At 60.7% G+C, this 57,671-nt stretch carries 49 protein-coding genes (1 of these 49 only partly in view); 31 read left to right on the top strand and 18 right to left on the bottom strand.

All coding sequences use genetic code 11. From position 1 onward, the window contains the following. Together ACLQ8T_RS10405 and ACLQ8T_RS10400 are read left to right on the top strand one after the other, a co-directional pair. Positions 1–78 carry the final stretch of a helix-turn-helix domain-containing protein gene (locus tag ACLQ8T_RS10405; protein WP_413454597.1) on the top strand. 486 nt of this gene lie to the left of the window's left edge, so only the last 78 of its 564 coding nucleotides appear in the window; the start codon falls outside the window, past its left edge; it ends in the stop codon at positions 76–78. A gap of 79 nt (positions 79–157) precedes the next feature. Continuing rightward, on the top strand, positions 158–1,180 hold the full coding sequence (locus tag ACLQ8T_RS10400) for a tyrosine-type recombinase/integrase (RefSeq protein WP_413454596.1): 1,023 nt from the start codon (positions 158–160) through the stop codon (positions 1,178–1,180). A 14-nt stretch (positions 1,181–1,194) separates the two neighbouring features. Here the strand turns inward: ACLQ8T_RS10400 and glnA are convergent, their stop codons facing one another. Next, positions 1,195–2,619, bottom strand: coding sequence for a type I glutamate--ammonia ligase (gene glnA, locus ACLQ8T_RS10395; RefSeq protein WP_204722438.1), 1,425 nt, complete (start codon positions 2,617–2,619; stop codon positions 1,195–1,197). 433 nt (positions 2,620–3,052) lie between these two features. On the opposite strand from glnA, the gene ACLQ8T_RS10390 reads away from it, so the two are divergent. Beyond that, complete coding sequence (locus ACLQ8T_RS10390) at positions 3,053–3,331, top strand: RDD family protein (protein ID WP_413454595.1); 279 nt, start codon at positions 3,053–3,055, stop codon at positions 3,329–3,331. Between the two features lie 71 nt (positions 3,332–3,402). Here the strand turns inward: ACLQ8T_RS10390 and ACLQ8T_RS10385 are convergent, their stop codons facing one another. The 3 genes from ACLQ8T_RS10385 to lipB all read right to left on the bottom strand — a co-directional run bounded on the left by ACLQ8T_RS10385 (position 3,403) and on the right by lipB (position 6,000). Next, entirely contained in the window at positions 3,403–4,152 is a 750-nt protein-coding gene (locus ACLQ8T_RS10385) for a DUF4191 domain-containing protein (RefSeq protein ID WP_038993837.1), read from the bottom strand. Positions 4,153–4,320: 168 nt separating this feature from the next. Further along, on the bottom strand, positions 4,321–5,319 hold the full coding sequence (lipA, locus tag ACLQ8T_RS10380; protein ID WP_204722437.1) for a lipoyl synthase: 999 nt from the start codon (positions 5,317–5,319) through the stop codon (positions 4,321–4,323). Between the two features lie 33 nt (positions 5,320–5,352). Beyond that, entirely contained in the window at positions 5,353–6,000 is a 648-nt protein-coding gene (gene lipB / locus ACLQ8T_RS10375) for a lipoyl(octanoyl) transferase LipB (protein WP_038991890.1), read from the bottom strand. Positions 6,001–6,105: 105 nt separating this feature from the next. On the opposite strand from lipB, the gene ACLQ8T_RS10370 reads away from it, so the two are divergent. Beyond that, positions 6,106–7,617 (top strand): serine/threonine-protein kinase, encoded by a 1,512-nt coding sequence (locus tag ACLQ8T_RS10370; protein WP_413454594.1) that lies wholly within the window; start codon positions 6,106–6,108, stop codon positions 7,615–7,617. A gap of 78 nt (positions 7,618–7,695) precedes the next feature. On the opposite strand, the gene ACLQ8T_RS10365 is transcribed toward ACLQ8T_RS10370, so the two are convergent. The 4 genes from ACLQ8T_RS10365 to ACLQ8T_RS10350 form a co-directional block, all read right to left on the bottom strand. After that, complete coding sequence (locus ACLQ8T_RS10365; RefSeq protein WP_204722435.1) at positions 7,696–8,046, bottom strand: hypothetical protein; 351 nt, start codon at positions 8,044–8,046, stop codon at positions 7,696–7,698. Between the two features lie 111 nt (positions 8,047–8,157). Further along, positions 8,158–9,924, bottom strand: coding sequence for a 2-oxoglutarate dehydrogenase, E2 component, dihydrolipoamide succinyltransferase (gene sucB, locus ACLQ8T_RS10360; protein WP_413454593.1), 1,767 nt, complete (start codon positions 9,922–9,924; stop codon positions 8,158–8,160). Between the two features lie 117 nt (positions 9,925–10,041). Further along, positions 10,042–11,421, bottom strand: coding sequence for a dihydrolipoyl dehydrogenase (lpdA, locus tag ACLQ8T_RS10355; protein WP_204722433.1), 1,380 nt, complete (start codon positions 11,419–11,421; stop codon positions 10,042–10,044). 280 nt (positions 11,422–11,701) lie between these two features. Beyond that, on the bottom strand, positions 11,702–13,216 hold the full coding sequence (locus tag ACLQ8T_RS10350; RefSeq protein WP_413454592.1) for a leucyl aminopeptidase: 1,515 nt from the start codon (positions 13,214–13,216) through the stop codon (positions 11,702–11,704). A 253-nt stretch (positions 13,217–13,469) separates the two neighbouring features. Between ACLQ8T_RS10350 and ACLQ8T_RS10345 the strand changes: the two genes are divergently transcribed. From ACLQ8T_RS10345 to ACLQ8T_RS10330, 4 genes are all read left to right on the top strand, one after another. After that, the gene (locus tag ACLQ8T_RS10345; RefSeq protein ID WP_204722431.1) at positions 13,470–14,432 is read left to right on the top strand and encodes a proteasome assembly chaperone family protein; all 963 of its coding nucleotides are present in this window, start codon (positions 13,470–13,472) and stop codon (positions 14,430–14,432) included. Further along, the gene (locus ACLQ8T_RS10340; RefSeq protein WP_413454591.1) at positions 14,429–15,691 is read left to right on the top strand and encodes an MFS transporter; all 1,263 of its coding nucleotides are present in this window, start codon (positions 14,429–14,431) and stop codon (positions 15,689–15,691) included. Before ACLQ8T_RS10345 ends, ACLQ8T_RS10340 begins: the two co-directional genes overlap by 4 nt. Before the next feature lie 89 nt (positions 15,692–15,780). Beyond that, positions 15,781–16,884, top strand: a complete 1,104-nt coding sequence (locus ACLQ8T_RS10335; RefSeq protein ID WP_413454590.1) for a DUF4192 family protein — start codon at positions 15,781–15,783, stop codon at positions 16,882–16,884. Positions 16,885–17,138: 254 nt separating this feature from the next. Beyond that, entirely contained in the window at positions 17,139–18,350 is a 1,212-nt protein-coding gene (locus ACLQ8T_RS10330; protein ID WP_204722428.1) for an RNA polymerase sigma factor, read from the top strand. Positions 18,351–18,474: 124 nt separating this feature from the next. On the opposite strand, the gene ACLQ8T_RS10325 is transcribed toward ACLQ8T_RS10330, so the two are convergent. Next, positions 18,475–18,699, bottom strand: a complete 225-nt coding sequence (locus tag ACLQ8T_RS10325) for a hypothetical protein (RefSeq protein ID WP_038991880.1) — start codon at positions 18,697–18,699, stop codon at positions 18,475–18,477. Positions 18,700–18,920: 221 nt separating this feature from the next. On the opposite strand from ACLQ8T_RS10325, the gene ACLQ8T_RS10320 reads away from it, so the two are divergent. After that, positions 18,921–21,029 (top strand): DNA gyrase/topoisomerase IV subunit B, encoded by a 2,109-nt coding sequence (locus ACLQ8T_RS10320; protein WP_413454589.1) that lies wholly within the window; start codon positions 18,921–18,923, stop codon positions 21,027–21,029. Between the two features lie 72 nt (positions 21,030–21,101). Here ACLQ8T_RS10320 and ACLQ8T_RS10315 read toward each other — a convergent pair whose 3' ends face one another. Together ACLQ8T_RS10315 and ACLQ8T_RS10310 are read right to left on the bottom strand one after the other, a co-directional pair. Continuing rightward, positions 21,102–22,064, bottom strand: a complete 963-nt coding sequence (locus ACLQ8T_RS10315) for a M56 family metallopeptidase (protein ID WP_204722426.1) — start codon at positions 22,062–22,064, stop codon at positions 21,102–21,104. Positions 22,065–22,087: 23 nt separating this feature from the next. Next, complete coding sequence (locus ACLQ8T_RS10310) at positions 22,088–22,459, bottom strand: BlaI/MecI/CopY family transcriptional regulator (RefSeq protein ID WP_204723286.1); 372 nt, start codon at positions 22,457–22,459, stop codon at positions 22,088–22,090. A 399-nt stretch (positions 22,460–22,858) separates the two neighbouring features. On the opposite strand from ACLQ8T_RS10310, the gene ACLQ8T_RS10305 reads away from it, so the two are divergent. The 3 genes from ACLQ8T_RS10305 to cydC are packed head-to-tail and all read left to right on the top strand — an operon-like array spanning position 22,859 to position 28,863. Continuing rightward, on the top strand, positions 22,859–24,457 hold the full coding sequence (locus tag ACLQ8T_RS10305; RefSeq protein ID WP_413454588.1) for a cytochrome ubiquinol oxidase subunit I: 1,599 nt from the start codon (positions 22,859–22,861) through the stop codon (positions 24,455–24,457). A gap of 24 nt (positions 24,458–24,481) precedes the next feature. After that, positions 24,482–25,507, top strand: coding sequence for a cytochrome d ubiquinol oxidase subunit II (cydB, locus tag ACLQ8T_RS10300; RefSeq protein ID WP_413454587.1), 1,026 nt, complete (start codon positions 24,482–24,484; stop codon positions 25,505–25,507). Positions 25,508–25,533: 26 nt separating this feature from the next. Further along, positions 25,534–28,863, top strand: a complete 3,330-nt coding sequence (gene cydC / locus ACLQ8T_RS10295) for a thiol reductant ABC exporter subunit CydC (protein WP_413454586.1) — start codon at positions 25,534–25,536, stop codon at positions 28,861–28,863. Between the two features lie 86 nt (positions 28,864–28,949). Here cydC and ACLQ8T_RS10290 read toward each other — a convergent pair whose 3' ends face one another. Then, a complete protein-coding gene (locus tag ACLQ8T_RS10290; RefSeq protein WP_413454585.1) occupies positions 28,950–31,583 on the bottom strand; it encodes a DNA gyrase/topoisomerase IV subunit A in 2,634 nt (877 codons plus the stop codon). A 98-nt stretch (positions 31,584–31,681) separates the two neighbouring features. On the opposite strand from ACLQ8T_RS10290, the gene ACLQ8T_RS10285 reads away from it, so the two are divergent. Genes ACLQ8T_RS10285 through ACLQ8T_RS10275 form a run of 3 tightly spaced genes read left to right on the top strand, consistent with a single transcriptional unit; the run spans position 31,682 to position 36,168 of the window. After that, positions 31,682–34,342, top strand: a complete 2,661-nt coding sequence (locus ACLQ8T_RS10285; RefSeq protein WP_413454584.1) for a GNAT family N-acetyltransferase — start codon at positions 31,682–31,684, stop codon at positions 34,340–34,342. Positions 34,343–34,393: 51 nt separating this feature from the next. Further along, positions 34,394–34,981 (top strand): DUF5998 family protein, encoded by a 588-nt coding sequence (locus ACLQ8T_RS10280; protein WP_121867005.1) that lies wholly within the window; start codon positions 34,394–34,396, stop codon positions 34,979–34,981. A 2-nt stretch (positions 34,982–34,983) separates the two neighbouring features. Further along, entirely contained in the window at positions 34,984–36,168 is a 1,185-nt protein-coding gene (locus ACLQ8T_RS10275; protein ID WP_413454583.1) for an alkaline phosphatase family protein, read from the top strand. Positions 36,169–36,248: 80 nt separating this feature from the next. On the opposite strand, the gene sepH is transcribed toward ACLQ8T_RS10275, so the two are convergent. Then, positions 36,249–37,313, bottom strand: coding sequence for a septation protein SepH (sepH, locus tag ACLQ8T_RS10270; protein ID WP_413454582.1), 1,065 nt, complete (start codon positions 37,311–37,313; stop codon positions 36,249–36,251). 289 nt (positions 37,314–37,602) lie between these two features. Between sepH and ACLQ8T_RS10265 the strand changes: the two genes are divergently transcribed. Continuing rightward, on the top strand, positions 37,603–37,872 hold the full coding sequence (locus ACLQ8T_RS10265; protein WP_239543773.1) for a DUF4193 family protein: 270 nt from the start codon (positions 37,603–37,605) through the stop codon (positions 37,870–37,872). An 85-nt stretch (positions 37,873–37,957) separates the two neighbouring features. On the opposite strand, the gene ACLQ8T_RS10260 is transcribed toward ACLQ8T_RS10265, so the two are convergent. Further along, on the bottom strand, positions 37,958–38,491 hold the full coding sequence (locus ACLQ8T_RS10260) for a DUF3093 domain-containing protein (protein WP_204722418.1): 534 nt from the start codon (positions 38,489–38,491) through the stop codon (positions 37,958–37,960). Positions 38,492–38,632: 141 nt separating this feature from the next. Here ACLQ8T_RS10260 and dut point away from each other — a divergent pair, with 141 nt between their 5' ends. Genes dut through ACLQ8T_RS10240 form a run of 4 tightly spaced genes read left to right on the top strand, consistent with a single transcriptional unit; the run spans position 38,633 to position 40,989 of the window. Further along, the gene (gene dut, locus ACLQ8T_RS10255; protein ID WP_204722417.1) at positions 38,633–39,091 is read left to right on the top strand and encodes a dUTP diphosphatase; all 459 of its coding nucleotides are present in this window, start codon (positions 38,633–38,635) and stop codon (positions 39,089–39,091) included. A 38-nt stretch (positions 39,092–39,129) separates the two neighbouring features. Then, positions 39,130–39,819 carry a DUF3710 domain-containing protein gene (locus ACLQ8T_RS10250; RefSeq protein WP_204722416.1) on the top strand — a complete coding sequence of 230 codons (690 nt, stop codon included), beginning with the start codon at positions 39,130–39,132 and terminating at the stop codon, positions 39,817–39,819. Positions 39,820–39,822: 3 nt separating this feature from the next. Continuing rightward, positions 39,823–40,197: a hypothetical protein gene (locus ACLQ8T_RS10245; protein WP_204722415.1), complete on the top strand. Its 375-nt coding sequence runs from the start codon at positions 39,823–39,825 to the stop codon at positions 40,195–40,197. A 60-nt stretch (positions 40,198–40,257) separates the two neighbouring features. Then, positions 40,258–40,989: a DUF3159 domain-containing protein gene (locus tag ACLQ8T_RS10240; RefSeq protein WP_239543350.1), complete on the top strand. Its 732-nt coding sequence runs from the start codon at positions 40,258–40,260 to the stop codon at positions 40,987–40,989. On the opposite strand, the gene ACLQ8T_RS10235 is transcribed toward ACLQ8T_RS10240, so the two are convergent. Together ACLQ8T_RS10235 and ACLQ8T_RS10230 are read right to left on the bottom strand one after the other, a co-directional pair. Then, on the bottom strand, positions 40,986–41,651 hold the full coding sequence (locus tag ACLQ8T_RS10235) for a potassium channel family protein (protein ID WP_204722414.1): 666 nt from the start codon (positions 41,649–41,651) through the stop codon (positions 40,986–40,988). The two genes, ACLQ8T_RS10240 and ACLQ8T_RS10235, sit on opposite strands and share 4 nt — an antisense overlap. Positions 41,652–41,666: 15 nt before the next feature. Next, a complete protein-coding gene (locus ACLQ8T_RS10230) occupies positions 41,667–42,344 on the bottom strand; it encodes an NAD-binding protein (protein ID WP_204722413.1) in 678 nt (225 codons plus the stop codon). 145 nt (positions 42,345–42,489) lie between these two features. Here ACLQ8T_RS10230 and ACLQ8T_RS10225 point away from each other — a divergent pair, with 145 nt between their 5' ends. The 3 genes from ACLQ8T_RS10225 (at position 42,490) to acnA (ending at position 48,737) form a co-directional block, all read left to right on the top strand. Next, positions 42,490–44,484, top strand: coding sequence for an APC family permease (locus tag ACLQ8T_RS10225; RefSeq protein WP_413454581.1), 1,995 nt, complete (start codon positions 42,490–42,492; stop codon positions 44,482–44,484). Between the two features lie 30 nt (positions 44,485–44,514). Further along, on the top strand, positions 44,515–45,837 hold the full coding sequence (locus ACLQ8T_RS10220) for a class I SAM-dependent RNA methyltransferase (RefSeq protein ID WP_413454580.1): 1,323 nt from the start codon (positions 44,515–44,517) through the stop codon (positions 45,835–45,837). Positions 45,838–46,028: 191 nt separating this feature from the next. Beyond that, positions 46,029–48,737, top strand: coding sequence for an aconitate hydratase AcnA (acnA, locus tag ACLQ8T_RS10215; RefSeq protein ID WP_413454579.1), 2,709 nt, complete (start codon positions 46,029–46,031; stop codon positions 48,735–48,737). A gap of 97 nt (positions 48,738–48,834) precedes the next feature. Here the strand turns inward: acnA and ACLQ8T_RS10210 are convergent, their stop codons facing one another. Next, complete coding sequence (locus ACLQ8T_RS10210) at positions 48,835–49,449, bottom strand: class I SAM-dependent methyltransferase (protein WP_413454578.1); 615 nt, start codon at positions 49,447–49,449, stop codon at positions 48,835–48,837. A 153-nt stretch (positions 49,450–49,602) separates the two neighbouring features. Between ACLQ8T_RS10210 and ACLQ8T_RS10205 the strand changes: the two genes are divergently transcribed. The 7 genes from ACLQ8T_RS10205 to ACLQ8T_RS10175 all read left to right on the top strand — a co-directional run bounded on the left by ACLQ8T_RS10205 (position 49,603) and on the right by ACLQ8T_RS10175 (position 55,009). Beyond that, entirely contained in the window at positions 49,603–50,457 is an 855-nt protein-coding gene (locus tag ACLQ8T_RS10205) for a phosphotransferase (protein WP_413454577.1), read from the top strand. A 169-nt stretch (positions 50,458–50,626) separates the two neighbouring features. Further along, entirely contained in the window at positions 50,627–52,594 is a 1,968-nt protein-coding gene (gene dxs, locus ACLQ8T_RS10200; protein ID WP_413454576.1) for a 1-deoxy-D-xylulose-5-phosphate synthase, read from the top strand. A gap of 5 nt (positions 52,595–52,599) precedes the next feature. Continuing rightward, positions 52,600–53,181: a DUF402 domain-containing protein gene (locus tag ACLQ8T_RS10195; RefSeq protein WP_239543346.1), complete on the top strand. Its 582-nt coding sequence runs from the start codon at positions 52,600–52,602 to the stop codon at positions 53,179–53,181. A 55-nt stretch (positions 53,182–53,236) separates the two neighbouring features. Continuing rightward, positions 53,237–53,806 carry a hypothetical protein gene (locus tag ACLQ8T_RS10190; RefSeq protein WP_413454575.1) on the top strand — a complete coding sequence of 190 codons (570 nt, stop codon included), beginning with the start codon at positions 53,237–53,239 and terminating at the stop codon, positions 53,804–53,806. A 264-nt stretch (positions 53,807–54,070) separates the two neighbouring features. Further along, the gene (locus tag ACLQ8T_RS10185; protein ID WP_413454574.1) at positions 54,071–54,304 is read left to right on the top strand and encodes a hypothetical protein; all 234 of its coding nucleotides are present in this window, start codon (positions 54,071–54,073) and stop codon (positions 54,302–54,304) included. Positions 54,305–54,325: 21 nt separating this feature from the next. Continuing rightward, positions 54,326–54,661, top strand: coding sequence for a hypothetical protein (locus tag ACLQ8T_RS10180; protein ID WP_413454573.1), 336 nt, complete (start codon positions 54,326–54,328; stop codon positions 54,659–54,661). A gap of 45 nt (positions 54,662–54,706) precedes the next feature. Next, entirely contained in the window at positions 54,707–55,009 is a 303-nt protein-coding gene (locus ACLQ8T_RS10175; RefSeq protein WP_413454572.1) for a hypothetical protein, read from the top strand. 91 nt (positions 55,010–55,100) lie between these two features. Here ACLQ8T_RS10175 and argG read toward each other — a convergent pair whose 3' ends face one another. Next, a complete protein-coding gene (gene argG, locus ACLQ8T_RS10170) occupies positions 55,101–56,528 on the bottom strand; it encodes an argininosuccinate synthase (RefSeq protein ID WP_413454571.1) in 1,428 nt (475 codons plus the stop codon). A gap of 135 nt (positions 56,529–56,663) precedes the next feature. Between argG and ACLQ8T_RS10165 the strand changes: the two genes are divergently transcribed. Further along, positions 56,664–57,638 (top strand): aldo/keto reductase, encoded by a 975-nt coding sequence (locus ACLQ8T_RS10165; RefSeq protein WP_413454570.1) that lies wholly within the window; start codon positions 56,664–56,666, stop codon positions 57,636–57,638. The last annotated feature ends 33 nt before the right edge of the window (positions 57,639–57,671 follow it).

The following is a 57,671-nucleotide window of genomic DNA, read 5'->3' as shown; positions in this document are numbered from 1 at the left end:
CTAGTCCCGACTGGTTCAATGTTCCCTTATGTTGATCGAGTTCCTGTCGAAAGGCCGGCTGATGTCCCCGAATCCTAGGCGCACTCCTGGTACTACTAACACGCGTCGGCGTCGCCCAACTGCCAAGTATCCTAAGGGTGCTTGGCTTGGAACTTATGTGGATCCTGAGGGCAAGGAAAAGGGTAAGACGTTCGCCCGTAAGATTGATGCGCAGAATTGGGCTGAGGGTGAAGCTGTCAAGATCCGTAGCGGCGCTTATATCAGTCCTACGGACGCGGCGACGACTATGCGTGTTTGGTCTGAGCACTGGCTGAAGGGTTATGAGGTCAATCGTCCTGGTTCGGTGAAGCAGGCCAAAACACATGTGAAGCGAATCAATGCGGTGTTTGGTGATGTTGCGCTAAAGGACATTCGTCCGACTGCGATCAAGAATTGGTTGGCTGCGCTCAAGAAAGAGGGCTTGGCTGATTCCACGATTCATGCGCTGTATCGCCGGTTGGCTCATTTACTGTCAGACGCGGTCGAAGATGGGCTACTACTGCGCACTCCCATTAGCCGTAAGATCGCGCCTCCTACGGGCAAACAACGTCCTTACGTGGCTACTGAGCAACAAGTCTGGGCACTCTATGATGCGATGCCCGAGGGCATGAAGAACGTCATCCTGCTAGGCGCTTTCGCCGGTCTGCGCGTGGCTGAAATTTCGGCGTTGCGAGTGCAGGATGTGGATTCGTTGCGGGGATTCATCACGCCGGCTATCCAGTATCCAGGCGTTCCACTGAAAACTGAAGAGTCGAAGAATCCGATCCCGATTCCTCGTGATCTGGCTTTCGAGCTGAATAAGAATCCTGCGCGGTGGGGGAGTGAAACTTTCGTGACGCTGGAGAACGGCAGACCTGCTGCGCCGTACACGATTGACGCCAGGTTCAGGACTGCGCGTGCAACGGTTGAGGGTTTGCCCGAGAATTTCCGCATTCACGATTTGCGTCATTTCTTTGCGTCGTTCCTGATTGCGTCTGGTGAGGATATCAAGAAGGTTCAATCTGCCATGCGTCACGCCAGTGCGAAGACAACTCTGGATGTTTACGGGCATCTGATGGATGACGCAAAAGAGTCCACACGTTCCGCCGTAGCTGGTGCTTTGGCGAATCGTGCGGACTCTCTGCGGACTAAACGGGGATAATCCCCGTCATCTACCTAGCAGCCGTAGTAGAGCTCGAATTCGTATGGGTTCGGGCGCAGGCTCAGTGGCTTGATTTCGTTTTCACGCTTGTACTCGATCCAGGTCTGGACCAGGTCCTCGGTGAAGACGCCGCCTTCGAGCAGGAAGTCGTGGTCGGCTTCCAGGGCCTTGAGGGCTTCTTCCAGGCTCTCAGGAGCGCGCTGGATGTCCTTGGCCTCTTCGGCAGGAAGCTCGTAGAGGTCCTTATCGATTGGCTCTGCTGGTTCGATGCGGTTCTTGATGCCGTCCAGACCAGCCATCAGCTGAGCCGCGAAAGCCAGGTATGGGTTCGAGGAGCCATCTGGTGCGCGGAACTCGATGCGCTTGGCCTTAGGGTTCGAGCCGGTGATCGGGATACGGATGCCAGCCGAGCGGTTACCCTGCGAGTAAACCATGTTCACTGGAGCCTCGAAGCCCTTGACCAGGCGACGGTAGGAGTTCACGGTTGGGTTGGTGAAGGCCAGAACAGCCGAAGCGTGCTTCAGCAGACCGCCGATGTACCAACGAGCGGTGTCCGACAGGCCAGCGTAGCCCTTTTCGTCGTAGAACAGTGGCTCGCCACCGTTCCACAGCGACTGGTGCACGTGCATGCCCGAACCGTTGTCGCCGAAGACTGGCTTTGGCATGAAGGTTGCCGACTTACCCCAAGCGTCTGCCACGTTCTTCACGACGTACTTGAAGAGCATCAGCTCGTCCGCAGCGTGAACCATGGTGTTGAACTTGTAGTTGATTTCAGCCTGGCCGGCAGCGCCGACTTCGTGGTGGCTGCGCTCGACCTCAAGGCCAGCCTTGTCCAGCTCGACGCAGATGGCGTCGCGCAGGTCAGCCTGCTTGTCGGTTGGTGCAACTGGGAAGTAGCCGCCCTTGAAAGCAGTCTTGTACCCCTGGTTGCCGCCTTCTTCCTTGCGGCCGGTGTTCCAGGGTGCTTCGTCGGAATCGATCGAGTAGAACGCGCCCTGCGGCTTGGATTCGTAGCGAACGTCCTCGAAGATGAAGAATTCAGCTTCTGGGGCGAAGAATGCGGTGTCAGCGATGCCGGTGGATTCCAGGTATGCCTCAGCACGCTCGGCAACGCCACGTGGGTCGCGGTGGTAAGGCTCACCGGTGCGTGGGTTGATGATCGAGAAGTTGAAGGCCAGGGTCTTTTCCAGGCGGAACGGATCGATGAAACCGGTGGTGACATCTGGGATCAGCTGCATGTCGGACTCAGAGATGCCGGCGAAGCCGCGGATGGAAGAACCATCAAAGAGCTGGCCGTTGACGAAGAAGTCGGCATCCACGGACTTGGCCGGCACGTTGAAGTGTTGCTGTACACCTGGTAGGTCGGTGAAACGGATATCGACGAACTTGATGTCCTCTTCGGCAATATATGCCAAGACTTCTTCTGGACTGGTAAACATGTGCAGGTGACTCCCTGGTGAGATATGAGGTTTGGTAAACGGAACCTGTAGCCAGAATTATCTGCCTGGTCCTCTTGCTTACGTAGCAAGCTTACCTATAATCCATTTCTGAATGGTGTCTCTATTGTTTCCAACCTGTTACAAGCGGAGAATCCGGGCGTGTCGTATCGATCTGATCTGCGCAGATTGTCAGCTGTAACAATCTGACTTGGATACTTGCTACCGCGTTATGGGGTTCTAACTGGCGCACAGAATTGCTGGATAGACTGTATAGGTGGAAAGAAAAGACTTCAGCTCGTGGCTTGAAGGGCCGCCGCAGCACAATACGCAAGAATGGCCCGGACAGGATATGGGACGCCCAGTCAAGGGTCCTGGCTCCGTTGCCAGGTTTCCGCGAAGGGTCGGCGCCCTGCTCCTGGACTGGGGACTGTCCATGCTGCTCAGCTGGTGGCTGTTCAATAGCCATGACCTGGCAACGCTGGGCCTGTTTTGTGCCGGGCAAATCATCGGTGTCGGGCTCACGGGGCACACGATCGGTCATCGCACCTTTGGCATGCAGGTGCAGGCGCTGGATGGAACCGCGATCAAGCCATTGCAAGGCTTGAGCCGTTCGTTGCTGCTTTGCTTGGCTATTCCGGCCTTCATTACCGACAAGGACCAGCGTGGCCTTCATGATCGGTTGCCGAAAACCATCTTGGTGAATATCTCCTAGCCTTCAGGTCCGGACGGCACTAAAGAAGCCGCAACAGGAAAATCCTGTTGCGGCTTCTTTAGTGCTTGTCTTTAGCGTCCACGCATAGCGCGGCGGTTTGGACGTACGCGGTTTGGATCTACGCCCTTGGGGATGGGCAGACGGTTCGCAGTCAACGTGCTCAGACGCTTGTCGATTGCGCTGACTTCCAGCTTCGTAATCGACTTCGGAAGCTTCTTCATTGCCTTGCCAACTTCAGCCAATGGAGTCTGGCCTTCTTCGGAACCAGCGTTGATGATGTGCACAGGCACGTTCGGCAGAACACGGGCAATGCGCTTGCGCTCGGATGCGGCAAGTTCGCGAACGCGGTTCTTCGGGCCCTCGGTGACCAGGACGATGCCTGGACGGCCGATGCCGAGGAACACCAGATCCTGGTGGCGGTTGTAGGCAACCGGTTCCTGCTTCAGGATCCAGCCGCGACGCAGCACGCTCATAGCAGCGCCAGCGGCACCTGGGCGACCCTCAAGCTGCGAGAACGCAGCCTTCTCGGCACGGCGCGACATGATGAACATTGCAGCAAGAAGCGCCAACGGGATTGCGATGATCAACATCGTGATCCAGTTATTGATCAAGAAGCCGATGACCAAGCAGACAGCAATGACGGCCAAGGCGGCCAATGCCATCCACCACACGACCATAGGGTCGTTGCGGCGCGTCATTTGGAAGACCTGGCCAATTTGCTTCAGGCGGCCTGGTTCTTTGTTCTTCTTCTCAGCTTTTGGTTTACGCGAAAACAAGCCACGCTTAGGCGCGGCTGCGTCGTTGTCGGAGTTTTTGGCCATAGTGCCTTAATTCTACGCGATGAAGTTGATAGTTCTAAGCCGTGCTGAATCGAACATGGCATTTTCGGCTGAATTGGCCATGAACGGGCAGTGGAATGGCCCCGGAACCCGCGATGGTTTCCATCTGCAGGCCCGGAGCCATCGTCCAAACTGGTTCGCAAGAACCAGCTACTTGATCAGCGAAGCTGCTTCCTGGCGGGTGTTGCCCGAGGACTCGATATGCGACAGGGCTTCAGGGATCGCCCGGCCCTTCTTGCGCATGGCACCAGCCCAGAGACGGCCAGCGCGGTAGGAAGAGCGAACCAGTGGCCCGGCCATGACGCCCGAGAATCCGAGTTCTTCGGCTTCCTGCTGAAGCTCAAGGAACTCCTGCGGAGTGACCCAACGGTCAACTGGCAAATGCAGGTCCGTGGGGCGCAGGTACTGGGTCAAGGTGAGCAGATCGCAGCCGGCCTCATAGAGGTCGCGCATGGCCTCTGAAATTTCTTCACGAGTTTCGCCCATGCCCAGGATCAGGTTTGACTTGGTGATCAATCCGCGCTTGTGGCCGTGGGTGATCACATCCATGGAACGTTCGTAGCGGAAGGCCGGGCGAATGCGCTTGAACAGGCGGGGCACGGTCTCGACATTGTGGGCGTAGACCTCCGGCTCCGAATCGCAGATGGCATCCAGGTTCTCGGGCTTGCCGCTGAAGTCGGGAATCAGCAACTCGACGCCGGTGTTCGGGTTCATCTTGTGGATCTGCCTCACCGTCTCCGCGTACAGCCACGTGCCCTCGTCTTCGAGGTCATCGCGGGCAACACCGGTGACGGTGGCGTAGCGCAAATCCATCTTCTTCACGCTCATGGCCACCTTGAAAGGTTCCGAGCGGTCGATGGCCACCGGCTTGCCGGTGGCAATCTGGCAGAAGTCGCAACGGCGGGTGCATTCGGAACCGCCGATGAGGAACGAGGCCTCGCGGTCTTCCCAGCACTCGAAGATATTCGGGCAGCCTGCCTCTTCGCAGACGGTGTGCAGCCCCTCGGACTGCACCAGGTTCTTCAGCCCCACGTATTCCGGGCCGATGTTGAGTTTCGCCTTGATCCACTCGGGCTTGCGCTCCACGGGAACGGCGGAGTTGCGCTTTTCGACGCGCAGTAGTCGACGGCCTTCTGGCTCGATGCTCATTGACTGCTCTTTCTGAAGGAAGTGAGTGGTTGTCTAGACGACTTGCGGGGTAAGCAGACGCTCTATTTCCGCTTGAACTCGGTCAACGACGTCTTCAGGGGTGACGGTACGGCCCAGTTCTTCGGAAATGGTGGTGACACCTGCATCGGAGATGCCGCAGGGGATGATCTGGTCGTATGCGGAAAGCGCGTTCGAGCAGTTCAAGGCGAATCCGTGCATGGTGACGCCGTGGTTGATACGGATGCCGATGGCTGCAATCTTGCGGTCCTGCGCGCCGTCTTTGCCTGGTACCCAAACTCCGGAACGGCCCTTGATCTGGGCCGTTGGAATGCCAAGCTCGCTCACGACGTTAATTAGGGCTTCTTCCAGGGTCTCCACGTAAAGACGGATTGCGCTGATCTTGCGGAGCTTGACAATGGGGTAGCCAATGAGCTGTCCCGGGCCATGCCAGGTCAACTTGCCACCGCGGTCCACATCCACGACGGGGGTGCCGTCCAGCGGGAGGTCTTCGGGTTCGGTGCGCTTGCCTGCGGTATAAACCGCTTCGTGCTCCAGGAACAGGACTCTAGGGGTTTGCGTGTCCGCGGCTACCGCATCATGCAGTTGGATCTGATAATCCCAAGCTTCCATGTAGGGCACAAATTTTGAGCCTAGTCCGACTCGTTCGAATTCGATCGCCATGACGGCTAGCCTACGCTCTTGAACGATCGGTCGCTAATTCAGTGCCGTTCAGCTTGCCTGTGGATATCCAGCTTGCATTTCCTGTTTGTGGGATACAACGGAAACATGGATGAATCAACGAATATTCTAGCGTGGCCGACAAGCCCTGGGCATGTGACTGTCAAGCCGCTAAGTGCCAAGTCACCATGCAAAGTTTGGCTGATCCGGAGGGAAAGCGACCAGATGTATCTGACGCTTAAACTTAGCCTGACTATGGAAAACATCACTTCTCTGCGCCAGGAAGAGGTCAGGCAGTCGCGGAAATATGTCGTCGATTTTTACGGAACCCTGCCGACTCAATTCGGTGAGGGGCTGGTCATGGAATATTGTCCCGGCGGGAGTTTGGCAGACCTCGTTTCCAGCCGCAGCGCCTTTGCGCTTGGTGAATGCGTGACTGCGTTGGCTCCCATTGCGCAAACTCTATCGGTCATGCATTCGCAGGGCCAACGCCATGGGGACTTGTCGCCAGCCAACATCCTGCTGACCGCCAAGGGCATGCCGAAGATCATCGACTTCCAGGAAGCTGCTTCGTCAAGTCAAGCGCTTACTGGTTCCGGCACACCCGGATTCGTCGCCCCTGAAATGCAGGCCGGGGCGTTGGAAAGCCAAGCTGGAGAGCAGGACGTGTACTCGCTGGGCGCCTGCTTGTGGTTTCTCCTGTCGGGACGGGTTCCCGAAGAGGAACTGATGCGTCCACCAGCTAGCGTGATGTTCCCCGGCATCCCCTCGATTATTCATGAGCTCTTGATTGATTCCATGAATCCGGTGCCGCAAGCGAGGCCAACCGCCGACCAGTTTGCTCGAACGCTGTTCGCGAGCTGTCCAGCTGAGCCCATCCATTGGGAAGGTCATGTAGCTGCTGAAGCTACTCATCTGATGGAAACCATCCATCCAACCCAGGAATCGGGTGCTGCGCACAGGCGCTCAAAGCGCGCAAGGGATAACGCAGCAGGGCAGCGGAACAGAGGGAATGATGAATCCTGGCACAGCCATCGGTTGCGCAGGACACCCGGGGCCGTGAAGCTGGCTGGTGCTGCAGTCTTGGGCATCATGGTCATACTCGGGAGCATGCTGGGCGTCAATCATTTCCGGGCCGCTGAGGCGAAGGAAGCGACTGCGCCGGCAATGGCGCCCCCAGCAGACCTAGACTGCAGAATCATGGATGGTGCGCAAGTGCCCGCCTGTGCATTGAATCGGGATACAGTGGTCTCTGCATTCTTGGCACTTTCACGAGAACGAGACAAAGCGATGGGTCAGCTGGCGGGGGAGAAACTCAAGGAGCTCTACACTCCGGGAGCCGAGCAATTGCAGCGCGACCTGGAAACGATAGATCAGCTACGGGACATGGGTTTGGGACTTGAAGGTCTGCGCACAAGACTGAAGGATGTGACGGTATCCGCCCGTGGACAGGGTGACACTGTCATTCTTGCCGCGACATCGACCCAAGACGAATACCGTTACGTGGATGCTGAAGGGGCCACGATGCACACCGTCCAGGCCGCAGAGCCGCAACGCATCGAAGTTGAAATGGTGCTGGATGAAAACGGGTGGAAGATCGGCAAGGTATTACGACGTTAAATGCATAATGGCGGGAGACGACACCAAAGCTTGCTCAAAGCTGTTGGTTGCTTCTCCCACCATCAAGGCTGCTACGGACTAGCTCCAGAGAACCGCAATCGCGATGTTGATGAAGGCCATGCCGCCCACTGCATGGGCAATACCGGTAGAAACTTCCTCGCCGTTCTTCAACTTCTTGCGGCCAATGAAAGCTGCGACCAGGATGATGATTGCAATCAGCGACTTGATGCCAATCTTCATTTGGTTTGGCGAACCGTCGCCGGCCTCGAGAATCCCGACCATGGCCAGACCCGTTACCAGCTGCACGATGGCTCCGTACCACTGCCATACAGAGACAGTAGGGGTCTTGAAATTGGCCAGCCAGCCACCGAAGATAGCTGCTGCGCCCAAGATATGCACGAAAATCAGGAGAGAAAGAAGAATAGTCATGACACTAGCCTAATCTATTTTCGACTGATCGTAGAAAACGCAGAATCGCCCCTGCCGAATCAACGACAGGGGCGATTATCTACCTAGGCGACGAGGGCCGCAACTGGATCTTTACAGTCCCAGTTCGCCTTCGAAGGCGCCACCTTCAAGGCGAGCCTTGACGGTCTGCAGGAAGCGGCCTGCATCGGCACCGTCAACCAGACGGTGATCGTAGGTCAAGCACAGGTACATCATGTGGCGGATGGCAATCGAATCGTTGCCTTCTGCATCGGTGACGACCATTGGACGCTTCACGATCGCACCGGTGCCCAGGATGGCTACCTGTGGCTGGTTGATGATCGGGGTGTCGAACAGTGCGCCAACCGAACCGATGTTGGTGATCGAGAAGGTGCCACCGGACAGCTCGTCTGGACCGATCTTGTTGCTGCGGGTACGTGCAGCAACATCAGCGATACGCGAAGCCATGCCTGCCAGGTTCAGATCGCCAGCGTTCGACACGACAGGAACCAGCAGGCCCTTGTCGGTGTCGACTGCGAATGCCAAGTGCTCGGCATTGTGGTAGGTGATCTTCTGGGTCTCTTCGTTGTACTCAGCGTTCAGCTTAGGGTGTGCCTTCAGACCTTCGGCAACAGCCTTGGCGATGAATGGCAGGTAAGTGAGGTTCACACCGTTGGTGGCCTTGAAGTTGGCCTTGGCCGCAGCTCGCAGCTTCACGATGCGGGTCATATCGATTTCGTGGACCTGGGTCAGCTGAGTCGATATGTCCAGGGACTCGCGCATGCGGCGAGCGATAACCTGGCGGATACGTGGAGCCTTTTCCTCGGTGCCGCGCAGCGAGGAAACCTCCATTGCAGGTGCAACCGGCTTTGCGGCGGCAGGAGCAGCGGCGGCAGGAGCAGCGGCGGCAGGAGCAGCTGGAACAGCAGCTTCCTGGGCTGCAACAGCGTCCAGCACATCCTGCTTGCGGATGCGACCGCCAACACCGGTGCCCTTCACCGAAGCGATGTCGATGTTGTGCTGGTTAGCCAGGCGGCGTACCAGAGGGGTGACGTACCCGGACTCGTTGTTTGCCTCGGCAGCAGGTGCAGCTGGAGCGGCAGGGGCAGCAGGTGCTTCTTCCTTGGCTGGAGCTGGGGCGGCCGAAGCCTCTTCCTTGGCAGGAGCTGGGGCAGCAGGAGCCTCTTCCTTTGCAGGAGCAGCAGCTGGAGCTTCTTCCTTGGCTGGAGCAGCTGCTGGCGCGGAGCCAGCGGCACCGATAACGGCCAGAACAGCGCCGACTTCAGCGGTTTCATCTTCTGGAACACGAATTTCCAGCAGGGTGCCAGCAACTGGGGAAGGAACTTCGGTGTCTACCTTGTCGGTGGAAACCTCAAGCAGTGGCTCGTCGACGGATACCTCTTCGCCTACTTCCTTCAGCCAGCGGGTAACGGTACCTTCGGTCACCGACTCGCCCAAGGCTGGCAGGGTAACTTCGGTACCCGAGGCAGCGCCACCGGCAGGTGCGGCTGCAGGAGCTTCTTCAGCTGCCGGTGCAGCGGGTGCTTCTTCTGCGGCCGGTGCGGCAGGTGCTTCTTCTGCGGCTGGTGCGGCAGGTGCTTCTTCAGCGGCTGGTGCTGCTGGTGCAGCGTCGCCGGAGCCGGAGCCATCGCCGATGCGAACCAGTGGGGCGCCAACTTCGGCGTCCTCGTCCTCGGCCACGAAGATTTCCTCGATGACGCCAGCTACCGGCGAAGGAACTTCAGTGTCAACCTTGTCGGTGGAAACTTCCACCAACGGCTCGTCTACCTCTACGCGGTCGCCGACCTGCTTCAGCCAGCGGGTTACCGTACCCTCGGTAACGCTTTCACCCAGTGCGGGTAGGTTTACGGTTTCAGACATCGTCCCGTATCTCCTTGTTTTATAAAGCTTGAAAAGTGGTGGGAGGCGTTGCCTCCGAGCCTAGTGCATTCAGGCAGCGCGTTACATCAACGCCCTGCCTGAATGACCAATACGTGATTAACCGTGCAGCGGTGCGCCGGCCAAAGCCATTGCCGCTTCGCCCAGGGACTCGTTCTGGGTTGGGTGAGCGTGGATCAGCTGCGATACGTCCTCTGGGTATGCTTCCCAGTTCACGATCAGCTGCGCTTCACCGATCTGCTCGCCAATGCGTCCGCCGATGCCGTGAACGCCAACGATTGGGCCGTTCTTGACGCGAACCATCTTGATGATGCCACTGGTGCCCAGGATCGAGGACTTGCCGTTGCCGGCCAAGTTGTACTCGGTGGTTTCGATCTGGTCAGCGCCGAACTTCTCCTTGGCCTTCGGCTCGGAGTAGCCCACCGATGCGATCTCTGGCTCGCAGAAGGTCACCTTCGGGATGTTGATGTCCTCGACGATGGTTGGCTTCATGCCGTGGATTTCCTCGGCGACGAAGCGGCCATGCTGGTAGCCGCGGTGTGCAAGCTGGACGCCAGGAACGATATCGCCGATGGCGTAGATGTTGCCAACGCCGGTGTGCAGGCGCTCGTCGGTGATTACGAAACCGCGATCTATGGTGATGCCCTGCTCTTCGAAGCCAAGGCCCTCGGTGACTGGACCGCGGCCCACGGCAACCAGGACGATCTCAGCTTCCAGAACCTTCCCGTCAGCCAGCGAGACCTTGGCGCCGTTGGCATCCTGCTCGACCTTCTCGAAGAAAACGCCGGTGTTGAACTTGATGCCGCGCTTCTTGAAAGCACGCTCCAGGTTCTTGATGATGGCTGGATCCTCGTTTGGAACCAGCGATGGCAGGCCCTCGACGATGGTGACGTCGACGCCGAAGGACTTCCAGACCGAGGCGAATTCGACACCGATGACGCCGCCGCCTAGAACGATAGCGCTCTTTGGCAGGTCTTCCATATTCAGTGCTTCGGTGCTGGTCAGCACGCGGCCGCCGATTTCCAGGCCCATGGTCTTGGAAGTGGATCCGGTGGCCAGGATGATGTACTTGCCCTTGTAGACGGTGCCATCGACATCGATGGAATCCTGGGCAACGAGTCGGCCGTTACCGGTGATGACGTTGACCTTCTTCATCTTCAGCAAGCCCTGCAGGCCCTTGTGCTTGCCAGCGACAACGCCTTCCTTGTACTTGCGAACGCCGGCCAGATCGATCGACTCGAGCGAGGAGTTGATGCCGTACTTGGCACCCTCGCGAGCGTTCTCTGCCAGCTCTGCTGCATGCAGGTAAGCCTTGGTTGGGATGCAGCCGGTGTGCAGGCAAGTGCCGCCCAGCTTTTCCTTCTCGATCAATCCAACGGTGTAGCCCAGCTGGATGGCGCGCAATGCTGCCGAGTATCCAGCGGATCCGCCGCCGAGGATGAGGACATCAAATTCTTGCGTTGCTGCCGAATCGGCCACGTGAACGCTCCCTCGTATTCGCTTAGTGAGGCCGGCTTTGGCCGACCAGGGGATCGGGTGTGGACTTTCTGGAGCGTGACACATGCTGGCGCGCACCTTTGATCCACGGTGATGTTTCAAAACTTACCTTAGTACCGTCGAATGGCTAGAGTCACCTTCGGGGCACTAAAAGTCAGGTATGTCTCTAATTTTGAGCTCATCCCGGCATCAGCCAATTGATTCTGGCGATACCGGGATGAGTTTCATGGCACTGCAGCTGCTTTGCCGCTGCGTTTAACGGCTAGTTCGCTGCGGCAACCTGTTCTGCGTAGGCAACCAGGGTGCGTACCTGCGAGCCGGTGCCGTTCTTCGGGGTGTAGCCCCAGGCGCTTCCTTCGTTGAAGGCCGGACCAGCAAAGTCGATGTGGGCCCAAGGGATCTTCTTGCCGTCGACTTCGCCGACGAACTCTTCGAGGAAGACGGCTGCGGTCATCATTCCGCCCATGCGCTCACCGATGTTCGCCAGATCGGCGACCTGCGACTCGATGGATGGACGCAGCTCTTCCGGAAGCGGCATGGCCCAAGCCAATTCGCCCACCTTGTCCGAAACGGCAACCAGGTCGCTGGTGACCTGTTTGTCGCCCATGACGCCTGCAGTGCGCAGGCCCAGAGCCAGCATCTGCGCGCCGGTCAGCGTAGCGATGTCGATCATGACATCCGGCTTTTCCAGGCTGGCTGCGGCCAAGCCGTCAGCCATGACCAGACGGCCTTCGGCGTCGGTGTTCAGCACCTCCACTGTCTTGCCGCCGAACATCGTCAGCACATCGCCCGGACGGGTCGAGGCGCCGCCTGGCATGTTCTCCGCCAGGCAGAGCCACGCGGTGACCTTCACGTTCAGCCCAAGTTCTGCGACGGCGGCGACCGTCTGGAAGACTGCGGCGGCACCGGACATGTCCGACTTCATGGCGTGCATGCCTGCAGCAGGCTTCAGCGAGGTGCCACCGGTATCAAAGGTGATGCCCTTGCCGATCAAGGCGATGTGCTTGGCTGCCTTCGACGGCGCGTACTCGACCTTGACCATGCGCGGCTGGCGAGCCGAGCCGCCGCCGACGCCGATCAGGCCGCCAAAGCCGTCCTTGGCCAGTCGCTTCTCATCGAAGATGGTGACCTTCAGCGGCAGCGACTTGGAGTAGTCCTTGACCGCCACGGCGAAAGACTCCGGGTACAGCACGTTGGCTGGGGCATTGATCAGGTCGCGGGTGCCGCGGACCGCGCGGCCCAGGATTGCCGCGCGCTTGAGCACGGCCGGAAGATCCTTGGAGGTGGCAACCGAGGTGACGATCTGTGCTTCGGCCAGTACTGGCTTCTCGCTCTTCTTCGACCGGTGGTTCTCGTATCGGTAGCTGCCCAAAGCGATGCCTTCAGCCACGGCGGCAACGCGCTCAACGCTGTCGGCAGGCAAAGCGAAAATGGCGCTCTTGGCGTTGCTCAACTGGCGGGCAGCCGAGCCGGCGGCACGGCGCAGCTTCTCTTCGGTCAGATCGGCCAGCTCGTCAACGCCAAGGCCGATGAACTGCAGGACCTTGGCCTTCGTGCCGTCCACGCCAGGCAGCGCGGTGATTTCGTCGGCCTTCCCGGCAACTCCCAAAGCCGAGAGCGACTGCTCCAGCGTGGTAGTGGTGTCGGCGGCGAAGGGGGATGCCGCGATGGACACCTTGTCGCCGTTCTTGAGTACGCCCAGGATGAGGGCGTCAGCGCTCTTGCGCTTGATGTCAGTGCCAATGGCGCTCAGAGTGAGATCACTGGAGTTGATCACAAAATCATTCCTTCTATGCCTTTGTAGGGTCTAAGGTCGCGACAGCCCAAGTGGTATTCCGGAGCAGATCCTGCCGGCGGGCTGTGCGTCTCCTGCATCTAGATTATCCGAGGTTCCGCGTGATCGTGCGTTACTTCACAGCGAGCGAAAGCCAAGTAGCGATAGAATGGAGCATTGATCTGTTGCAGAAGTTCAGTCCTAGCCGATGGTTGCCGCCCTGCTGTGCCGGATGCCGACCCTGAATGAGGAGAAAATGTCCAAGGATTCGTTGATGACGCTGGTCGCAGACGATTTGGATGACTCGCGCCTTCAAGGTCTTGGGATGTTCATCTCGCTGAAGAGCATCAGTGATGCCGGGCATAATCACGCGCAGGTCTCCAACGAGCTATTCGGCCGTCTGGAATCCGAACTCTTCGCCACTTTCGATGCCGACGAGCTGATCGCCTACACCTCCCAGCGACCGCGCGTCTCGTTCCTTGGCGACCACTTCGCCGGATACCAAGCCCCGCGCATCGAGATCTACCTTATGACTGATGAGATGGACCGCAAGTTCTGGTTCCTCAACGGAGTTGAACCGGATCTGAAGTGGGAACGCGTGATCGCGGAACTGCAGTCATTCATCGAGGCCTTCAACGTATCGCTGGTTGTTGGGACCGCATCATTGCCGATGCCGGTGCCGCATACCCGGCCGGTCGGCGTAACCGCCCACGGCAACCGCAAGGATCTGATCGAGAACATCTCGACGTGGAGTCCTACGGTTGAATCTCCGGCAGGCTTGGCCTCGCTGCTCGAAATCCGCCTTAGCGAAGCCGGCCGAGATGTCGTGGGCTACTCGATGCATACCCCGCACTACCTTGCCGAATCCGAGTACCCCGCGGTCGCCGTTGCGACGTTGGAGTATGTGGGCGCGGCGCTGAAGCTGGCTCTGCCGACCGACAAGCTGCGTGAAGCAGCCCGATTGGTTGACCAGCAGCTCGCCGAGCAGCTTCAAGCCAATAGCGACGTCCGCCAGATGGTGGACGGATTCGAGGAGCGTTTCGACGCGCATGCCAAGGAGCACGAGTCGCGTTCGCTGTTGCTGGACGAAGATGAGCAGATGGCGGATGCCGAGGAGCTGGGCGCCAGCGCCGAGCATTTCCTGGCCGCCATCGAGAACACTGAAGATTGGCTGAAAAACGGTTATATCGAACCGTTGCCAGGTGAACACGACCAGTGAGCCAGGCCCAACTGAATTCGCCGAAATCGTGGCTCGTCTTCGGCTTTGCAATTCTTGCCTACATTTCTGCAATTTCCCAACGCACCAGCTTCGGAGTCGCGGGCATCCAAGCCACCGAACGCTTCGATGCCAGCGCACAGATCCTGGCGACGTTCTCGGTCGTGCAGCTCGTTGTCTATGCCGGAGCGCAGGTCCCCGTAGGGCTGCTACTGGATAAATTCGGGCCCCGCATCCTGATTACCTGCGGCGCCCTGCTGATGGCTGCCGGCCAAGCGTTCCTGGCGATTTCGGTCAACGTGCCCATGGGCTTGGCCGGGCGCGTTATGGTCGGCATGGGCGACGCGATGGTCTTCGTCTCCGTGCTCAAGCTCTTGCCCCTGTGGTTCTCCGGTTCGCGCATTCCGGTGCTCACCCAGCTCACCGGTACTTTTGGCCAGCTCGGGCAGCTGATCAGCCTCTTTCCATTCCATATGATCCTGCTTGGCGTCGGCTGGTCCGCGGCATTCTCGATCATGTCAGGGTTCGCTTTCGCCACCTTCATCACGACGATCGCCTTCGTGCGCAATGGGAAGAACTGGAATGGGCATGGCGCGGGGGAGCAGGAGACCGGCTCGCGGATCTCGCAGGCATGGAAGCAGCCAGGGACCCGCTTGGGCTTCTGGACCCACTTCTCTACGGCCTTCATGATCAACACCTTCATGATGACGTGGGGCTACCCGTTCCTTGTGGAGGGACAAGGCATAGACGGCGCGATGGCTTCGGGCCTGATGGCTGTATTCGTTGTCGTCGCCATCGTGCTGGGCCCCATCCTCGGCGCCTTGACCGCGCGCCATGCCAGCCAGCGTTCCAATATCGCGTTGTCCATCGTGGGCTCCATCTTGGCGCTATGGGCGGTCGTTCTGCTCTGGCCAGGACAGGCACCGCTATGGATCCTGGTGCTCCTGATGGTCGCCATTGCCGCCGGCGGCCCGGCCTCAGTGATCGGTTTCGACTTCGCGCGCACGTTCAACTCGCCGCGTGTTCTGGGAACTGCCACTGGCCTGGTGAATACCGGCGGATTCATCGGAGCATTCGTCACCATCTACGTCATCGGTTTCATCATGGACATGCTGCACAAGGCCAACGGGTCGGTCGGAGAACTCTACAACCTGCCGGCTTTCCGGGTGGCACTGTCCTTCCAATTCGTGATGGCATTGCTCGGGATGGCATTCATGGTCATAGAACGCCGCAAGGCGCGCCGATTCCTCGCCGAACAGTAAACGGCGGCCCCGAGGCCTGGACCAGAAGGTTCTCCACAGCTCGCACGCGTTGACGTCCTGTGCCAAGCGCCATGATGCACCGTGGAGCCATGACAACTACTCCAGAACGCCATCCCCTCTCGCTGTCCAGCTGCGAGGATATCCTGGCCTATGTGCCTCATGCCCTCGGTTTCTATCCACAAAATTCTGCCGTGATGATGCTGATCGACGAGGACCACCTGGAAGCGACCCTGCGTGTCGATTTGCCAGAAGCGGACACTTCGGCGGAGCGGGAGTCGTGGACCGCGCAGGTGCTTCGCCTCCTGGATCGCATGCCCCATATCCAAGGCGTGGTTCTGGTGGTCTACGCGCCGGAAGATTCGCTGGCCGAGGGCCGTATTCCGTACGCGCATCTGGTTGCGCAGCTCGAACAGGGGCTGGCCGGCAAAAACGTCCTGTTGCGCCACAGCTGGTGCCGGCAGGGCCGATTCGTCTGGAACTACGCGACCGACGACTACGCAGAGCCGACCCCGGTGCGTCCGCTGGAAACCAACGAGACGCACCTGTCGCTGGTCTTTGCTGGATCGGCACCGTTGGATGTTCCATGGGACGGCAGTGGAATCCCTGAGTGGCCGCAGGCCGCCGAAATCCTGAAGATTGTCTCAAGCCAGCAGCACAACGTAATCAACTGCCTTGAAGCATGGCTGCAGACGATGGATCTCGCTGAAGCGGAAGCCCGAACTTGGATCCACGACGAGCATGAGCACACCGCACTTCTGCTTGGATCCCTGGAAGTGAAAATCGTTCGAGACCTGCTTCCGTATTTGGCTGGCCAAGGTCTGGACGCGGCATTGGATGTGCTGTTTGGCGTGATGCGCGGAGACCGGGAAGCCGCTGCCACACCCTTGACCAACTACTTGCTGGGCCGTGGTTGGCATGCGCCAGACTGGCAGCGGATTGACCGGCTGTGGTCGGTAGCCAGAGACCTGCTCGGCGTGGCCGAAGGCAACGCCCGGCAGGCCCTGCTGTGCATTCTTGCCTGGATCGAGTGGGCACGCGGCCGGGGGACTATGGCTTTGTGCCTGCTGGGCAGGGCTGTAGAAGAAAACCCGAACTACGAGTTGGCGCGGTTGCTGCAGAAACTGATGTCCCATGGAATCATGCCCGAGTGGGCGACCGATCAAATGCGGGCTTGGCGTGCCAACTTCAGCTGAGCAACGGCGGCCGGAGTGTCTCAAGTGGTGTCCTGATGCTAATTCATGGATAATGGGACAACAGACCCGGTTAGGTTCGAATTGCCTAGGTCTTGAGATCTGCGGATTTCGGGAACATTAGGCGGGCTTGATGCGTTGATACCAATGTGCCAGCCCTAGGTGTTTAGTCAGCGACTGAGCACTATCGGACTTGACAGGGTCATAGTGGTGTTACCGGCAGGTGCATCCGGAACGCATCGTTAGAAAGGTTATTCGTGTCATCTTCTGAGACGAACGCTAATCGCATAGCAACTGAGGCCGAGGTCGACGCGGCTGAGGCCGAGTCAGCAGCCCCTGCAGCGAAGAAGCGCGCTACCAAGGCCAAGCCTCGGACTAAAAAGGTCGCTGCCGAAACCGCAGCGCAAGACGAATCAACCGGAGCGTTGGCTGACGCCGAAGACGATGCTGAGCCAGGCACCGATTCGAAGGATGCGAAGTCCGACGATGATTCAAAGGGCTTCACCCTTTCAACCGGTGATGACGACGCTCCGCAGCAGCAGGTCATGGTGGCCGGCGCGACCGCTGACCCGGTCAAGGACTACCTGAAGCAGATCGGCAAGGTTGCCCTGCTGAACGCTGAGCAGGAAGTCGACTTGGCCCTGCGAATTGAAGCTGGCCTGTTCGCAGCTGACAAGCTGGAGAAGGACGATGGTTCGATGGATCAGCGTCTGCGCTGGGACTACGAGCAGATTATCCATGATGGCAAGATCGCCAAGAACCACTTGTTGGAAGCAAACCTTCGCCTGGTAGTTTCCTTGGCCAAGCGCTACACCGGCCGCGGCATGCTCTTCCTGGACCTGATCCAGGAAGGCAACCTGGGCCTGATCCGTGCGGTGGAGAAGTTCGACTACACCAAGGGATTCAAGTTCTCGACCTATGCCACTTGGTGGATTCGCCAGGCAATCACCCGTGCCATGGCTGACCAGGCGCGTACCATTCGTATTCCTGTGCACATGGTTGAAGTCATCAACAAGCTGGCGCGTGTCCAGCGCCAGATGCTTCAGGATCTCGGTCGCGAACCGACCCCAGAAGAGTTGGCCAAGGAATTGGACATGACACCTGAGAAGGTCGTCGAGGTTCAGAAATACGGTCGTGAGCCGATTTCCCTGCATACCCCACTGGGCGAAGACGGCGACTCCGAATTCGGTGACCTGATCGAAGACTCGGAAGCTGTTGTGCCAGCCGATGCAGTGTCCTTCACCCTGTTGCAGGAACAGCTGCATTCGGTGCTCGACACGCTTTCGGAGCGCGAAGCAGGCGTCGTGGCAATGCGTTTCGGCCTGACCGATGGCCAGCCTAAGACGCTGGACGAAATCGGCAAGGTCTACGGGGTGACCCGCGAACGCATTCGCCAGATCGAATCCAAGACGATGTCGAAGCTGCGCCACCCGTCGCGTTCCCAGGTTCTGCGCGACTACCTGGACTAAGAATCTGAGGATGTGGCCAGCAGTTCATGCAATGAACTGCTGGCCACATTTTTTATTGCCATTAATGCAAGAAGAAGGCGACCCAAAGCGGGTCGCCTTCTTTGATCAGCAATTGGCCACGAGATTAGTCGTTGGCGTCTACCTTGGGCTTTTCATAGAGCCGCGAGGACTCATCCTGCCAGAGGGAAGTCTGCGGACGCAGTTTTTGCTCGACATCGCGGCTATGGTGAGCGCAGAAAAGCAGCTCACCGCCGGTCGAAGCCAGCACGGCTCGCACGTAGGCCTGTGCGCCGCAACGGTCGCACCGGTCGAGGGCGTTAAGTTCACGACTAGCGGTCGTAGTAGTCATTGCCAGCCTCCTAAAGTTGATGGTTACTCTATACAACCAGCTTGGATCCCGACTTTATCCCGAATTGGCTGTTCTTTCGCTCACCGCGTAGCGCATGTGGATAAGCTCATACCTGCCCCGAGTGTTCGCCCGCACCGGAAAATAGCGGGTATTCGAACACATTAACGATTAGAATATGAACCAAGACGTACTTTCTCATGCAACTAGGAGACAACAGCTCAGTGGCTTCATCCGACAATTACAGTGCCCGGCACCTTTCCGTATTGGAAGGCCTGGAAGCAGTTCGTAAACGACCGGGCATGTACATCGGCTCCACCGACTCCCGTGGCTTGATGCATTGCCTCTGGGAGATCATCGATAACTCTGTTGACGAGGCGTTAGGCGGGTTTGGGCAGGCCATTGATGTCATCTTGCACTCTGACGGCTCGGTCGAAGTCCAAGACGATGGCCGTGGCATCCCCGTGGATGTTGAACCCAAGACTGGGCTGAGCGGTTTGGAAGTCGTCTTCACCAAATTGCACGCCGGTGGCAAGTTCGGCGGTGGCTCCTACAGCGCATCCGGCGGCCTGCACGGCGTGGGCGCCTCAGTAGTAAATGCTCTGTCGGCCCGCTTGGACGTGGAAGTTGACCGCGGCGGCAAAACCTACGGCTTGCAGTTCCGTCGTGGCGAACCAGGCAAATTTACCGATAAGGGACGCAAGAAAGCCGATGCGGCGTTCAAGGCCCATGAGACCGCAACGCCTCCGGGAATTATCGGCAAAGCCAAACGCGGCGTAACCGGAACGCGCATTCGCTACTGGGCCGACAGCCATATCTTCACCCCGGATGCGAAATTCTCCTACAAGGAATTGCAGGATCGCGCCCGCCAAACCTCCTTCCTGGTCCCGGGGCTGCGCATCACCCTGCGTGATGAACGCGGACTGCCGGACACTCCGGGCGCAGACGGACCTCATGAGGAAGTGTTCCAGCACGACGGCGGCATTAGCGAATTCGTCGACTACCTGAGCAGCGATTCACCGGTTACCGACATCTGGCGCTTCCACGGCAGCGGTTCCTTCCATGAAAAGGTTCCGGTCATCGACAGCAACGGCCGCAGCCATATTGAAGATGTGCAGCGTGTCTGCGAAGTGGACGTGGCGGTCCGCTGGGGGATCGGCTACGAAACCACCCTGCGCAGCTTCGTCAATATTATTGCGACACCCAAGGGCGGTACGCATACCGCAGGCTTCGAGCAGGCCCTGCTCAAGTCCTTCCGCAAGAATATCGAGGCCAACGCGCGCAAGCTCAAGTTCGGCCAGAAGGACAAGCTGGAAAAGGACGACGTTCTGGCCGGCCTGACCGCCGTGCTGACCGTCCGATTGGCCGAGCCCCAGTTCGAGGGCCAGACCAAGGAAATTTTGGGTACCCCACAAGTGCGCCAGATTGTTTCCAAGGTGCTGGAAAAGGCGCTCAATGATCGTCTGGGCTCCAGCAAGCGCAACGAAAAGGCTGAAGCCTCCACGCTGATGGAGAAGGTCGTCAACGAGATGAAGTCTCGTGTGTCGGCACGCATGCATAAGGAAACCCAGCGTCGCAAGACGGCTTTGGAATCCTCGTCGCTGCCAACCAAACTGCTTGATTGCCGGAGCAAGGAAGTCGGCAAATCCGAACTGTTCATCGTCGAGGGCGACAGCGCATTGGGCACCGCCCGACTTGCACGCTCCAGCGAGTACCAGGCGTTGTTGCCGATTCGTGGCAAGATCCTGAATGTGCAAAAGGCGTCGATCTCGGACATGCTCTCCAATGCTGAGTGCGCAGCGATGATCCAGGTGATAGGTGCTGGTTCGGGCCGCAGCTTCGACATCGAGCAAGCGCGATACGGCAAGATTATCCTGATGACCGATGCTGACGTTGACGGTGCGCACATTCGCACCCTGCTGCTGACGCTGTTCTATCGCTATATGCGTCCGATGATTGAGCACGGTCGCGTCTATGCGGCGGTCCCGCCGTTGCACCGCATTGAGGTAATTAATCCGGGCGCCAAGCAGAACGAAGTCATCTACACCTACTCAGAGACGGAAATGACCAAGATGCTGGCCAGCTTGGAGAAGGAAGGTCGACGCTACAAGGAGCCGATCCAGCGCTATAAGGGCCTGGGCGAGATGGATGCAGACCAGCTGGCTGAAACCACCATGGATCCACGCCATCGCATGCTGCGCCGTGTTGGCATCGAGCATGCGCAGGCAGCCGAAGAAGTCTTCGACCTGTTGATGGGCTCGGATGTGGCACCGCGCAAGAAGTTCATCATCGACGGCGCCGACGATCTTGAACGGGAACGCATCGACGTTTAGAACCGCAGATGCAACGACGTCCTTGAGCTCCACTGGGGTTCAAGGACGTCGTTGCATGGGATCGAGCGGGTGCTACCAGTCCAGCAGCCGTGGCGCTATGAGCAGAACTGTCGGGCAGACCATCAGCATGATGGTGCTCAGCAGCACCAGTGCCCGTTGCGGGCGGCTCAGCGGATCTTGCGGGGAGAGCAAGCGCTTGAGCCTGCGGGATGATACTTCGCCATCGGGCATGCCAACCAGACCGGCGCTAGAGGCATGAGGCGTTGACGAGCGGTCATCCATGGTCGCTGCGGTGGCCACAGTGACGATGGCTTTGAGCAGCGTCTGCCGATTGGCCTTTTCCAGCGCTTTGTCGTCGGCCAGCATTTCGATCAGTTGGCGCACTGCATCGAGTCCAAGCCGTGAGGTCGGCAACCAGGGCAACGCTTCGTGCCAGGCAGTGAAGGCCAGGATTAGCAAATCATGCCGTTGATCCAAATGGGAGCGTTCATGGGCTATGACCGCCTGCTGCTCTTGAGCCGAAAGCTGGGTCAGCAACCCCCGTGACAGTACTGTCACCGACTGCGAGATGCCGGGCACGCAGTATGCCACAGGCATATCATGATCGATCACCAAGGTGTTCGCGCGCGTCTGCGAGGGGTTGCTCAACAAGCGAAGCAGCTGCCGGTGCTTGGCTCGTTGGCGAGAGGTACGCCAAGCAGCACGCATGAGGGTCAATACCAGGTGGAAACCGAAGAGCAGCGCTGTGCTCAAGGCGAAGAGGTGTACTATGCCGGGGTAGGGCACACTCGTGTCTCCTGTCAATAGGAGCCATCCACCATGCAGTGCGGAGATCAGATCATCGCCTAGTGGGTCCAAGCCCCAGACAAGCATTGAGCCGATCATGGAAAGGCCACCGCCTAGAGCGATGGCTTGCCACAGGAGTACCGCTTGCACCGGTGAGCGCGCGGTCCATTTCGCCTTGGATAAAGCCAACGGCGTCGGCCACGCCAAAGCGATAGCCAACGCCGCTAGGAAATATGAGGTGAGAAGCACTCAGTCCCCGAAGTTCATCTAAATTATGCGGACTTTACTGAGTCCAAGATAGCACGCAGGGAAGCTGCTTCGTTGGGGGAGATGCCTCCAATGAATCGTGCCAAGACTACTTCACGGTCCTGGGCTGTGCCCAGGGCGTCGTTGAGTAGTCCAACGGTGTGATCCTCACGGGAGGATGAAGCTGCGTATCGATGCGGACGGGTAGTGCGCTCACGCTCCACCAAACCCTTCTTCTCGAGACGTGCTAGCACTGTCAGCACCGTCGTTACTGCGAGTTCTTTCGCGTCGGTGCCAAGCGCCGCCAAATCATCACGAAGGTCATTCGCGGTGAGTGGTTCTGCGGAATCCCACAGAAGATCCATGACGGAGCGTTCTAGATCGCCAAGGCTGGCCACTAGGTCGTACCTCACTTGCATTAGTTCTAACGCGGTTGCTTGCACTCAGCGAGAGCATGCAGACTGCTTGGGCTCTTAATTGTAGCCATCTTTCCACTATATTTCTACGGAGCGTAAAAGAGATAGTTGAGTACAGGCTTTAGCAGTTTCGCTGCGCGTTATGGGAATGTCCCGGGTGAACCTTGTTGACTTGGGTTTTTTAAGAGCCGTAGACACAACCCTGTCAATAGGCTTAATATTTGCGCTCGCGCCCGCGGTGTTGAAATTTGCAGTCGGCAAAACCTGCTAATCCCCTCGATTTCTACAATGTGTCGAAATCGTCTATTCTGGCCTTGGAGGTCTTTTCTACGAAACGTAGAAAAGCGGTTTAAATTCCATCCCACGATAGTTGAGGAATCCATGGATGCTCTAGAGATTGCCCGCTGGCAATTCGGCATTACGACGGTCTACCACTTCTTGATGGTGCCACTGACCATTGGACTGGGCTTGACCGTGGCCACATTGCAAACCATGTGGCATCGCACCGGCAACGAACACTGGCTGCGAATGACAAAATTCTGGGGAAAGCTTTTCCTCATCAACTTCATCATGGGCGTTGCCACGGGCATCGTCCAAGAGTTCCAATTCGGCATGGCCTGGAGCGAATACAGCCGCTATGTTGGCGACGTTTTCGGTGCGCCGTTGGCCATGGAAGCCCTGCTGGCTTTCTTCGTGGAATCCACCTTCCTGGGGCTCTGGATCTTCGGCTGGAAGAAGCTACCCAAGCGTGTCCACCTGGCAACGATCTGGTGCGCTTCCTTGGCCACGATCCTTTCGGCCTATTTCATCCTCGTTGCGAACTCGTGGATGCAGCACCCGGTCGGAACGAAATTAGTTGACGGCCGTGCCGTGATGACCGACGCATGGGCGGTATTCACCAACAACACTGCGCTCGTCACCTTTCCGCACACCATCTTCGGCGCCTTCGCCGTTGCCGGCGGCTTCCTGCTGGGCATCTCCTGGTTCCACCTCTACCGTCGCCGCAAGGAAGGCGTCGACACCGTGGATGCCAACGGACATGTAGTCGTGGGTGAAGACCCAAACCGCGGCAAGAACCGCGACAAGACCGACTACCAGGTCTGGATCAAGTCACTGCGTATCGGTGCTTCAGTAGCCATGGTCGCCTTTCTCGGTGTTGCTCTGAGCGGGCACGAGCAAGCAAAGCTGATGTTCGAACAGCAGCCGATGAAAATGGCAGCGGCAGAGGCAGCTTGCCATGATGGAACCGGCTTCTCCGTGCTGTCGTTGGGCGATATCACCGCCCAAGGCGCAACCAACTGCGACAACGTCGTAGCTGTCTTCGAAATTCCGGGCATTCTCTCGTTCCTGGCCAACGGAGATTTCACCACCGAAATCAAGGGTGTGAATACCCTGATTCCGGAATACCAGGAAAAATACGGCAAGTACTATCCAAGCGATGAGTCCTTCGGGCAGTACGCGGGCCAGGAAATCAACTACCTGCCCGTGATGGAAGTGACCTACTGGGGCTTCCGCTTGATGATCACTCTGGGCGGACTCTCGGCACTGGCAGCCGGCGTCGCGCTGTGGATCACCCGCAAGGGCACCGTCCCGGAAAGCAAATGGCTGTCGAGACTGGCGGTATTGGGCATCGCCGCACCCTTCGGCGCCAACGCCACCGGATGGATTTTCACCGAAATGGGCAGGCAGCCGTTCACCGTTGCGCCTAACCCGCAGATGGGCGGGGTGGACCAGGTGTTCATGTATACCGCGGCCTCGGTCTCTCCGACCGTCAGTGCAGGAGAAATGCTGTTCTCGCTGATCTCGCTCACTGCAATCTATGGCGTGCTGCTGGTTGTGGAACTGGTCCTGCTCACTCGCTACATCCGAGGCGGCGTGGCATCGGCAATGCCGGAGCTCGAAGCGGCAGATCATTCGTCATCCGGAGGGCCTAACGGGCCTGACAACGATGATGACGACGTACTGGCATTCGCCTACTAGCGGAACGGACGAAGGAGAATTTCAATGGATTGGCTTCCAACACTTTGGTTCGTTGTGATAGCGCTGCTCTGGTGCGGCTATCTCTTCCTTGAAGGCTTCGACCTCGGGGTCGGCATGCTCATCGGGCTTGGACGTTCCACTGAGAAACGCAAGCGTCTCTTGCTGAATACCATTGGCCCGGTCTGGGACGGCAACGAAGTGTGGCTGCTGACCGCCGGTGGCGCGACCTTCGCCGCCTTCCCACACTGGTACGCCTCGCTGTTCTCGGCACTCTACATTCCGTTGACCATTGTCCTGGTGGCATTGATCTTCCGTGCTGTGGCCATCGAATACCGGGGCAAGGCGATCACCGCTGCAACCCGGAAAGCATGGGATCTGGCCTTGGGCCTCGGATCGTTGGTCGCTGCCTTCGGCGTCGGAGCCATGCTGGCGTTGACCACCTTGGGGCTGCCCTTGAATGAGAACGGGGACCGGATCGGCGGAGCCTTCGCCTGGCTGAATTGGCATGCCATTCTCGGTGGCGTAGCGGTGGTGGCGTTCTGCTGGATCCATGCATTGGCTTTCCTGCGGTTGAAAACCGACGGTGCGGTCCGCCACGAAGCAGGCAAGCTCGTAGGCCGCTGGCTGCCAGTAGCAATCCTGCCCTTGGTCGCGTGGGCACTGCTGGTGCTGCTGGGTAACGACTCCGGCATCGCATGGGCAGTGATGGGCCTGGCGGTCATCGCTCTGGCTGTATCGATGATCAGCGGACGCGCTGGACGCGAAGGAGTTTCCTTCATCGCACTGGGAGTCACGCTATTGGCCGGAGTCGCCGCGATCTTCACCGCCGCTTACCCGGTGGTGCTGCCGTCGACCATTGACCCGGCCTTCGATCTCACCGTGGCCAACGCGTCAAGCACGGCCTACACCTTGAAGCTCATGAGCATCGTCGCTGCCTTTGGCGTGCCGATGGTCCTGGCCTACCAGGCGTGGAGCTACTGGGTATTCCGCAAGCGCTTGCGCGAAGAGCATATTCCCGACACCCATCGTGTCGCCTCGATCATCAAGTAACTGCGTTTTTGACGGAAAGAGTAGCAATGCCATCCCCGCGATTCCTGCCGCGTGAACTGATCACGCCACGACAATTCCTGGTCTTGGCGCTGTTCTCAGCGCTCAAGGTCGCGGGGCTGGTCCTCGTCGCCTACGCCCTGGGCCAATGGATCGCCACCATGGCCGCGGGGGGCGCCAATGAACCGCAGTTGCTGGTCCTGGCATTAGCCGGGGCCGCGCTTCGAGCACTCAGCGCGTGGGGCTTGAATGCAGGAGCCCGGCGCATGGGCCTGGGTGCAAAGGAACGCTTGCGGTTGAACCTGGTCCGCAGGCAAGCGGCGCAGCCGGCTATCGCCCCCGCAGCGGAACAGCAGTCGATACCGGTCACCGCCACCCTGGCCAGCCATGGCCTTGAGAAGCTCGATGACTATTTCACCAAATTCATCCCTGCGTTCATTGGCGCTGTGGCCGTACCGCTGCTGCTTGGCATCTTCATCCTCCAGCTGGACTGGATCAGCGCGGTGGTGCTGGTCCTGACCATCCCGCTGGTTCCGGTGTTCATGGCGCTGATCGGCCTGCACACCCAGGACACCCTCAATGAATCCCAAGCCACCCTCGACCGGCTTGCCCATCAGCTCTACGAACTGGCCCAGGGCCTGCCGGCGCTGCTGGGACTTGGCCGGGCTCGCGCCCATGGCAACGCCATCGCGGCAGTGAGCAATAAGTACCGGGCGGCCACCATGGCCAACCTGAAGACCGTCTTCATGTCCAGCTTCTGGCTGGAACTGATCTCGACCCTCTCGGTGGCGGTCCTCGCGGTAATGATCGGCGTGAGGCTGGTCGGCGGAAATATGGATCTCGCCTCCGGGCTTATCATCCTGATCCTGGCGCCAGAGCTGTTCTCCGCACTGCGCGAAGTGGGCTCCGCCTACCATGCGGCCGATGACGGGCTGGCCGCCTACCAGAAGTACACGGCCCTCACCGCACCCATCCCGGCCCATCAGCTGCGGGCTGGCACCGCAAATAATCCGCAGAACCTCCTGGAAGTCTCGGATCTGCAGTTCAGCTACGATGGCGAGCATCCAATCCACCACGCCGTGGATATCCAATTGCGTGCCGGCGAACGGCTCGTGCTGTCCACGGCAAGCGGCACGGGCAAGAGCACGCTGCTCAAGCTGATCGCCGAGGCGCACAGCAGCGACAACACCTTCGACCCGGCTCTGGCTAGCGGACGGATCTTCGTTGCCGGCCAGCTGGGCATGATCAGCCAGCATCCTGCATTCAACGCAATGACCGGCAGCGAACAACTTGACCAGGATGCCCCGGCAGCACCTGCAGAATTGCGCGAAGAGCTCAGCACCCGGCTGTCGCTGCACACCATGCTCGACCGCCCAATCGGAGAATACTCGCCCGGAGAGCTGCGCCGACTGGAAGTCCTGCGTGCACTGCTGCGGATCCATAGCGACGATGACTGCACCGTGCTGCTGGCCGACGAGCCCACCGCGCACCTTGACGAGGTCAACGCCCGGGCAGTGCGCGAACTGCTTGGCGAATTGCCTGCCCGCTGCGCCATGCTGCTCGCCAGCCACGACCCAGCCTTTGGCCAGAGCCAGAATCCGGGACAAGCCGCCGAAGCTGCTGATGCTGCGGCGCACGGGCAGACCATGGGCCACCAGCAGCCGGATGCCGCGCAGACCCAGCCGGAGGCAACTGCCCCAGGGCCGGGTAACCTCCGGTTCAATCCGATGCGCGATTTGCTCATGGGCTACAAGGCCGCCCCGAAAGCGGTGCTTTGGGGGACCGCGAGCGTGCTGTGCGCCGTGGCGCTCGCGGCGCTGAGCGGATGGCTGATCGTTGAATCCAGCTATCAGCCGGCCATTCTCCACCTGACCGTAGCTTTCGTCATGGTCCGCACCCTCGGCATCGGGCGAGCGGTCTTCCGCTACCTGGAACAACTGGCAATCCACGACGCGGTCCTGGCCTACGCTGCTGATCTGCGCGAGAAGATGTGGAACGCCATGGTGGCTAACCCGGCACGATGGGGCCTGCTCAGCCGTTCCTCGGTCATCCTGCGATTCCTGCTGGCTGAGATGGATGAACTGCGCGACCTGTTGGCCCGCGTGCTGTTCCCGCCACTGCAGGCCATCGCACTGTGGATGGCGGCTGCTGCGGCCCTGTACATTATCCAGCCGGAGTTCGGCTATCTTGCCTTTGGCGCGTTCGGGGTGCTGGTCTTCCCGGTTCGTTGGCTTGTCCAGCGCATCGAAGGCGAGCACTTCGTACTCCAGCTGCGCCACCGGATGCAGATGAACCAGAGCGTGCTGGGAATCTTGCGGCACAAGACCGCGCTGCGCAGCAACCAGGCGCTGGAACGAATCCTGGGCCGATTCCAAGAAGACGAAACCCGCAATACGCAACAAGCTCGCCGGCATGCGTTAGGACAAGGTAGCGCCACTGCCTTGGCCACGCTGACCAGCGTGCTGCTTGCCATCGCCATCACCGCGTTGTCGCACAGCAGCGCATCCCAAACAGCGCTCGCCGTGCTCTTGAGCCTGGCGCTGGGGGAGAGCGCTGGAAATGCCTTGCTCGCGGTGCAGCAGGGACGGGCACTGAGAGAACTGTCATCGAAGCTGGCCGAACGCGGCATGCACAGCGGCCCGGCACCAGCAACGCAGGACAATCGCACAGCGGGACCGAGCAAGATTGCCGGCTACGAAGCGCAAGCACTCAGCCTCGGTTACGACGATGGCCCATCGGTCGTGGAGAATCTGAGCGTGCGCATTCCCGCGGGACGGTGGACGGCCATTACCGGGCCTTCGGGCTCAGGGAAATCCACATTGCTCACCGCCTTGCTCGGCGCGTTGCCCGCGCGCTCGGGAGCGCTGAAGGGAATCGATGCCTACGGCAACCTGCTGGATCTGCAGCAGGCAGATTTGTCGTCGGTGGCGTGGTGCCCGCAAGAAGCGCACCTCTTCGACTCGTCGATTCGCCGGAACCTGATGCTGGGAGTCGATGGCGACCAGCAGCGCAGCGATGCGCAGCTGGAAGCGGTCTTGGCGCAGGTAGGGCTCGCGGACTGGCTGGCAACCCAGCCCGAAGGACTCGAATCGCGCATTGGTTCCGGCGGGCACCAGCTGTCTGGCGGGCAGCGCTGCAAGCTCGCCGTAGCACGCGCCTTGGCAGGCGGCCACCAGGTCATCCTGCTCGATGAGCCGACAGCACATCTCGGCGTCGATGAGGCCCAAGAGCTGCTCTCGACCTTGCATCAGGCACTTGCCGGGCGCACCGTCGTCCTGATCACCCATGACCAGCAGCTCGCTGCGCAGTGCACCCACCGCATTGAACTGGGCAGCCAGAAGCCCGCCGTCTACGCATAGACCGGCGGCGCCGTTTCCATCTTGGCATGCACGGTGGAGACGGCGCCGCGTTCAATCCTGTCGCTGTCGGCTCAGCGCATTTCGGTTCAGAGGATTATTCCGCCGTCATCGAAAGGCAGCGCATCTTCTCCCGGGGTGATGGCGGGCGCTGGCTTGGCCTTGGCTGGCATGGGGATCAACGCTTCCTGGGCCGTGGCTGGCATGGGCTCCTGGGCAGCAGGTGCCGCCGGAGCTTCGTCTCCGCCGCTGATGGCTCCGCCAATGATGTTCACTGATTGGGCCAATGGCGCCCCCGAACCATCGCGCTTGCCGTATTCGGTCGGCAAGGCACGCACCACACCCGCCGAGGAGCTGGCGCGCGCCGGGCCCTGGCCGGCAAAAGCCAGCTGCAGGTGGTCCTCGCCCTTGACGAAACGGTGCGCGCGCACGCCCGCGGTGGCACGGCCCTTGGCCGGGAACTCGGAGAACTCGGTGAGCTTCACCGACTGGCCCGACGTCCCAGGAAGGGTTTGCGAACCGGCAGCGATGGTGGCCACTACGGCGTCGCTGACACCGGCAGGGACCACTCCGAAGAAGATCACCTCATCGTCGGCAGCGAGCTTGATGCCCGCCATGCCTTGGCCGGTGCGGCCCTGGGCGCGCACGGCCGAAGCGCTGAAGCGCAGCAGCTGCGCGTTCTTGGTCATGAACACCAGCTCGTCGGCGTCATCGGCCGGTGCCGCGGCAATCACCACGTCCTTGTCCTTGAGCGTAATCGCCTCGAACTCGTCGCGGTTCAGCGGGTAGTCAGGGGTGACGCGCTTGACCACGCCGTTCTGCGTGCCAATGGCAATAACCCGGTTCAGCGGAATCAGCGCCACGGCGCTTTCGCCCTTGCCCAGCTTGAGGAATTCGGAAATCGGCACGCCATGGGCCAGCTGCGGGAAGCCATGGGACTCCGGTAGCACCGGAACGTCGATCAGCGAGATGCGTATAATGCGGCCAGCAGATGTCAGGGCGCCGATTTCTCCGCGGGCGCTGGAGGCGACCTGCGAGGTGAGCACATCATGCTTGATGCGAGCCGCGGAGTAATCCACGACCTGGCGATCAGGGGTCCGGGCGATCTGCCCGGTGGCCGAGAGCAGAACCCAGCACGGGGTATCGGATACTTCCATCGCCAGCTTGGCCTTCTTGCCGGTCCCGACTTCTTCGGGCAGCGAGGTGCCCTTCAGCGCAGCCAGCTGGGCAGACTTCAGCAGCTTGGTCCGGCGCGGGGTGCCGAAGGTCTCGGCCATTTCACCGAGTTCATCGGAAACCACGGTGCGCAGCAGCTCATCGGATTCCAGGATGGCGCGCAGTTCTTCGATTTCCTTGCGCAGCTGCTCGGCCTCGGTTTCAAGCTCCAGCTTGGAGTACTTGGTCAATTGGCGCAGCCGCAGTTCCAGGATGTGGCTGGCCTGCGGTTCGCTCAGGTCGAAGACCGTCATCAGCCGTTCGCGAGCTTCAGCGGTCTGCTCGGAGGAACGGATGATGGCAATGACATCGTCAATATCAACGATGGCAATGAGCAAGCCCTCAACCAGGTGCAGGCGGTCCTCGCGCTTGGCCAGGCGGTGCACGGTACGGCGGCGAACAACATCCATCCGATGGTCCACATACACGGTCAGCAGCTCACGCAGCCCCATGGTCCGCGGCTGGCCGTCGACCAGGGCAACGTTGTTGATGCCGAAGGAGTCTTCCATCGGGGTGTACTTGTACAGGCTGGCAAGCACGGCGTTCGGGTTGAAACCGTTCTTCAGCTCGATAACCAGCTTCAGGCCGTGATGCCGGTCGGTCAGGTCCACGACATCTGAAATGCCGGAGATCTTCTTGCTGTTGACGCCATCCTTAATTTTCTCGATGACCTTTTCAGGGCCCACGCCGTAGGGCAGCTCGGTGACCACGAGGCCCGACTTGCGCGCCGAAATCTTCTCCATGATCACCGTAGCCCGGGTGCGGAACAAGCCGCGGCCGGTGCGGTAGGCATCCTTGATGCCGTCCAATCCGATAATGCTGCCGCCCGAAGGCAAATCCGGGCCCGGAATGAACTTCATGAGCTCATCAACGGTCGCGTCGGGTTCCTTGAGCAGGTGCTGCGCGGCAGCGACAACTTCACTCAAATTGTGCGGAGCCATATTGGTGGCCATGCCCACGGCAATGCCGGTGGTGCCATTGACCAGCAGGTTCGGGAACGCAGAGGGCAGCACTTCTGGCTGCATGAACTGGTTGTCGTAGTTCGGGACGAAGTTCACGACGTCTTCATCCAGATTCGCGGTCATGGCAACGGCAGAAGCTGCCAGGCGCGCTTCCGTGTAGCGCGGAGCCGCCGGTCCATCATCGAGCGAGCCGAAGTTGCCGTGGCCGTCGATCAGCGGAAGGCGCAGCGAGAAATCCTGGGCCAAACGGACCATGGCGTCATAGATCGCGGTGTCGCCGTGCGGGTGCAGCTTGCCCATGACCTCGCCCACCACGCGGGCCGACTTGACGTGGCCCTTCTCGGGGCGCAAGCCCATCTGGGCCATCTGGAACAGGATGCGTCGCTGAACCGGCTTCAAGCCGTCGCGGGCATCGGGAAGCGCACGGGAGTAGATGACAGAGTAGGCGTACTCCAAGAAGGATGATTCCATTTCACTGGTGACGTCTATATCGACGATATTTTCAACGAAATCCGCTGGAATCTCTTCAGACTTCTTACGAGCCATTACTCTGTTCGTCCTTCATCTACTGTCCTAGGGCCGGAACTGCCGAATCTTCGTGTTGCATCTGGGCGCAACGCCGAACTGCCGACTATCCTAAGCCTATGGTGGATCGTAAACTTTCGGCGGCATATCCGGCGCATTGGGAAGCAGATGTTGTGCTTCGCGATGGGACAACAGCACACCTGCGGCCAATCACTCCGCAGGATTCCCAAGCGCTACAGGACATGCACAAGCAGCAGTCCGAGACGTCAGTCTACCTGCGCTATTTTACGTACAAGTCGTCGCTGACCCCCAAAGAGCTGGAACGATTCACCAATGTGGACCATGTGAATCGCGTCGCCTTTACCGTGGTTCGGGGCGCGAAGATCATCGGCGTCGGCCGCTACGACCGCTTGGATGATCCGCGGGAAGCCGAAGTGGCCTTCAACGTCTCGGACGAGTACCAGGGAACCGGCATCGGCTCGATCCTCTTGGAGCACCTGGCCGCGGCGGCACGTGAAAACGACATTGAGAAGTTCTCCGCCGAGGTGCTTCCGGAGAATCGCAAGATGCTCACCGTCTTCTCCGATGCTGGCTACGCCGTCGCCCGCCACTTCGAGGATGGCGTGGTCATGCTCGAATTTTCCATCAGCCCCACCGAGAAGTCCCGCGAAGTGACCGAAGCGCGAGAGCACCGCGCGGAAGCGAGCAGCGTGGCAGCGCTTCTGGCGCCCAAGTCGGTGGCCGTGATCGGTGCCAGCCGCACCTGGGGCAAGCTCGGGCACGACGTGCTGGAGCAAATTATCGAATCCGGGTACACCGGTGCGGTCTATGCGGTGAACGATGCGGCCTTGGAAGTCGGCGGCATGGTGGCCTACGGAAAGGTCACCGAAATCCCAGGACCAATTGATGTCGCCATCCTGTGCATTCCGCGTTCGGGGGTCAAGGGCGCCATTGCCGATTGCGCCGCCCACGGGGTGAAGTCCCTGGTCATCATGACCACTGGATACGAAACCCTCGAAGGGCTGGGCGCACAACGCGAACTTGTGGCGCTGGCTCGTGCCAACGGCATGCGCGTGGTCGGTCCGGGATCGGCCGGCCTGATGAACACCGACCCCCAGGTGAAGCTGTACGCCACCGGGAGCCAGCATGTCCCGGCCGCAGGAAACGTAGGATTCTTCACCCAATCGGCAGCCATGGGCACGATCATCCAGGGCGTCGCCCTGCAGCAGGGTGTAGGCCCCAGCAGCGCCATTTCTGCAGGCCTTCGCGCTGATGTTTCCGGCAACGACGCCATGCAATTCTTCGAAGACGACCCCAGGACCCATGTCGTCGCGCTGTACCTGGAATCCTTCGGCAACCCGCGCAAATTCGCACGCATTGCGCGGCGCCTGGCCCGCAGAAAACCGGTAATCGTGGCCAAGTCCGATGTGATGGGCCGCCGCCTTCCACCGGGCCATTCGGTGCGCGTAGGGCAGGCAGCGCCAGGAGCAATGAATGCAATTCTTCGCCAGTCCGGCGTGATCCGCGTGCGCTCCGCCGAAGAGCTCCTGGATGTCACCTCCCTGCTTTCAGTCTTCCCGCCACCCAAGGGCCCGAACGTCGCGATCCTGTCCAATTCATTGACCATCGCCGAGGTAGTGTGCGATGTCGCTGAAGACCGGAACCTGAACACCACTGTGCGGGGCGACGAGCTGGATTACAGCATCGGCCAGTCCAAGGCCATTCCGGTGCTGCGCGCCCGGATCCAGGAACTGGTGGATGACCCGCAAGTCCACGCCATCATGTTGGCGCACCTGCCCTACTCGGAGCTGGATACCCGAGCGGTCCTCAAGGTAGCCAAGGAGTTCATCGGGCAGCCGAAACCGGTGGTGGCCCTGGTTCCGGGGCTGGCGGATACGAAGATTACCGGAGGCCTGAAACAAGGAATTCCGGTGTATACATCTCCCACCACGGTCATCGGTGCCCTGGCCAAGGCCTATGGCTACCAGCAGTGGGTGGACGTTCCCTACGAGCCGATGAGCGACCCGGATGGCATCGATGTCGAAGGCGCGGCAGAGTACTTAGATGAGTTGGTGAAGACCATTTCAGGGACCAACTTGCTGGAATTGAACGACGAGCAGGTGCGGAAGCTTCTGGACTTCTACGGCATCAAGTTCCTTTCCCACCGGGTGGTGCACACAGCCGAAGAAGCCGTCACGGCGGCCGAGCAGCTCGGCTGGCCGGTCGCCTTGAAAGCCAACGACCCCGATCTGCGGCAACGCCTGGACCTGGGCGGCGTGCGCTTGAGCATCCCGGACAAGCAGAGCCTGGAGGCGAACTTCGCCCATATGAAGTCGCTGATGGCCGCATACGGCGTGGACTCCCTGGATGTGCAGAGCATGGCGCCAGCCGGGCAGGCTTGCGTTGTCAAGGCCATGGAGGACCCGTTGCTGGGGCCGGTCATTTCCTTCGGGCTCAGCGGCGATCCGGTCAACCTGCTCGATGACTGGGCCCACGGCGTGGCGCCGTTCTCCACCCATGATCTGGAACAGCTCATCCGCCGTCCGCGCAGCAGCGTGCGCCTTTTCGGCTACCAGGGACTGCCGGCCGTGGATCTGGAGGCCTTGAAGGACTTCATCACCCGTGTCTCGCTCTTCAAGGACAACCATCCCGAAGTGACCGTTGCCAAATTCGCTCCGATCACCGTGGCCACCGATTCGCTGAGCGTGCTGGCGGTGAGCATCCAGATCAGCAACGCAGAGCAGCGCACGGATAGCGTCCGCCGTGCCCTGCGCAGCTGAGTGCAAACGCGGAAACGTGAATTGCCGGAGGCGACTGAGTAGAATTGGGGCATGAGTTCTCCAACGTATTCGACCACGCCTGGCGCTGAGCTTCAGCATGACTTGGTCCGTGCGGGTTTTTATCCGCAAATGGTCCAGGATGTGCTGGCTGAAGCCATGATGGGCCAACCGGTGCTTGACCACTATGTGCATCTGGAAACTCACTTCGACCATACCGAAGTCCACCGCCACATCACCGTCATGGTGATGAGCGAAAAGGTGCTTTTCATCTTGCACGTAGATGACCAGCAGCTTGATGACCACGGAAAGGATGTCATGGCGCAGGTATCGGTCGAAATGATTTCGCTGGCGCGCATCGCTTCGGTTGCCACGAGCTATGTCTACCACCAGCCGCAGCACTACTCGTCCGCCGATCCAGTCAAGGAACTGACCTTCGGGCTGTCCTGGGACGGTACCAAGCGGATCGATCTGGCCCCTGCGTCCTGCGGGGATCCGCAGTGCGATGCCGACCACGGGCTGAACGGCACCTCGCAGCCTGAGGACTTGGTCATCCGTGTCAGCGCCGAAGCCGATGGCCAGCAGGCCGTGAACAAGGCCCGCGAGTTCGCTGTGCGCCTGCGCCTGGCCACGATCGCCTGAGCATGATCGAGGAACAAGAGCTCAGCAGCCTGCCTGTCCCGGCGCAGAAAATCCCGGAAGCACCCAAATACGGCCAAGCTACGCTGTCGGAGATTCTTCCCTCGGCGGCAGCAGCACTGGGGGTTGGTGGCTATCAGAATGTCCTGGGCTTCGCCCCGACCAAGCGTGTAGCCCTGATCATGGTTGATGGACTGGGCTGGAACCAGCTCAAAAGCCATCTCGGGCATGCGCCCTTCCTGCGCGGCCTGTTCGAGAAGGGGCAGAAGCTGGGCACCGGCTTCCCTTCGACCACCGCGACATCCCTGAGCAGCCTGGCCACGGGCCTGGCTCCCGGCGAGCATGGAATGGTCGGCTATGACGTCATCGACCCGGCTAAGCGTCGTGTGGTCAACCAGCTGGGCGGGTGGCCTGGGGACTTGGACCCCGAAACTTGGCAGACTCGCCCGACCGTCTTCCAGAAGATCGCCGAGCACGGCATCCACGTGGCGACCGTGTCGATCCCGATGTTTGCCAAGTCGGCCCTGACCCGTGCGTCTTTGCGCGGCCCCAAATTCGTGCCGGCCAACCAGCCGGCGGCGCGCGCGCGTGCTACCCGCACGATCTTCGACTCGAACCGCAACGCGCTGGTCTACACGTACTTCAATGAATTGGACAAGGCTGGTCACAAATACGGCGTTGATTCCAGCCAGTGGCGGGACACCCTCGAAGAACTGGACTACGTCATCAAAAACCTGGTATCCAAGCTGCCGGAAGAAACCACGGTGCTGATCACCGGCGACCATGGAATGGTGGACATTCCAGCGTCCCAGCGCATCGACTACAGCCAGCAGCCTGAGCTGGTCGAGGGCGTCGAGCTGACCAGCGGCGAACCTCGCGGAGTCCAACTGACCTTCGACCCTCAAGCCGATGCGGCCTGCCGGTTGCGGGTTCGCGAGGCCTGGCAGAGGGCCTACGGCACCAAAGCCTGGGTGATGACCCGCGAGGAAGCCATAGAACACGGCTATTTCGGTGCCATCACCGAAGAACATGCGGCACGGCTGGGCGATCTGATGATCCTGGCGGCCGAAGCCATCGCCTTTTATGACGGCCGACGCGTCGCACCGATGGCCTTCGACATGGTGGGGCAGCACGGGTCGCTCACCGCGGGGGAGCGGTTCGTCCCGCTGCTGGTGCACCGCACCAAATAGCTGGCAACGCAAAGGGTGCGGGAACAGCATTGGTCCAATGCTGTTCCCGCACCCTTGTGCTTTCCAGTGTCAGCTGGGCACTAGGAGTCGGTGTCCTTCTTGCGCTTGCCGAACATGATGTCATCCCAGCTGGGAACGGACGAACGCTTGGCCTTGCGCGGAGCTGACTCCTCGGCAGGCTGTTCAGCTGGCTTGTCCTCGGCGCGGCCCGAATCGTCGTCTTCACTGGTGACGACCACCAGCTGCGAGGTGCGCGCGGAAATCCCTTGCGGAAGATGCGGCAGCGCGTCCTCGTCATCGGTGTCGTACTTGCTCATGCTGCGTTCGATGATCTCGTTGTAGCGAGCCTCGCGTTCCGGATCCTGGTCCTTCGTGCGCTGCCCGCGGCGCGCGTTCAGCAAGGTGACCAGTTCTTCGGTCTCATCGGGCTCCGGAGTGCTGGCTGCGGCGGCCGGTTCCGCCTCTGGCTGGTTCAGTGCAGAGACCGGGCGAAAGTATTCAGGAGCTACCTGCTCGCTCAAGGTCTGGGCCCAGCGGTTCAGGTTCTTCAACGACTTGCGCGCGGGAGTGAAAGCCCACCGTGCAATGTTCTCGGCAGCGGCAGTCGAATCCGAGTCCAATGACTCGACATTTTCGGTCGGCAGCGGGGAATCGAACTCCACGGTGACGATCCACTGGCCTTCCGGATCTTTCCAGGCATTCCAGCGCGCCGACTCGGCATCGATGTGCAGCTGGTGCAGGCGGTGGACCACCATGGAACCGAGATCGGCCGGCTCTTCGCCAAACACCTCGCGGTATTCGGCGTCGGTCTGCGGTCCGGAAACCTCGACGAGGCGTGCCAGCTCGGCGATGTGCTCGCGTTCAGCCAGTACCGGGCCTTCGTACTTGACGATATCCTCGACGGGGACATTCCATTCAAGCGACAGGTCGTAGGCGGAGGCGCCAGCGCGCACTCGTGCCTGGATTTCGCGTGGCGAATGGACCGAGGACTCCTCGCGGTTCCTCGGGGCCCTCGAACGGGCGATTTCAGCCATTGCACTGCGCAGTGCATCGTCAACAGGCAGCTCGAAGCTCATCCCGTCGTCACTGCTGACCTGCAGGCTGGAACCATTTTCATGAATTCCTACCAGTCTCAGCTGACGCATTCCTACCCTCCACACGCTCTAATTCCTGTGTAAAACTTTGCCACCTTGAGGCCCGAATTCCTACCACCACGCAGGGTGTGGCGCAAGATTAGTCCTCAACTTCACGCAGTAATTCCTTGAACCTTCTGCCCATGGCATAGCGTGGCAGGAACGGGAATGGATCACCCGGAAGAACGTTATACTTCTATGCCGGTACAAGTTTCCACCTCGTGGAGCAGCCGGCTAGGACGAAGACCTGCAGGAAAGAGCAAAAACGATTATGGCAAGTGAATCTGCTGCACCCGTGGCAATGTCAGAAGCGGAACGAGCCAAGGAAATCGCTCAGCTCAAAGCAGGCAAGACCGCAGCCATGGCCAACCTGGTTGATGAGGCCGAAACCGCCTTGGCTGAAGAGTACGTTCTGCCCGGCGGCGAGGCGCCGCAGGAAGAAGCGAGCGTCGAATTCCTGCCGGAACAGGCTGATGAGTTCACGTGCGCGTCATGCTTCATGGTGCGCCACCGCACGCAGCTGGCTCGTGAGGACAACGGGCAAAAATTCTGCAGCGAGTGCGAAGGCTGAACGCCCGCGCAGCAGTTCCGAAAACGTGTGGCGTCCAACCTTCTGGTTGGGCGCCACACGTTTTCGGGCTTCGGTGAAGTGAGAGCTAGTCGCCGGCAGTGTCTTCGGACTGTTCCAGCTTGGCGGCTTCTGCCTTGCCTTCGTCGGTGAATTCGTACATCACGCCCGAGAGGGCGGCAGCCAGCTCTTCGGGACGACGGGTAGATGTCAGCCAGTACGGCGTGGTGTCACGCTCGTCGGTGACCTCCATCCGCACTACTCCGTCGATCCAGCCGCGCAGCAGCATGTAGGCCAGGCCGTGCAGCTTCTGCCCACGCTGCTTGAATGCCTCATCGCCACGGTAGCCGACAACCTCCCCGATGTACTTGCGTTCAATGCTGGCCCGTCCAACGGTCACCAATTCATCGGTGACCTCGATGGTCGGCGTGCGCAGCAGGAACACAGCGATCAGCGAAAGCAACACGACGGCACCGGCAATCCATCCAAGGATGCTGCTGATCGGAGCTAGCGCAATACCTGCGGTGATGGAAATGATAATTGGCCAAATCCAGGTACTGGCCGATGGCCAAAGCTTTTCGCTGTACTGGACGTTCGAACCCGCGGGGCTGGAATTACTCATGGTTCCAAGTCTAGGCAATAATTCTTCGATTCAAGACCGCGAAGCCGGTTGGCAGGCCATTGGATTACGTGCGCGATAGAGTTAGGCACGAGAAACTATCGAGTGACCATTTCACAAGACTCCGGGGGAAGACCTACATCGATGAGTGAGCCATCAATTTCCATTGCCATCAAGATGCTTGACACCGATTTGCCGGTCCCCAGCTATGCGCATCCGTCGGACGCCGGTGCTGACTTGCATGCTCGCGAATCCCTGGTGCTGGAGCCAGGCGCGCGCGCACTCGTTCCGACCGGCATTGCGCTGGCCATCCCGCATGGCTATGTCGGTCTGGTGCACCCGCGCAGCGGCTTGGCAACCAAGCACGGCATTACCGTTGTAAATGCACCGGGTACTGTTGACGCTGGGTACCGTGGTGAGATCATGGTCACCTTGTTGAATACCGACAAGTCCGAGCCCTTCGAAATCAGCCGTGGCGACCGAATTGCCCAGCTGGTAATCCAGAAAGTCGAGCAGGCGGCATTCGTCGCAGTGGATTCGCTGGAAGACAGCGCCCGCGGCGCAGGCGGATTCGGTTCGACCGGCGGATTCAACTCCAATTAAGTACCCTTGAGAGCAAGACAAGATTTTCTAAGGACACCATGATTTTCAAGCGCAAGAAGGCCGAAGAGCAGCCAATCGCCGAACCAGCTGAGGATGCAGCCCAGAACGAGCAGGAGCCGAAGACCGGCCCGTTCGACTACGACGACATCGAGAACACGCAGGAGTACCTGGACTTCGGCTCGATCTTGATCAAGCCGGTAGCCGGCTTGAAGGTCCGCATGGACGTTGAAGAGTCCAACAAGCGTGTTATCGCGGTGTCGCTGGAGATCGCTGAGTCGCGGATCCAGTTGATGGCTTTCTCTTCTTCGAAGTCCGAGTCGCTGTGGCCAGGCATCAGCGACAAGATCAAGAGCGACATCAGCGCCCAGAACGGTGAAATCTTCACCCGTGATGGCGAGTACGGCCAGGAGCTGCTCGCCAAGGTGCCGCAGCAGCTGCCAGACGGCCGTGCCGGACATGTTGCGCTGCGCTTTGTCGGCATCGATGGCCGCCGGTGGTTCCTGCGTGCAGTTATCGGCGGCGCGGCCATCAGCAACGAGGAAGCCGCCAACGTTGTCGACGCGATCCTGCGCGACGTCGTGGTCAATCGCGGCGACAAGCCGCTGCCTCCGGCTGAACTGCTGCCTATGAGCGTCCCGTCCAATGCCCAGGCCCGTCCGGCAGCCCCCGAGCAGAACCCTGGGCTGAAGCGTCCAGAACGCGGACCAGAGATCACCCAGATCGGCTAGAGAATGTCGCTGAAGGACAAACCCGTCACTCCGCAGCTCGGCCCCTCGGGGCAGAAGCCCACCTATCAGCGGTTGGACAGCCTGGAACAGCTGCCAGCCAAGGGGCGGGTAGAGCACACCGGGTACGTCCAATCGGTGAGCTACTCCGCGCCGAACGTCGCCCCGCGGCTGACTGCTGTGGTCGTGGACCGGCTCGGTACCGTGTCGGCGCGCAGTGGAACGGTGCCGCATGTGCGTTTGGCTTTCATGGGACAGAAAACCGTTCCGGGCATCAAGCCGGGCGTGAAGGTGGAGTACTCGGGAATGGTTGCTCCGGTGGAGCAGATCCCGACAATCTTCAATCCGCGCTACGTCATCGTGCCGGAAGCCCGTCGATAACTTGCGGCGGCCCCTCTAGGATTCGAGAACGCCACAGTTGGCGTCTAATTGGAAGTAGACATGGTGAACAACGACGAATCCCGTCCGGACGATGATTCCGCGCCGGAAACTAGGCATCCGAGCTTCGCCGAGATGATCGGCTCGAACTCCAACATCGCGCAGAACGCTGACGGTGGAATTGACCTGCTCTCCACCGTTGGCGGTGTGCGCGGCATTCTGGAAACCGTGCTTCCCGGTTTCGTGTTCATCATGGTTTTCGCGCTCACCAGCAATCTGGGCTGGGCGCTGATCGCTTCGATCAGCCTCGGCATCGTGTTCATGATCATCCGCCTGGCCAAGCGCTCGACGCTGATCCAGGCAGGCTCTGGGCTGATCGGCATCCTGATCTGCGCCTTTGCCGCACGGACGTCGGGCAACGCCAAGGACTACTACATTCCGGGGTTCTACGTGTCCGCTGCCTATCTGGCGGGACTGCTGATTTCGGTGATGGCCCGCTGGCCGCTGATCGGCCTGCTCTTCGGATTCATCCGCAACGAGGGCACCGAATGGCGCAAGAAGCCGGGGCGATTGCGCCGCTACCAGGTGGCTACGTGGATCATCATTGCTGTTTTCGCGCTGCGCCTGGCGGTGCAGATCCCGATGTACATCGCAGATGAAGTCGTGGCCCTGGGCCTGGCCCGTGCCTTGATGGGCGTGCCGCTGTACGCGGCGGGGCTGTGGTTCGCGTGGCTGGTTTCGAAGCCGGCGGCTGTAGCCGGCGACGAGACCAGTACGCCAAAACCAGCGGACTAGCGGGTGGCGTCGCGCAACGTTCGGCGCAGCAAGGGTTCTGCATGCGGGGTGGTGATGAAGAAGATTTCATCGCCACCCTCAATTACATCATCGGCACTGGGCGGGAACGGCGTCTTATCGCGTACCACTGCCATCATGGTGGTGTCTTCGGGCCACGAAATGCGCCCGATGCTGCGGCCAATCAACGCCGAATCGTGCGGGACGGTGAACTCGACCATGTAGACCTCGCCGGTCTTCAACGTCAGCAGCCGCACCAGGTCGCCGACCTCCACGGCTTCCTCGACCAGCGCGGTCATCAGCCGCGGCGTGCTGACGGCAACATCGACGCCCCAGGCATCGTCGAACATCCATTCATTCTTCGGATTGTTCACGCGGCCCACGGTGCGCCGGATGCCGAATTCGCTCTTGGCCAGCAACGAGACCACAAGGTTGACCTTGTCGTCGCCGGTCGCCGAAACGACCACGTCGTAGTCTTCAAGCCGCGCCTGCTGCAAAACAGCCAATTCGCAAGCGTCGCCAATCAGCCACTTCACCGCTTCAAGATCTGCGCGTTCGGCCATTTCCGGTTGCAGATCGATCAGCAGGACCTCGTGGTGGTTGATGACTAGTTCGCGGGCAATGGAGGAACCGACTGAGCCGGCCCCGGCAATCACGACCTTCATGGGATGCCTCTCAGGTTATTCGTTGGTTTGCGCCGCTGGTGGGCTGGCAAGGATCTTTTCCACGTCTTTGGACTCGTCCAGCCGCATCATCACATGCACCAGGTCGCCGCCCTGCAGCCGGGTTCGGTTCTCCGGGATGGTGCCTTCGCCGAAGCGGGTCAAATAGGCCACGCGCACCCCGGCGGCGGCCTCCAGCTCCTTGACCAGGTGGCCGTACCAGTCGCGGTGCAGGGCAACTTCGGAGAGCACCAGGCGTCCCGAGGGCTCCCGGAAGTCCCCGCGCATCGAATAGTCGGGCAGAATCCGGCGAAGCACCTGATCGGTGCTCCAACGGACCGCTGCCACGGTGGGAATGCCCAGGCGCTGATAGATCTCCGCTCGTCCTGGATCATAGATGCGGGCCACGACGTGGGGCACGTTATAAGTTTCGCGCGATACGCGAGTGGCGAGGATGTTGGAATTATCACCGCTGGAAACCGCGGCGAAAGCGTAGGCCTCGCTAATCTTGGCAGCTTCCAGCGTATCCTTGTCGAATCCCATGCCGGTCACCGTGGTGCCGGAGAAATCCCTGCTCAGCCGGCGGAAGGCATGCGGGTCATGGTCAATGACTGCCACGGAATGCCCCGCCGAATCCAGCGTGTGGGCCAGCGAGACACCGACGCGTCCGCACCCCATGATCACGAAATGTGCCACCGAGAACTCCTTGGTTTTGCTGCTTGCCGCGTGCCGCTTGGCATGCACGGGCTGTGTGCTACGAATGCAACAATAGCGCTGATCGCACCCAGTTTATCGATGGTGGAGCACCCTCGCGCCGCGCACCCTGCGATAACGTTGTGTCGTGCCTGCATTATTTGACGGTTTGAAGCGGATCCTGGTGGGCCGGCCTTTCAGCACTGAACAGCTGAAAAAGAAGCCGTTGCCACCCAATGTCGCTTTGCCGATTTTCTCCTCCAGCGCCCTGTCGTCCTTGGCGTACGCACCAGACGAGATCCTGCTGACCCTGGCCATTGCGGGCATCGCCGCGACCGCGCTCTCGCCAATGGTTGGACTGGCGGTCCTCGCGGTGCTGGTGGTGCTGGTGCTGTCCTACCGCCAATCGGTGATGGAGTACCCTTCCGGTGGCGGCGACTATGAAATCGTGAAGAAGAACCTCGGTGCACGTCCGGGCACTGCGGTCGCCGCGGCGCTGCTGGTGGACTTCGTGCTCACCGTAGCTGTTTCCAGCTCGTCGGCGGCCCTGTATCTCGCCGCCATTTTCCCTGCAGTGGCCGAACACAAGGCGTGGGTGGCCGCCGCCCTCGTTGCCTTCCTCGTGGTCGGCAATTTGCGCGGCAAAGGGCAAGGCCGCTGGACCCTGGCCATCCCGGTCTACCTGTTCGTCATCGGCATGCTGCTGCTGGTGGCCATTGGCGGCGTGATGGCGCTGACCGGTTCGCTCGGGCTCGCCCCGAGTGCGGACTTCACGATTGTGCCGGAGGCCGAGTTCGCCAATGGCCTGCACGGTGTTGTCGGCGCGCTGCTGATCCTGCGTGCCTTCAGCACGGGGTCGGCCGCGCTGACCGGCATCGAGGTCCCGATCTCCAACGTGCAGACGCTGGCCAAGCCGCGGGCGAAGAACGCGGCGCGGATCCTGCTGGTGCTGGGCCTGCTCTCCGGCGTGCTGACGCTGGGCACGCTGATGCTTGCACGGGCCACCGGCATCAAGGTCGTCGCCGATCCGCAGGCCTCGTTCCTGCTTCACGGCGAGCCCATCCCCGAAGACTTCGTGCAGATTCCGGTACTGGGCCAGCTGGCCCAAGCGGTGTTCGGCGACTTCACCTTCGGCCTGGTGATCGTCTCGGTGCTGACCATTGGCGTGCTGCTGCTGGCCGGCAACCAGGCCTTCAATTCCTTCCCGCTGCTGGCCAGCCATCTGGCGACCGACGGCTTCCTCCCGCGCCAGCTGCGCACCCGTGGAGATCGCCTGGGCTTCTCCAACGGCATCCTGTGCCTGGGCATTGCCGCGATCGCTCTGGTGCTGCTGTTCAGAGGCGATGTCACCTTGCTGGTCCAGCTGTACGTGGTGGGCGTATTCGTTTCCTTCACGCTGAGCCAGCTGGCCATGCTCAAGCACTGGAATCGTGTTCTGGTGCCCATTGCAGACCGCAAGATCCGTGCGGCCAAGCAGCGCAAGCGGCTGCTGAACCTGGTGGGACTGGTGCTCTCGGCGCTGGTGCTCGTGGTCGTCATGGCCACCCGCCTGGTCCATGGTGCGTGGCTGGCCGTGCTGGGCATTGCCATATTGATGCTGATCATGGATTCGCTGCAGCGCCACTACCAGAAGGTCGACGACGAGCTGGCGGTAGACGAGGACTTCGCCGTCACCGCCTTGCCCTCGCGCGTGCATGCGCTCGTGCTGGTATCCACCGTGCGCAAGCCGGTGCTGCGTGCCCTGGCCTTCGCCCGCGCTTCGCGTCCCTCGAAGCTTGAGGCGATCATCGTGGATGTGGAACGCGGCAAGACCGAGAAGACCCTGCAGGACTGGGAACGGCTGCAGATCCCGGTTCCGATCACCGCGCTGGCCTCGCCGTATCGCGATATTCCCGGCGCGCTGATCGAGCATATCCGTTCCATCAAGCGCGAATCGCCGCGGGAACTGATCGTCGTGTACATCCCCGAATATGTCGTGGGCCATTGGTGGGAACAGCTGGTGCACAACCAAACCGCGCTGCGCGTGAAGAACCGCCTGCACCATGAACCGGGAGTAGTGATTGCCTCGGTCCCGTGGCGCCTGCTCAGCGCTTCGCATGCCCTCGGCGGGGGCCCGACCGAAGAATCCTCGGCGCACCGCTAAATTGACTGCTTCTGAAGAAAGACTGGATCAATGACTGATACACCAATGATCACCGTCCGCTTGGGCAAGATTGCCCATGGCGGGCACACCGTCGCCCGCCATGAGGGCCGGGTGATCTTCGTGCGCTATGGCATTCCCGGCGAACTGGTCAAGGTGCGCCTGACGGACAGCGCGCCGGAGGCCAAGTTCTGGCGTGCCGACGTGTCCGAAGTGCTCGAGGCCAGCGAGCACCGGGTGCCGCACTTCTGGGATGCAGCTGACGCCTTGAAGCACCGCGACCCGGTGGGCGGCGCAGAGTTCGGCCACATCACCCTGGAGCACCAGCGTGAGCTCAAGTCGCAGGTGGCTGCCGAGCATATGACCCGGCTGGGCGGCCTGAACGCGGACGACTACAACTTCCCTGCGGTGCAAGCAGTCAAGGGCTCGGCCGATGGCCTGGGCTGGCGCACCCGGATGTCGTATTCCGTGGACGCCCAGGGAGGACTGGCGATGAGCGCATTCCGCAGCAACCAGTTGACCGGGATCGCACAGATGCCCCTGGCCCATCCGGCCATTGAAGCCACCGGGTTGTACTCCGTGGACTACATCGGCATTGACCGTGTCGAAGCCGCGGTTTCCAGCCAGGATGACCGAACCGTGCTGATCTTGCTGGCAGAGGCCAAGCCCGGCGCGGCGGCAAAGGTCGCCAAGCAATTCGCCGAGGGCGTCAACGTCGCCTCGTTCAGCCAACAGGGCGGCTCGGCGGCCGACGGCAAGGGGCGGCTGCAGGTTCTGGCCGGTTCGGCGTACCTGACCGAAAAGGTGCTGGGGGAGAAGTTCCGGATTACCGGGGAAGGCTTCTGGCAGGTGCACCGCGAGGCGGCCAGCCTGCTGACCCGGCGCGTGATCGAGCTGACCGAGCCGGCCGCCGGCGAGCAAATTGCCGACCTCTATGCAGGTGCCGGCTTGTTCTCCGTCCCGCTGGCCAGGGCGGTTGGCCGCGAGGGCCGCGTCTTTTCGATTGAGGGTGCGCCGGGCACCCATGCGGATGCGAAGAAGAATCTGCGCACGTACCCGCAGGCCACGGTGATCCGCGGCCGTGTTGAGCGAGTGCTACGGCAGGTCGCCCGGGATGCCGCGCTGGACGCCGTGGTGCTTGACCCGCCCCGTACCGGAATCGACAAGCAGGTGGCCGCGGAGCTGGGCGCCAGCGCTGTCTCGCGGATTTGTTACGTGTCCTGCGACCCTGCGTCTTTCGCCCGGGATACCGCGCGCTTGATGGGCCGAGGCTACGAATTAGAGCACATGGAGATTCACGATTTGTACCCGCACACCCACCATATGGAGTCCATCGGGCTTTTTGTACGCCGTTAAACACCTGAAAGTGTCCGTTTAGACACGAATTTGGATCAAAATTTATTCCGAGGAGTCTTTTTGCGGGCTTTGGCGATAGACTGTTTTTAGCTCTGCCGCGCTAGGAGCCTGACTATCTCAGTTAGGAACTCCTAACTGGAATTGTAGTGTGCGTGTGCAACAGAATGAGTGTCTGGCGAGAGGAGTCCCACGTGAGCAATGTGGACAGCTTCGGTGCCAAGGGCGTACTTGACGTCAATGGAACCGAATACGAAATTTACCGACTAAATACGGTTGAAGGCTCGGACAGCCTTCCTTACAGCCTTAAGGTTCTTCTTGAGAACCTGCTTCGCACCGAAGACGGCGCGAACGTAACCAACGAGCACATCAATGCACTGGGTCAGTGGGATGCGTCGGCTCAGCCGAACACCGAAATCCAGTTCACCCCAGCTCGTGTCATCATGCAGGACTTCACCGGTGTGCCTTGTGTCGTCGACCTTGCCACCATGCGCGAGGCCGTCAAGGACCTGGGCGGCGACCCGACCCGCGTGAACCCGCTGGCACCGGCCGAAATGGTCATCGACCACTCCGTGCAGATCGACACCTTCGGCTTCGAAGGCGCCGTCGAGCGCAACATGGAGATCGAATACCAGCGCAACGGCGAACGCTACCAGTTCCTGCGCTGGGGTCAGACCGCGTTTGACGACTTCAAGGTCGTTCCTCCAGGCACCGGCATCGTGCACCAGGTCAACATCGAGTACCTGGCCCGCACCGTCATGACCCGCGAGGTCAACGGCGTGCTGCGCGCATACCCGGACACCTGCGTGGGCACCGACTCGCACACCACCATGGTCAACGGCCTTGGCGTGCTGGGCTGGGGCGTCGGCGGCATCGAGGCCGAGGCAGCAATGCTCGGCCAGCCCGTCTCCATGCTGATCCCACGCGTTGTCGGCTTCAAGCTGGCTGGCTCGATTCCAGCTGGCGCCACCGCAACCGACGTGGTGCTGACTATCACCGAAATGCTGCGCAAGCACGGTGTTGTCGGCAAGTTCGTCGAGTTCTACGGCGACGGCGTCGCCGAGGTGCCGCTGGCAAACCGCGCCACCATCGGCAACATGTCCCCGGAATTCGGCTCGACCGCCGCCATGTTCCCAATCGACGATGTCACCCTCGACTACCTGCGCCTGACCGGCCGCAGCGAGGAGAACGTTGCACTGGTCGAGGCCTACGCCAAGGAACAGGGCATGTGGCACGATCCAAGCCGCGAGATCCGCTTCTCGGAATACCTCGAGCTGGATCTGTCGACCGTGGTTCCATCGATCGCCGGCCCGAAGCGCCCGCAGGACCGCATCGAGCTGTCGTCCTCGAAGGAGCAGTTCCGCAAGGACCTGCACAACTACGTATCGAACGCCGAGGACACCCAGGGCGCTGGCCGCCCATCGGTAGCCGTCGAGGTCACCAAGGAAGACGGCACCCAGTTCACCCTGGACCACGGCCTGGTTTCGATCGCCTCGATCACCTCGTGCACCAACACCTCGAACCCTTCGGTCATGCTGGCCGCAGCCGTCCTGGCTCGCAACGCCGCTGACAAGGGCCTGACCTCCAAGCCATGGGTCAAGACCTCGGTCGCCCCAGGCTCGAAGGTTGTCACCGAGTACTACGAGAAGTCCGGCCTGCTGCCATACCTGGAGAAGCTCGGCTTCTTCGTTGTCGGCTACGGTTGCGCAACTTGCATCGGCAACTCCGGCCCTCTGGATGCTGAGATCTCCGAGGCCATCAACGCCAACGATCTCGCAGCAACCGCAGTCCTGTCGGGTAACCGCAACTTCGAAGGCCGCATCAACCCGGACGTGAAGATGAACTACCTGGCTTCCCCGCCACTGGTTATCGCTTACGCACTGGCTGGCACCATGGACTTCGACTTCGAAACCGACGCACTGGGCCAGGACGCCGAGGGCAACGATGTCTTCCTGAAGGATATCTGGCCATCGCCTGTCGAGGTCCAGGAGATCATTGACTCGTCGATTGACAAGGAAATGTTCGCTAAGGGCTACGACGGAGTCTTCGAAGGCGACGCACGCTGGAAGGCACTGGATACCCCAGAGGGTTCCACCTTCGCATGGGACGAGAAGTCGACCTACGCACGCAAGGCACCTTACTTCGACGGCATGACCGCTGAGCCTCAGCCAGTCCAGGACATCAACGGCGCTCGCGTACTGCTGAAGCTGGGCGACTCGGTCACCACCGACCACATCTCGCCTGCAGGTTCGTTCAAGTCGGAAACCCCGGCTGGCCGCTACCTGATCGAGAACGGCGTGGATCGCAAGGATTTCAACTCCTACGGCTCGCGCCGTGGTAACCACGAAGTCATGATCCGCGGTACCTTCGCGAACATCCGCATCAAGAACCAGCTGCTGGACGGCGTCGAGGGTGGCTTCACCCGCGACTTCACCCAGGAAGGTGCTCCGCAGGCTTACGTCTACGACGCTGCAGAGAACTACAAGGCTGCCGGCACCCCGCTGGTCGTTCTGGGCGGCAAGGAATACGGTTCGGGCTCCTCGCGTGACTGGGCTGCCAAGGGCACCGCACTGCTGGGCGTCAAGGCCGTCATCACCGAGTCCTTCGAGCGCATCCACCGCTCGAACCTGATCGGCATGGGCGTTCTGCCGCTGCAGTTCCCAGAGGGCGAGTCGGCTGATTCGCTGGGCCTGACCGGTACCGAGACCTTCGCAGTCTCTGGCGTGACCGAGCTGAACAACGGCACCACCCCGAAGACCCTGAAGGTTACCGCAACCGCTGAAGACGGCAAGGTCACCGAGTTCGACGCAGTTCTGCGCATCGACACCCCAGGTGAAGCCGACTACTACCGCAACGGTGGCATCCTGCAGTACGTGCTGCGCCAGATCGCCGCTGCCAACTAGCAGATCCGCCTCGACTGCGGTCGAAGCGAATCTCTAAGTAGTTCCGCATCGCGGGAGAATCTGAGACCCAAGGCAATTGCCTTGGGTCTCAGGTCGCTTATGAAAGCTTTTGCGCGCTCAGATGGCCATGGGTGCGGGCAGCAGGCCGGGAGCGGGTGCCGACTTCGAGCACGCCAAAGCCCGACTGTTCCAGGAGGTCGCCCAGCTGCGCTGGCGGCCAATACCATGCCTGGGCAACCTGATGGTCAAAGGCTTCCAGCTGGTCCCCGGCAAAGAAGCCGAGCAGCAGCTTTCCCGCGGGTTGGAGCACGCGGGCCAACTCGTCCAAGATGGGTGGAAGATCTGACGGGGGAACATGGATCACCGAATACCAGGAGAGCACCCCGGAAAACTGCTCGCCGTCGAATGGCAGGTGCGCCAGATCGGCGCGCAGGAAATCGGGCTGCTGGAAGGTGCGCCGTGCGAAGTCCAAGAACTCCGGCACCAAGTCGACGCCGGTGGACGGCCGATTGCCATCGGCAATGAACTGCGTCCAATGCCCGGGACCGCAGCCAGCGTCCAGGACTGGTCCGTGCAGCTGTGCGGCCCACGCCGCAATCAGTTCCCGGTCCTCAGCCTCCGCCTGCTCCGGTGAACCGAACAGATCGATATACGCCTCGGCCACCGGCGAGTAACGAGCGGCGGTTTGGCCCGAGCGTTGCGATGCTTCCATGCGACAAGCCTAGCGAGCCGCAGGGGCCTGGAGAACAAACCTTGCTAGGCTCAGGAAAAATACCAGTCATGGAGGTTGCATGGAAGATCTGGCGGCGAATCGCCCGTCTCCTCGTCAATCTGGGACCAGCACGTTCCGGCACGGACGCCAGCGATGAATGCGCTGAGCCTTGATGCCTTGGTGCCAGCACCACACGCGCAACGGATACGGCAGTGGCTGGGTGACGTCGAGGTTGTAGCCGACATGTCGTGGAATCTTGGCGACACCAAAGTGCTGCACCTGCAGGCGGGGATGAAGCACGTCGTGGCCAAGACCGGGGGAGAAGAGAACCACCACATAGTGCGTGAGCTGCTGGCGCACCGCCGCTACACGGGGCCGCTGATAGAAGCCGGGAAAGCAGCCAAGCTGCTGCACGCCAGCGATTCCTTGCGCTTGATGATTCTGGACTTTCAGCCAGGCGAGCTCAGTGCGGACAGCGAATATGAATTCGACCCGGAGTTCCATCGTCAGGCCGGCGCGGCGCTGAAGCTGCTGCATTCGCAAGCGCAATGCCTGGATCCCGGCTATGAAGCTCGGCTGACGCAGAAGTTTCTCGTGCTCCTGGAACGCGAACATCGGATCGAGCCAGCGGCTCGCCGGCAGATCGAGCAGATGCTCAGAAGCTATGAACCGCAACCAGCCGTATTGGTGCCGACCCACGGGGATTGGCAACCGCGCAATTGGCTGGCCGATCAAGGCGAACTGCGAGTTATCGACTTCGGCCGCTTCGAATTCCGCCCAGCTGCCAGCGACCTGGCCCGGCTGGCTGTCCAGCAGTGGAAGGCGCGTCCAGATTTGGAAGCCGCTTTTCTCCAGGGGTATGGCCACGACCCACGGGAACGCGAATCCTGGCGGATCATGCAATTGCGCGAGGGACTTGGAACGGCAGTCTGGGCTCACCAAGTTGGCGACAGAGACTTCGAAGCCCAGGGGCTCCAGATGCTGGCCGAGACCCTGGCACAGGCATGAACCAGCCAAAGCGCATGCCTTGAACCGGCAGGGTAGCGAACGTCATTGCCGGGAAATTAGCACCAACTGGAACGTTGGCGGATAATGAAAGAAGCCTTGGACGCGGTAAACTGGGTATTTCGCATGGGCTTTCCAGCCTATCGTCGGTGAATTTGTGAAGGGGATGAACGTGTCTTTACTGAAGACCATCAAGAAACCAAGTGACCTGCGGGCGCTTACCCTTGAACAGCTCGGCGACTTGGCGGAGGAAATCCGCAGTTTCCTCATCGACAATGTCGCACGGACGGGCGGGCATCTGGGCCCGAACCTCGGCGTAATCGAATTGACCCTGGGCATCCACCGCGTCTTCGATTCCCCCACTGATTCCATCGTCTTCGACACGGGGCACCAGTCGTACGTGCACAAGCTGGTTACCGGACGCCAGAACTTCGAAACCCTGCGCCAGCAAGGGGGCCTGTCTGGCTACCCCGACCGCGGTGAATCGGAACACGACGTTGTCGAGTCTTCCCATGCCTCCTCTTCGTTGTCATGGATTGACGGCATTTCCCGCGCGAACAAGCTGATGAATCACAATGACCGCTACGCCGTGGCGCTGGTCGGCGATGGCGCCCTGACCGGCGGCATGGCCTGGGAAGCGGTCAACAACATCGCTGCCGATAAGGACCGCAAAGCGGTCATCGTGGTCAACGACAACGGCCGCTCCTACGCCCCGACCATCGGCGGCCTGGCCAACCAGCTTTCCGGCCTGCGCCAGCAGCTGGACAAGTTCCGCACCCACCCCGCGTACGAGAACGCCATGGACAAGCTCAAGGTCAAGCTCAAGGGCTCGGGTCCCATCGGTGACTTCACCTACAAGTCCCTGCATGCCACGAAGAAGGGCATCAAGGACTGGTGGGCTCCGCAGGGATTGTTCGAAGACCTCGGCCTGAAGTACATCGGCCCGATCGATGGGCACAACCAGCGTGCAGTAGAAGAGGCGCTGCAGCAGGCGAAGCAGTACGCCGGCCCGGTGCTGGTCCACGCCCTGACCGAGAAGGGCCATGGGTACGCCCCGGCCAGAGCCGATGAGGCTGACCAGTTCCACGCTGTTGGCGTAATCGATCCGGTCACCGGACTGCCAGTGTCCAAGCCCAGTGCGCAAAGCTGGACGAGCGTCTTCGGCGAGGAAATCGCCGCCGTGGCCAATGAGCGCGAGGACATCGTGGCGATCACCGGTGCCATGCTGCAGCCGGTGGGCCTGAAGCAGATGTCCCAGGAGCATCCCGACCGCGTGATCGACGTTGGCATCGCCGAACAGCACGCCATGACCACCGCGGCAGGCCTTGCCTTCGGCGGCCTGCATCCTGTCGTCTGCGTCTATGCGACCTTCTTGAACCGCGCCTTCGACCAGCTACTGATGGACGTGGCCCTGCACAAGGCCGGAGTCACCATCGTGCTGGACCGTGCAGGTGTCACCGGCCCGGACGGCGCCAGCCACCATGGCATGTGGGATATGGCGCTGACCCAGATCGTGCCGAACCTGCACCTGGCCGCACCACGCGATGCGGACCGCCTGCGCGAAGAACTGCGCGAAGCCCTGGACATCGACGATGCGCCAAGCGTCGTGCGTTTCTCCAAGGGCTCGGTCGGCGAACCAGTGGAAGCCGTCGATCGCCTGCCCGATGGCGTGGACGTGCTGGCCCGGCTGGGGGACCGGTCGGCGCCGGATGTCCTGATCGTTTCGGTCGGTGCCATGAGCGAGCTGTCGCTGGATGTTGCCCAGCGCCTGAACAGCCAGGGTGTGTCGGTCACCGTCGTCGACCCGCGCTGGGTTCTGCCGATGCCGAAGTCGGTGATTTCCCTGGCTGCCCGCCACCGCATCGTTGTATGCGTCGAGGACGGCGTGCGTGCCGGCGGCGTCGGTTCGCGCCTGCGCACCGAGATGCGTGCCGCAGGGGTGGACACCGCGTTGAACGAAGTGGGCCTGCCTACGGAATTCCTGGCTCACGGCACCCGTGGAGAGGTGCTTGAACGCGTCGGATTGACCGCCAAGCAGGTAGCCCGGGATACGCTCGCACAGGTGCTCGGCACCAAGGTGCCTTTCGCCCGCCCGCTGCCTGGCCAGGACCTGCCCACCGGACAGATCCCTAAGCTGTGAGCCCTATGAGCGGTTGCCCGAAGGATTTGCCCCGCAGCCCTGAGAATATCGGCTTCGGCTCGCTAGTTGTCGCGCGCGCATGGAAGTTCGACGGGAGCCCGCACTGGGTTGTCCCGGGCTTCTACCTTGGGCAAGACGAATTCGGCCACTGGCTGCATCAGCCAGCCGGTTCCCTGGTCGCCCGTCCTGGCACCGCCCACCTGGCTGCCACCAACGCGTTGTGCCTGATCCCGCATCGTGGAGACTGGGTCGCCACGATGTATTCGGATGCCTCAGAGGATTTCGACGTCTACATTGACCTGTCCAGCAATGTCGGCTGGCTGCAGATGAAACGTGACGCGTGGGAAATCAACTCCATTGACCTGGATCTGGATGTCATCCGTTCCCGGAGCAAAGGCACTTTCCTTGATGACGAGGACGAGTTCGCAGAGCACGCGCTGTCGATGGGGTATCCGCAGAAGCTCCAGGATTCAGTTCGCGATACCAGCGAACAGCTCTTGGAATCCGTGGCGGAGAATTCGTCGCCGTTCAACCATGCTCATCGGGAATTATGGTTAGCTAAAGTCGCGGGCCTCCCGACAGCCTGAAGCTGTCCAAGAATTTCATACTTGAATGATTCACTGACCTGAAAAGGGAAAACCTATGGCGATTGTGCGCACCTACCGTTTGGATGAGAAGAACGTACTGCATTTCCGTGAAGCGTGGTTCCAGCAGTTCGAGGACGAAGAGCTGGGCCAGTTCGTGATCAACCACGGCTCCGTTGGCCATATGTCGCAAACCAGCGATGTGCAGGACGTCGACAACGATCGCGCGGACGAGTTGTTCGCCGGGTTCATGGAAGCCTGTGCAGAAGCAGGCTACAAGGAAATTGAAGCGGAAGACCAGTCGTGGGTGATCGTCCAGTATGCGCTGAAGTCGGCCAACGGCACCGAGCGTGACCACTACCTTGAAAAGAAGACCAAGGAAGCATTGACCGGCCATCTGGCATGGCGCGGACTGGGTACCGTGGAGTCCAGCGATTTCGGCAACCGCAAGCTGAACATCAGGGTCCTATCTCCAGCGCCAAAACTGGCAGTTGCGGCGATCAAGACGTGCATCCGCGAAGCCAAGCTGGACTTCACCAAGATGAGCATCGGCGTCGCACCCTACGCTGAAGTGAACAAGCTGAAGATGGCCCACCCAATGCCATCAAAGCCCATGTCCATCGACTAGCTGCTGATGAGACTGGGCATTCCCGCGCCGCAACCGATGCGGGCAGTGGACTACCCGGCCATCCGCAGGTTGTCCCAAAGCATGGGGCGCCATGCAGAACCTGAGCTGTGGGGGAGCGGAGAGTGCCAGCTGGTCATCTACAACCTGGATGGCCAACTGCTTGGCTGGTCCCGTGCCCATTGGTGGGAACCTGCTGATGCAACAGCTCCAGCTGGTTAGTACCTGGCTGGGATCGAGGTTGCCCGCGGATGCCGGCACCGGGGAGTGGGTCGGAGCCTGACGGAAGCACGGCTGGACTGGATTGCCCAGCGCGCTTCGAGCGCATGGCGCGTGGTCAATGCGCAGAACGCCGCGTCATTGGCGCTCCACCGCTCCCTGGGCTTCGAGGAAGTGGCCCGGGCTGCGCAGCTGGGTACCGTGGTTTTCAGCGGCGGCAGCGGCCTGCTGCTGTCCAAGGATTTGGCGCCTTCGCGCAGTGCAGCGAAGACGCAGGTTTGAACGAGCAGGATACAAGGAGAAATGATTCCACAAGAAGACCGGGACGAAACTTCCGGCGCTCAGCGTAAGGCCCCGCGGATGGGCGCAACCCGCACACCGCTGCACCTGGTGTTCCAGGCCTGCATTGGCGTCATTATCGGCATCGGCATCACCTCGCTGTTCTCCGGGGCCGGCCACGCTCAGCTGGCTCTGGCAGGGGTCATCGTGGTGATCGCGGTGTGGATCGTCGAGCAGGGTTTCCGCCTGCCAGCACCGAACACCACTTCCGGCGCCCGCATCCGGCTGGTGCTGCGACTGGTTTCGCTGGTCGGCTTCACCATCGCGGTCAGCCCGCTGCTGCAGCTGATCGAGGCCTAGCCTTGGGGCGTCGGGCGTTCGAAGCTCCAGGGCACGCTGCGTCCGATGCTGTGGGCGGCCACCCAGGTGCTGATCGGATTCGCTGCCGGGATCGTGCTGGCCAAGACGATGACGCTGCCCGAGGAGCAAATCGCGTTGATCGGCACCGTGATCACGCTGGCCACTTGGTTGACGGATGAAGCGGTGAAGCTCCCAGCCAAGGACACCGGTGTGGGAACTGTGGTGCACGGAATCCTCAGGTTCCTCCCGCTGGCCGGGTTCATCATGGCCCTGCAATCCCTGGCCGCGCTCAACGGCCTGGCCCCTCTAAGCCCCTGCCGCCCGGCTGCAAACCGGGCGGTGCCCTAGCCTGCTGCACAAGAAAAAGCTCGGACGGATCCTTCCAGCCAAGGAAGGACCCGCCCGAGCTTTTCAGCGCTTGGGGCATGAGCCCGCGAGCTTAGTCGGTGCCTGCGTCGAAGGCAGCTGACTCGATAGCGCGGTCGGTAGCCAGATCGTCGCTGTCGACCTGGGTAGAGTTCACGATCGCGTCGGCTCCGCCGGCTTCCAGCGAGCCGACCAGCTTGGCGGTGGTGCCGCCGACCAGTCCCATGTTGGCGTACTGCTCCAGGCGGCCTCGGGAGTCGGCGATGTCCAGGTTGCGCATGGTCAGCTGGCCGATGCGGTCAACCGGGCCGAAGGCTGCATCGCCTACGCGCTCCATGGACAGCTTGTCCGGGTGGTAGCTCAGGTTCTCGCCCTCGGTGTTGAGGATGGTGTAGTCGTCGCCGCGGCGCAGGCGGATGGTCACGGTACCGGTGATGGCCGAACCTACCCAACGCTGCAGCGATTCGCGTAGCATCAGGGCCTGCGGGTCCAGCCAGCGGCCTTCGTACATCAGGCGGCCCAGGCGGCGGCCTTCGTTGTGGTAGCTGGCCACGGTGTCTTCGTTGTGGATCGCGTTGACCAGGCGTTCGTAGGCGATGTACAACAGCGCCATTGCAGGGGCTTCGTAGATGCCGCGGGACTTGGCCTCGATGATGCGGTTCTCGATCTGGTCGCTCATGCCCAAGCCATGGCGGCCACCGATGATGTTTGCTTCGTTGACCAGGGCCACCGGATCGGTGAATTCCTTGCCATTGATGGCCACCGGGCGGCCGGCGACGAAGGAAATCGAAACGTCTTCGGTCTTGATCTCGAGGCTTTCGTCCCAGTACTTAACGCCCATGATCGGCTCAACGGATTCGATGGAGCTGTCGAGCAGTTCCAGGGTCTTCGCCTCATGCGTCGCGCCCCAGATATTGGCGTCGGTCGAGTAGGCCTTTTCAGCCGAGTCGCGGTATGGGAAACCGTGTTCCTGCAGCCATTCGGACATTTCCTGGCGGCCGCCGAGTTCTGCAACGAAGTTCGGATCCAGCCATGGCTTGTAGATGCGCAGCTTCGGGTTGGCCATCAAGCCGTAGCGGTAGAAGCGCTCGATGTCGTTGCCCTTGTAGGTCGAACCGTCGCCCCAGACGTCCACGCCATCTTCGCGCATGGCGCGAACCAGCAGGGTGCCGGTGACGGCGCGGCCCAGCGGGGTGGTGTTGAAGTAGGTCTTGCCGCCGGTGCGGATGTGGAAAGCGCCGCAGGCGAGTGCTGCGAAGCCTTCTTCAACCAAGGCAGGCTTGCAATCAACCAGGCGGGAGTTCTCTGCACCGTACTCCAGCGCGCGGCCAGGTACTGCATCGATATCTGGCTCATCGTACTGGCCGAGGTCGCCAGTGTAGGTGTAAGGGATGGCGCCCTTGTCGCGCATCCAGGCTACTGCGACCGAGGTGTCGAGGCCACCGGAGAACGCGATACCCACGCGCTCGCCTACAGGGAGATTGGTAAGAACTTTAGACATGTCTCCATCCTAATGGATAAATATGCAATGCAGTGAATTGTGCCGTGAAATGTTGAGCACTTGTACTTACCAGATAGCCTAGGGGTATAAGGTCGCTCAGTGAAGCGGATGATCAGACCAACAGATGAGGTGTCCATGGAATTCCGTCAGCTAGGCCGCAGCGGCCTGAGCGTTTCCGTCGTCGGGATAGGCTGCAACAACCTTGGCCGCGCAGGTACTGCAACGGAATCCCAGGAAGGAACCGACGCCGTGATCAAGGCGGCCCTCGATGCGGGTATCACGCTCTTCGATGTCGCGGACATCTATGGCAAGGAAGCGGGGCTTTCCGAAATCCGCCTCGGCAAGGCGCTGGGTCCAGCACGCAAGGACATCGTGTTGGCCACCAAGTTCGGCATGGATATGCAGGGCGTGAACGGACCGGACTTCAACGCACGAGGCTCGCGCCGCTATATTGTCAGAGCGGTCGAAGCGTCGCTCAAGCGACTGGGAACGGACTACATCGACCTGTACCAGTTCCATACGCCGGATGCGATGACCCCTATTGAGGAAACCTTGCGGGCCCTGGATGATCTGGTGGCTAGCGGCAAGGTTCGCTATATCGGCCATTCGAACCGCTCCGGCTGGCAAATTGCCCAGGCGGAGTACGTCGCCCGTGAGTTGGGAACCGAACGGTTCATTTCGGCGCAGAACCACTACAACCTGATTGACCGCCGCGCGGAACTCGAAGTGCTGCCGGCTGCTCGTGAATTCGACCTGGGTGTTTTGCCTTATTTCCCGCTCGCGAACGGGCTGCTCACTGGCAAGTACTCCAAGGGGCATGCCCCGGAGGGCACCCGCCTGACGCATGCGCGCCAGCACCTGGTGGAAACCAGCGATTTCGAGCAGCTCGACCGGTTCAATGCCTTCGCTGCCGAACGGGATCTTACGCCGGTCGAATTGGCGTTCTCGTGGGTGGCCGCGCAGTCGCCTGTGGCCTCGGTGATTGCGGGTGCTACTCGTCCCGAGCAGATACGCGCCAACGCCGCTGCCGTTCGCTGGGTTCCTACTGAGACCGAGCGGACCCAGATGGACGAGCTCTTCCCGGCTCCGGAAAAGGTTGCCTTGTTCTAATGGCGTCTGGGCCAAGCATGAAGGGCTGAACCC

Source organism: Glutamicibacter sp. FR1 (assembly GCF_047300825.1).
Taxonomy (GTDB): domain Bacteria; phylum Actinomycetota; class Actinomycetes; order Actinomycetales; family Micrococcaceae; genus Glutamicibacter; species Glutamicibacter nicotianae.
The sequence above is the reverse complement of the archived record's forward strand: the minus strand, read 5'-3'. Positions and strand labels throughout refer to the sequence as shown.

Bases quoted from the DNA above. Each gene is read 5' to 3' on its own strand.
- ACLQ8T_RS10365 (WP_204722435.1), bottom strand. From the start codon at position 8,046: ATGACTATTCTTCTTTCTCTCCTGATTTTCGTGCATATCTTGGGCGCA.
- ACLQ8T_RS10325 (WP_038991880.1), bottom strand. From the start codon at position 18,699: ATGACTACTACGACCGCTAGTCGTGAACTTAACGCCCTCGACCGGTGC.
- ACLQ8T_RS10265 (WP_239543773.1), top strand. From the start codon at position 37,603: ATGTCAGAAGCGGAACGAGCCAAGGAAATCGCTCAGCTCAAAGCAGGC.
- ACLQ8T_RS10275 (WP_413454583.1), top strand. From the start codon at position 34,984: ATGATCGAGGAACAAGAGCTCAGCAGCCTGCCTGTCCCGGCGCAGAAA.
- ACLQ8T_RS10245 (WP_204722415.1), top strand. From the start codon at position 39,823: ATGTCGCTGAAGGACAAACCCGTCACTCCGCAGCTCGGCCCCTCGGGG.
- dut (WP_204722417.1), top strand. From the start codon at position 38,633: ATGAGTGAGCCATCAATTTCCATTGCCATCAAGATGCTTGACACCGAT.
- ACLQ8T_RS10305 (WP_413454588.1), top strand. From the start codon at position 22,859: ATGGATGCTCTAGAGATTGCCCGCTGGCAATTCGGCATTACGACGGTC.
- lipB (WP_038991890.1), bottom strand. From the start codon at position 6,000: ATGGCGATCGAATTCGAACGAGTCGGACTAGGCTCAAAATTTGTGCCC.
- argG (WP_413454571.1), bottom strand. From the start codon at position 56,528: ATGTCTAAAGTTCTTACCAATCTCCCTGTAGGCGAGCGCGTGGGTATC.
- lipA (WP_204722437.1), bottom strand. From the start codon at position 5,319: ATGAGCATCGAGCCAGAAGGCCGTCGACTACTGCGCGTCGAAAAGCGC.
- cydC (WP_413454586.1), top strand. From the start codon at position 25,534: ATGCCATCCCCGCGATTCCTGCCGCGTGAACTGATCACGCCACGACAA.
- ACLQ8T_RS10345 (WP_204722431.1), top strand. From the start codon at position 13,470: ATGTCCAAGGATTCGTTGATGACGCTGGTCGCAGACGATTTGGATGAC.
- ACLQ8T_RS10280 (WP_121867005.1), top strand. From the start codon at position 34,394: ATGAGTTCTCCAACGTATTCGACCACGCCTGGCGCTGAGCTTCAGCAT.
- ACLQ8T_RS10190 (WP_413454575.1), top strand. From the start codon at position 53,237: ATGGCGATTGTGCGCACCTACCGTTTGGATGAGAAGAACGTACTGCAT.
- ACLQ8T_RS10235 (WP_204722414.1), bottom strand. From the start codon at position 41,651: ATGAAGGTCGTGATTGCCGGGGCCGGCTCAGTCGGTTCCTCCATTGCC.
- cydB (WP_413454587.1), top strand. From the start codon at position 24,482: ATGGATTGGCTTCCAACACTTTGGTTCGTTGTGATAGCGCTGCTCTGG.
- ACLQ8T_RS10165 (WP_413454570.1), top strand. From the start codon at position 56,664: ATGGAATTCCGTCAGCTAGGCCGCAGCGGCCTGAGCGTTTCCGTCGTC.
- ACLQ8T_RS10195 (WP_239543346.1), top strand. From the start codon at position 52,600: ATGAGCGGTTGCCCGAAGGATTTGCCCCGCAGCCCTGAGAATATCGGC.
- ACLQ8T_RS10370 (WP_413454594.1), top strand. From the start codon at position 6,106: ATGGATGAATCAACGAATATTCTAGCGTGGCCGACAAGCCCTGGGCAT.
- ACLQ8T_RS10210 (WP_413454578.1), bottom strand. From the start codon at position 49,449: ATGGAAGCATCGCAACGCTCGGGCCAAACCGCCGCTCGTTACTCGCCG.
- glnA (WP_204722438.1), bottom strand. From the start codon at position 2,619: ATGTTTACCAGTCCAGAAGAAGTCTTGGCATATATTGCCGAAGAGGAC.
- ACLQ8T_RS10285 (WP_413454584.1), top strand. From the start codon at position 31,682: ATGGTGGATCGTAAACTTTCGGCGGCATATCCGGCGCATTGGGAAGCA.
- ACLQ8T_RS10240 (WP_239543350.1), top strand. From the start codon at position 40,258: ATGGTGAACAACGACGAATCCCGTCCGGACGATGATTCCGCGCCGGAA.
- ACLQ8T_RS10390 (WP_413454595.1), top strand. From the start codon at position 3,053: ATGCTGCTCAGCTGGTGGCTGTTCAATAGCCATGACCTGGCAACGCTG.
- ACLQ8T_RS10205 (WP_413454577.1), top strand. From the start codon at position 49,603: ATGAATGCGCTGAGCCTTGATGCCTTGGTGCCAGCACCACACGCGCAA.
- ACLQ8T_RS10290 (WP_413454585.1), bottom strand. From the start codon at position 31,583: ATGGCTCGTAAGAAGTCTGAAGAGATTCCAGCGGATTTCGTTGAAAAT.
- ACLQ8T_RS10180 (WP_413454573.1), top strand. From the start codon at position 54,326: ATGATTCCACAAGAAGACCGGGACGAAACTTCCGGCGCTCAGCGTAAG.
- ACLQ8T_RS10335 (WP_413454590.1), top strand. From the start codon at position 15,781: ATGACAACTACTCCAGAACGCCATCCCCTCTCGCTGTCCAGCTGCGAG.
- ACLQ8T_RS10175 (WP_413454572.1), top strand. From the start codon at position 54,707: ATGCTGTGGGCGGCCACCCAGGTGCTGATCGGATTCGCTGCCGGGATC.
- ACLQ8T_RS10260 (WP_204722418.1), bottom strand. From the start codon at position 38,491: ATGAGTAATTCCAGCCCCGCGGGTTCGAACGTCCAGTACAGCGAAAAG.
- sepH (WP_413454582.1), bottom strand. From the start codon at position 37,313: ATGCGTCAGCTGAGACTGGTAGGAATTCATGAAAATGGTTCCAGCCTG.
- ACLQ8T_RS10250 (WP_204722416.1), top strand. From the start codon at position 39,130: ATGATTTTCAAGCGCAAGAAGGCCGAAGAGCAGCCAATCGCCGAACCA.
- ACLQ8T_RS10385 (WP_038993837.1), bottom strand. From the start codon at position 4,152: ATGGCCAAAAACTCCGACAACGACGCAGCCGCGCCTAAGCGTGGCTTG.
- sucB (WP_413454593.1), bottom strand. From the start codon at position 9,924: ATGTCTGAAACCGTAAACCTACCCGCACTGGGTGAAAGCGTTACCGAG.
- ACLQ8T_RS10220 (WP_413454580.1), top strand. From the start codon at position 44,515: ATGACTGATACACCAATGATCACCGTCCGCTTGGGCAAGATTGCCCAT.